Raw genomic sequence first — 56,325 nt, forward strand, 5'->3', positions numbered from 1 at the left:
ACCCACTAGCTCCTGTTCTCCCCATCACTACAAACTCTCCTTCTAAAGGCTGAAAGCCCTCATGAAATTGAGAACCAAATTCATCTATAGGAAAAGTCCCAAAAGTTGGGATTGCTTTATTAAGTCCACTTTTTCCGTTAACCAATTCCGGATAGCCTTTTTGAAATCGTAACCCTACATGGGCTATTGGTATTTTTTTTATTCTAGCATACTCCAAAGCTTTGGCAATATTCTTAACAGATAACTCAAACATTTCTTTATCTTCTATCAACCTCTGAAGTTTTCCTTTGGGTGAAAGCCATTCGTTTTGGCATTCGATTAAAATTAACGCTTTCATTGTAATTTATTTTTAAAAATTGTAAGTTATTTACAATTGCAAAATAAACCTCTATATTTTATATTTGCAACAATAATTGTAAATTATTTACAAATGAGCGATAAGAAACCAAATCATGAATTATCTTTTGACTTTGACTTTTTAGAAAAAGTAATTATTGGAATTGGAGAAGTTTCTCAGATAACAAACATTCCTACAAGACAAATAAGATACTGGGAAGATAAAGGTATTATATCAAGCTTAACGGAGGAAGGTAAAAATAGACGTTACGATTATAAGAACATCAAAAAAATGTTGTTAATCAAAGAACTTTTAGAGGAAGGATATACGTTAGATGCTTCAGCAGAAAAAGTAAAAAAACGTATGGAAATGATAGAAGAAACCTTCAAGAAAATTAAAAACAGTACCAATAAATAAAATGATACTCTTTTCTTTTTCTCAACTAGTTAAAACAAATTAAATGACAAAATTTGCTGAAATCTCAAAATTTTTCAAAACTGAATTTCCATTAAATCAACACGGATTAGATGAGTTATTTTCTTTGTTTAAAACAGAAAAACATGCTAAGGGAAGTATTTTACTTAAAGCAGATACTAAAGAGAAAAAACTACGCTTTTTAAATAAAGGTATTGTACGAGAATACTATGCTAATGAAGAAAAAGAGATCAATATTAATTTTTATACAAAACCTCAATTTATTTCTGACCTACTAGTCTTTGATCAAGACGCTACAACGAAAAAAAATCAAGAGTGTTTAACCTCCGTTGAAATGTTGAGTATTGAAAGACAACCTTTTTTTGATTTATTAGAAAAATACCAATGCGGAAAGGCTTTCGTTGAGTGCTCATTTCAAAAACTGTTAAAACAAAAAGAATTGTTTGAGTTTAACCGTATAACTAAATCTCCAGATGTGCTATACAACGAACTATTCATATACAAACCTGAATGGATACAAAAGATACCTCAATATCATTTAGCATCTTATTTAAACGTTACCCCAGAAACACTAAGCAGAATTAAAAAGCGTATTTCTTGATTTGAATCAATGAAAAAAGACATGGTATAAAGGACATTTGTAAACAACTAAAACGTTACAAAATGTTACAAATACATCAAATAAGAAATGCCACTATAATTATTGAAACAGAAAAAGATGTAATCCTTGTGGATCCCATGTTAGGCAACCAAGGAATCATGCCTCCTTTTACACTTTTTAGACATAAAGCAATCAAAAACCCAACGGTTCCTCTACCTGAAAATACACATTCAATTCTAAATAGAGTAACCCACTGTTTAATAACCCATCAACATCCAGACCATATTGACAGTACTGCCGTCAAATTTTTAATCAAAAATAATATTCCGGTTACTTGTAGTATCAAAGATGAAGATGCTTTTAAACAACGTGGACTAAATGTTGTTCAAAGTTTAAAATACTGGGAAAAACAACCATTCTTAGGAGGAGAAATCGAAGGTATCCCTGCAAAACACGGTTACGGATTTGTTGCTAAACTTATGGGAAATGTACTTGGTTTTCATATAAAATTACCCAATCAAAAATCCATTTATCTTAGCTCTGATACTATATATACTGATGCTGTACATAAAGTATTAGAAGAATACAAACCTGAAATTAGTGTATTAGCTAGCGGTGCTGCTCAATTTGATGTATTTAAAAACCTGATTATGAATATAGATGATATCATCAAATTTGTTAGAAATTCATCTGGTTTGGTTATAGCGAATCACATGGAAGCTATAAACCACTGCCCTTTAACTCGAAAAAAACTTAAAGAAATATTGATTCAAAACAATCTAGAAAAAAAGGTGGCTATTCCTGAAGATGGAGAATCAATAATTTTATAGATTGTATAAAAATAAAAACTCTGAAATATTTTACTAAGGCTTATATACTGAAACAAAGTCAAATTGACTTTTAAAAAACACTTTTTTAGTAAAAATTGTCTTTTTGGTTTTAAAAAACACATTTATAAAAGTAAATTAACTCAAAAAAAATATTAATAAAACAAAATTTACTTTTATAAGCGCTAAAAAAAATTAAATTCATTTAATTTGCAGCAAATTTCAATAAACTATGTCATCAAAAAATAAACTAGAAAGTTTTACTAATACAGCTGAAGAATTTGTCTCTCCAGAGTACATTCGTAACCGCTTCTCTAAAATTATGTCTGATATGTACAAGAAAGAGGTACCACTTTATGGTGAGTTACTTGATTTGGTTCATGGCATAAATGAAAATGTTCTTTCAGAGTCTAAAGAAATTGAAGAACAGCTAGCACATACTGGAGAATTAACTCGGCTAGATATGGAACGCCACGGAGCAATTCGTTTAGGTAAGCCCTATGAGCTATTTACAATGAGACGTCTGTTTAAAGTAATGGGAATGTATTCTGTTGGTTACTATGATTTAGCCCCAGCTGGTGTTCCTGTTCATTCTACGGCCTTTAGAGCTATTGAAAGCACTGCCCTTAATCAAGCTCCATTCAGAGTTTTTACCTCTTTATTACGTATAGATTTAATTGATGATGCTAAGCTTCGTAACAATGTTGAAACTATTTTAGAAAAACGTCAAATTTTTACAGAAAAAGTTTTACAACTTATTGATAAATCTGAAAAAGAAGGAGGTTTAAACAAAGAAGATGCCGAAACTTTTGTTCTAGAAGCATTAGAAACTTTTCGTTGGCACGATACTGCTACCGTAGATTATGAAATGTACGAAGCTTTACTAAATCAACACAGATTAATTGCTGATGTTGTTGCTTTCAAAGGACCTCACATCAACCACCTAACTCCTAGAACTTTAGACATAGATAAGGTGCAAGTAAGCATGGAGGCTCGTAATATTCCACCAAAAGACAATATAGAAGGACCTCCTGCAAGAAAATGCCCTATTTTATTACGTCAAACAAGTTTTAAAGCATTGACTGAAAAAGTAATTTTTAAAAACAATGTTGAAAAAGAAGAGATGGGCGAACACAAAGCTCGTTTTGGTGAGATTGAACAACGTGGTGCAGCATTAACTCAAAAAGGGCTTGACCTGTATCATGAGTTGTTAAATAAAACACGTAAAGCTATTGGTGGATCACCAACTGCTGAAAATGCCTCAGAATACAATGAATTATTAGCAGAAAACTTTAAAGTTTTCCCTGATAACTATGAAGAATTACATTCAAAAGAGTTGGCTTATTTCCATTACTTTACCACCGATAAAGTAAAAACTTTATCTAAAGATAAAGTGTATACAAAAGTAGATGTAAACCAATTATTAGAGGATGGTTATTTAAGCATAGAGCCTATGGTCTACGAAGATTTCTTGCCTGTAAGTGCAGCAGGAATTTTTGCTTCAAACCTAGGAACAGATGATGCTAAACGTGAATATCAAGGTACTTCTAATCAATCATTATTTGAAAAAGATTTAGGTGAACCTGTTTATACGTTAACAAAATGGTATGAGGATATGCAAGATGAAAGCATACAAAACTGCTTGGCAGAAATAAATGCTTAATCATAAAATCAAATATTAAAAAAGTGTAGCCGTAAATGTAGATTTGTGGCTACACTTTTTTTTCATTAAAGAGATTCTTTATCTTGTAGCTTACATTGAGTTTATTCTAACAAAACAAAATTATTCTTTTGGAAAATCAATTTGATTATATAGACAAACAAATACTATCAAAACTTCGTTTAGATGCTCGTAAAGCCTATTCGCAAATTGCAGATGAATTGAAAGTTTCTAACTCGTTAATTCATCAACGTATCAAAAAATTGACTGCGGAAGGTGTGATTAAAAATGCAGAGTTTGTTCTAGAAGAAAAAAGCTTAGGCTACAAGACCAAATCGTACACCGGTATTCGTTTGCGTGAAGCTCGTTTTGCCAAAGATGTAATGCGCGAATTAGAAAAAATTCCTGAAATAACAGAATGTAATTTCGTATCAGGAAACTACGCCATTTTTATCTTGATTTATGCTAAAGACAATCAACATCTACAAAAAATACTCTATGATAAAGTCCATTTGATAAACGGAGTGGCTGGTACCGACACTTTTATCTGTTTTGACACCTGTTTTAAACGAAACGTTCCAATAGGATAAAGTATGAATACAACAGCTGCCGTTTTATGGACAGGAGGTAAAGATTGTGCTCTAGCTTATTTAAAAGCACAACAAGCGGGTTATAACATAACACACCTAGTAACTTTTGCTCCAAAAAATCCAGATTTCAAAGCACATCCTATTCACTTAATTAAAAAACAAGTAGCTTCAATAGGTATTACTCATCAGTTTATTACAGTAGAAGCTCCCATTAAGGAAAGTTATGAGAATGCTATCCAATCTTTAAAAGATAATAATGGTATTCATACACTTGTTACTGGAGATATTGATGAAGTAGATGGACATTCAAACTGGATTGGAGAATGTAGTAAAAAATCGGGAATGCACGTTTTTAATCCTCTTTGGAAAAAAGACCGAAAATTTCTTTTAGAAGAATTACTAAGTAACAACTTTACATTGATTTTTTCTTTAGTTAAAAAAGAGCTTTTCGAGAAAAAATGGGTTGGTAAACAGCTGAATTCAACAACTATTAGTGATTTACAAAAATTAAATATTGATATTTGTGGAGAAAATGGAGAATATCATACCATGGTATTAAACACTCCTTTTTTTCAGCATAAAGTAATGGTTGACACTTCAGAAATTGAGGAAAACGAACACTTTTACTATATAAAAAGAATATGATAACCTTTTTAGGTGATTTAGATAATGATACAAACAACACAACTACAAGCCTTAGAAAAATCGTTAACAGGAGAATTGTTTTTTGACGATTTACATAAAAACATCTACGCTACTGATGCATCAGTGTATCGTAAAATACCTTTAGCGGTAGCTTATCCTAAGGATATAAAAGATATTCAGCAATTAATCGATTTTGCTACTAAAAATAATATCACCTTAATTCCTCGTACAGCAGGAACCTCCTTAGCGGGACAATGTGTAGGAGACGGAATTGTAGTTGACGTATCTAAACACTTTACAAATATTTTAGCTTTTGATGAAATCAACAAAACGATTACAGTAGAGCCTGGAATTATTCGTGATGATTTAAACCGATTTTTAAAACCTTTCGGTTTGTTCTTTGGTCCGAATACCTCAACCTCTAACCGCTGTATGATTGGTGGAATGGTTGGTAATAATTCCTCTGGAAGTACTTCTATTCGTTACGGTGTTACCAGAGATAAAGTAATTGCTATTAAAGGATTGTTGAGTGATGGTAGTGCAGTAACTTTTTCTGAAATTACTTCGGCAGAATTCAATCAGAAGAAAATAGAAAACACCTTAGAAGGAAATATCTATCGAGCAATTTACACTGAACTTATTTCAGAAGCGGCTCAACAAGAAATTAAAAATGAGTTTCCTAAGGAAAGTATTCATAGAAGAAATACAGGATATGCTGTTGATGAGTTTTTAACCTCTGATTTATTCGGAGGAACAGAACCTACTATCAATCCTGCTAAATTCTTATCAGGTAGTGAAGGTACTTTAGTATTTTCTACTGCAATTACTATTCAATTAGACGACTTACCTCCAGCGAAAAGTATTATGGTATGTCCGCATTTTAATAGTATTAATGAAAGTTTAAAAGCTACGGTAATTGCCATGAATCACAAATTATATGCTTGTGAGTTGATGGATAAAGTAATTTTAGACTGTACCAAAAACAATAGGGAACAAACTAAAAACCGTTTCTTTTTACAAGGAGATCCAGAAGCGGTGTTGATGTTAGAAGTTTCTGCTGATACTATTGAAGAAGCTGAAGTATTGGCTAATAATTTAATTGAAGATTTAAAAGTAAATAACTTCGGATATCATTATCCGAAAGTATACGGAAACGATATTGCCAAAGTACACGAGTTGCGTAAGGCAGGTTTAGGTCTGTTAGGTAATATTGTAGGAGATATGAAAGCGGTGGCTTGTATTGAAGATACAGCAGTAGCGCTTGAAGATTTACCAGAATATATTGAAGAGTTTACGCAAATTATGGATAAATACCAGCAAGATGCGGTGTATTATGCGCATGCTGGAGCTGGTGAATTGCACTTACGCCCTATTTTAAACTTAAAGAAATCTGCAGATGTTACGTTGTTTAGAAAGATAACTACTGAAACTGCTGAATTGGTTAAGAAATATCAAGGTTCATTTAGTGGTGAACATGGTGATGGAATTGTACGTGCAGAGTTTATTCCATTAATGATTGGTGATAAAAACTACCAGTTATTACGAAGAATTAAAAAAACGTTCGACCCTAATAATGTGTTCAACAAAGGAAAAATTACTGATGCTTTTCCTATGGATCAGAGCTTACGTTATGAGATAGATAGAATTGAACCTAACATTGAAACTATACAAGATTTTTCAGATAGTGAAGGTATTTTAAAATTAGCCGAAAAATGTAACGGTTCAGGTGATTGTCGTAAATCTCCAGAAGCTGGCGGAACCTTATGCCCTAGTTATCGAGCAACTCGAAACGAAAAAGAAACTACTCGCGCCAGAGCTAATACACTTCGCGAAGTTTTAACTAACAACACTGCTCAAAACAAATTTGATTCTAAAGAGTTAAAAGAAGTTCTTGACCTATGCTTGAGCTGTAAGGCTTGCGCAAGTGAATGCCCAAGTAACGTAGATATCGCTTCTATGAAAGCGGAATTTTTATATCAGTATCAAGAAACTAACGGTTATTCTTTCCGTAGTAAATTATTTGCTAACAATGCAAAATACAACAAGCTTGGAAGCAAATTTCCTGCATTAACAAACTTTTTTACCAATACTACTTTAGCTAAAAAAGTAATGGGAGTTGCGACACAACGTTCGGTTCCTAAATTGGCTAAACAGCCTTTAAGTGTTTGGTTAAACAAGTATCAACCAACAACTTCAAAAAAGACAATCTATTTATTTAATGATGAGTTTACTAACTACTACGATGCTGAAATAGGTAAAGATGCAGTAGTTGTATTAGAAAAACTAGGATACGAAGTAAAAACAACCAATCACGAAGAAAGTGGACGTAGTTATATTTCTAAAGGATTTTTAAAAGAAGCGAAAGACATTGCAAACAAAAATGTGGCTACTTTTAAAAACTTAATTACTGAAGAAACACCTCTTATCGGAATTGAGCCTTCAGCTATTTTAACCTTTAGAGATGAGTACTTGCGAATCGCAAGTGATAAGGTAGCAGCGAAAAAACTTTCTGAGAACTGTTTTACTCTTGAAGAATTTTTAGCTTCAGAAATAGGAAAAGGAAATATTCATACAGAGATGTTTACCAAAGCGTCTAAGACGCTAAAAATTCACGGACACTGTCATCAAAAAGCATTATCGAGTACCCATGCTTCCTTTTCAATTTTAAACATTCCTGAAAATTATAAAGTAACTATTATGAATACGGGTTGTTGTGGAATGGCAGGTTCTTTTGGATACGAAAAAGAGCATTACAAAGTAAGCATGCAAGTAGGTGAAGACACACTATTTCCTAAAGTTAGGAACTGTTCAAACGACACAGAAATAGTGGCTGCAGGTACAAGTTGTCGTCATCAAATTTATGATGGAACCAAGCGCATTGCAAAACATCCTGTAACAATTTTAAGAGAAGCTTTACTATAAATTATTGATTTTCATTTGATTATTTTGTACATTTAAGACATTGTAATTTTTAAATATAATGTTATGTCAAGCAACAAAATAATTATTAATAACGCTCTGCTAATTTATGCAGGGATTGTTGGGTTCTTTTTAATTATGAAAATTTTTGGTTTAGAAGATGTTGCTGAGTTGCGTTTTTTAAATTTCATTTTTGTGCTTTATGGTATTAATAGAGCTATAAAAACAAATATTAAAAAAAACCACGAGTCATTATACTTTAATAACTTTTCTATAGGTATTGCTACCTCAGCAATAGGTGTAGGAATTACTATTTTGAGTTTAATTTTTTATGTAGATGTAATCGATTCTGGTTTTATTAAAATACTTGAAAAATCTTCATTTTGGGGACAGAATCTAAGCTTACCTCTGGTTGTGTTTGCCTTGATTATTGAAGGTATTGCCTCTTCAGTTATTTGCTCGTTTGTTTTAATGCAATACTATAAAAACTACAAACCTTCAGATACAATGATGGTTTAATGCTTAGGTAAAAAAACCTCTGCCATCATACAACGTGCACTTCCACCTCCACAGGTTTCAATAGTTTGTAATGAACTGTGTACTATTTTTGTGTGTTTTTCTAAGGTTTTTAACTGCTGATTTGTCAAGGATTTATAAGCTGAAGTACTCATCACCAAATATAGCTCATCATTCTTTCCTCTTACTTGCAACATATTACCTGCAAACTGAGTTACTTGCGTTTCATTAATAGCAATCACTTCTTTTCCATCAGACTTTAAATGCTTCAATACATTTTTCTTTTCCTTTTTATCATCTATAGCATCTAAACACACCACAGCAAAAGTTTCAGTAACACACATCATTACATTGGTATGGTAAATCGCTTCTCTTTCTCCATCAACGGTTTGATTTGCCTCAAAAATCACAGGGGTATATTCAAAATCTTCACAAAACTCAATAAACAACTCTTCATCAGCTCTAGGAGATAAGGCACAATAAGCTTTTCTATGCTGTCTATCTAAAATCATACTTCCTGTTCCTTCTAAGAAAACGAATTCATCTTCGGCTTCAGAATAATCAATTACATTCTCAATATGGAATCCCTTTTCCTCCAAAATTTCTAGCACATCTTCTCTACGTTCCAAACGGCGATTCTCTGCAAACATCGGATAAATCGCTACATCTCCATTCTCATGAAAAGAAACCCAATTGTTAGGAAATAATGCATCAGGTGTATCAGGTTCCTTCATATCTTCTACTACCACTACCTCCACCCCTACGTCTTGTAATTTCTGAACAAAATCATCAAACTCTTGCTGTGCCTTTGCATTAATAGATGCTGGTAACACATCAGTTACTTCTTGTTGATAGTAGTTATTTACCGCTGTTTGTTCATTCATCCTAAAACTTGCAGGACGAATCATTAATATTGTGTTCGTTGTTTGTTGCATATTGCGAAGGTAACAAGATTTTAGTTTGGTTGTTACCATAGATTTATAAACTTAACAGATAGCAAAACAGCAATCTTTAGCATTGTAAACAATCCTTATCTTACTAAGAATCAATATTTTTTCAATAAAAATTTGCGCAATCAAATAACTGCACATATATTTGCAGTTAAATAACTGCGTAATGAAACTAAGGCGAGATGTTTTTCAGGCTATAGCCGATCCTACTAGGAGAACTATAATTACATTGGTAGCATTCAATGCTATGACCCCTACTGCTATAGCAGAAAATTTTGATTACTCGAGACAAACTATCTCTAAACACATACAAATTCTTACAGAATGTGAAATTTTAGAACAGGAACAGAGAGGGCGAGAAATTTACTATCAATTAAACCCTAAAGGCATGGAAGAAATAGCCAATTTTATAGAACCTTTCAGAAAATTATGGGACGATCGTTTTAACAAACTAGAATCTATAATGAAAAACTACAAATAAAACACTCTAATGGAATATAAAACCAACGTTATAGCAGAAGAAGGCAAGCAAGAAATTCTAATCACTAGAGAATTTGACCTACCTGTTGAATTACTTTTCAAAGCCTATATAGAACCCGAAATAATTGAACAATGGATGGGAACTAAAGTTTTAGAGTTTCAATGGCAAAAACATGGGAGCTACCGTTTTGAGACAACAGACCCAAAAGGAAATAAACATGGATTTAATGGTGTTATACACAATTATATTCTAAATCAAAAAATCATTAGAACTTTTGAAATGGAAAATATGTCCTTTGGAGTTCAACTTGAAGTTTATGAATTTGAAAAGCTAACTAAAAATACAAGCAAACTAAAACAACAAATAATTTACCAATCGGTTGAATTCAGAAATCAAAACTTAAAACTGCCCTTTAAACAAGGTATAAACTGGGCGCATAATCAACTTGAAAAAATATTTACTAACTAAAAATAAAATATTATGATGAAGAGAAACAAAATAATTTATTGGACTGTTACCATATTCCTTTCAATTGGAATGTTGGCTGGTGGTGTACAGCAAATGCTCCAAATTGGCGGATACAATGACATCGTTAAACAATTAGGCTACCCACAATACCTATTAAGTATTTTAGGTGTATGGAAAATATTAGGTGTCATTGCCATTCTTATTCCAAAATCTCCTCTATTAAAAGAATGGGCATATGCAGGCTTTTTCTTTGCCATGTCTGGTGCTGCGATTTCTCACTTTGTAATAAGTAAATCTCTAACCGATGCTTTACCATCTTTAATATTATTAATTGTTATCTTTTTATCTTGGTATTTCAGACCAGTAGAGAGAAAATTAAACTCACCAATAAAACTATAAAATGGAAAAAGTTGATAACTATATAGATAAAGAAAAAAAGTGGAAAGAAGAAACTAAATTGTTACGAGAAATCTGTTTAGAATGCGGGCTTACCGAAGATTTTAAATGGATGCATCCTTGCTATACTTTTCAAGAAAAAAATATCGTTTTAATTCACAGTTTCAAAGAATACTGTGCACTTCTTTTTCATAAAGGCGCCTTGTTAAGTGATACTCACAACATTTTGATTCAACAAACAGAAAATGTTCAATCTGCTCGTCAAATTCGCTTTACTAATCCACCGCAAATAATTGATTTAAAAACGACTATTAAATCTTACGTTTTTGAGGCGATAGAAGTAGAAAAATTAGGTTTGAAAGTAAAAATGAAAAAAACTACCGAGTTTGAAATGCCTGATGAACTTATCAAGGCATTTGAAGAAAATCTCGATTTAAAAGCTGCTTTTGAAGCATTGACTCCCGGAAGACAAAGAAGTTATTTACTGTATTTCTCACAAGCGAAACAATCAAAAACTCGTGAGATAAGAATAGAAAAATCTACTCCAAAAATCTTTGAAGGTAAAGGATATAATGAACGATAAAAATCAATAATTAAATCTTCTTTCCTTATTTTTAATAAAAATACCAGCTATCAAAAATGATAAACCTTCAAAAAATTGAAACAATTTCTGACTTTAAACCTAAGAGGATAAAAAAGTATCTTCTTATATGGTGTAATGAGGGGCAAGTTTCTATAGTGGTTGACAATAAGCGTCTAACTCTCCACAAGAACCAAATTCTTACGATAACTTCAGGGCAATACCATTACTTTGAAAATGTTAGTGAAGGAAAAGGATACGTAGTTGATTTTACACTCAACTATATATGCAAAACAGAAAAAGATATTGAATTAATTTTTCAGAACAGTCTATTTTGTCATTTTGATTACAATGAAGTAATCTCAATAAACTCTCCTGAAGAAATTGAAACCGAAATCCATAAAATAGAACGAGAATTAAGAGAAAAACCATTTCAATACTTAGATTCCATCCATGCACGTATTGAGTTACTATTATTCGAAATAAATCGATCAAAAATTGCCAATGGTGGTGAAATATGGAAACCCGAAGCACTTTTCTTACAATTTTTAGAGTTTGTTAGAAATAATTTTGAACACAACTATTCTTTAAAAGACATTGCAGAACATCTTAAATCCTCTGAACTAAAACTAAATGAATTAGCTAAAAAACATACAGGTAAAACTGCTCAAAATGTTATCTATGGTCTAATCATTTCAGAAGCACAACGTATTCTTCAATACGAAAACAAAAGTGTAAAAGAAGTTGCTTACGAACTAGGCTTTAAAGACCCTTACTATTTTTCTAAATTCTTTAAGAATCATACAGCAATGTCTCCGACAGAGTTTCAAAATAAGCTGATTTTGTAAATTTTACATCAAAAACTTCAAATTCTCCATTTTTTAGGTTTCAGTTAAATATCACCTTTGTTTTATTAAATTTTTATACAAAACTGTAAACTTAATTAATTATGAATATTAAAGATTATATTACTAAAAGTGAACAAATTACCTGGAACCCTCTTATTGAAAAAGGAGTACATTATAATGGAGTATTTGTTAAATCCTTATACTTTGATAAAACTACACAACGTTCAAAAGCTATTTTATTAAAATTTGAAGAAGGAGCTTCTTATCCTTATCATGTGCATCCTGCGGGAGAAGAAATATTGGTATTAAAAGGAAGTTGTGAAATTTTTGGTGAAGTTCTAGAACAAGGAGATTATTTATACACACCTCCTCAAGGAAAACATAGTGTGAAAACCCAAGATGGGTGTGTTTTGTTTTTATCAGTACCTGAAGAAGTTGTTTTAATAAAAAATGAAGACATTTAAAAAGAAAGGGTGGAATTCCACCCTTTTATAATATTTGAAATACCTCTCCTATATTAGAACTCATAAACCAAGACCTCCTTTTAAATTTAGAAAAGTAACTCGTTACATATTGTGAAGGTATTACGTATAGATGTAAATTATATCGTTGCAACATCTTAAAATAAACATCGTCTTTTATGAAAACCGAAATAATATGATAAAAAATTTTAAAACTTTTCTTGCCTTAACATGCTTATTTTCTAGCATTTCTTGTGTTAACCCTGAAAACAAAAAGAATACTGATGAAGCCAAACAAAAAATAGACAATTACCTCTCTAAAACAATAAAGCTGCATAATATTCCTGGATTAGCTCTAGCAGTAGTAGAAGGAGATAATATAGTATATGAAAATTATTTTGGTAAAGCGTCATTGGAAGATGATATACCCGTAGACAAAAATACTTTGTTTAGAATTTTTTCAGCGACTAAACTTATTACTTCAACAGCTGTATTTCAACTTATTCAGGATAAAAAACTGGACTTAAAAGACCCCATTTCAAAATACTTAGAAAATTTACCTCCTCAGTGGCAAAGAGTAAAAATTGAAAACTTATTAAGTCATTCCTCTGGAATACCTGATTTAATAAGATATGAAAGTAATTTATCCGACAAAGAGTTGATGGAAAAATTAGCTAAGGACAACATGGAGTTTATCACTGGTAATCAATTTAAATATAATCAAACAAACTATTGGTTACTTGCTCAAATAATAGAGAAAATTACTCAAAAGCCCTTTGATGAATATGTTTTAAAAAAACAATTTGACGGTAAAACTAAAGGAGTTTTATTTTCTTCAAATTCTTTAGAGCTTATACCTAATAGAGCTATTAGATATTTCTATAATAATAAAACCAAAACTTTTGAAAAAGACAAAAACAATAGCGGTAAAAGAGGATTCTCAGGAAATGGTTTAAACATAACCCTTGATGAGTTTATTAAATGGAATAAATTATTAGATGACAATAAATTATTAAAAGAGCAAGCTAAATCTAAAATGTGGTTCCCTTTTCATTTTACAAATAAAAAAGATCGCTTTTTACATGGTTGGAATAGTTATTATGTAAACGGGGTAAGTTCTTATGGTTTTTCTGGTGGTAATTTAGCTGCCTTCCGAAAATTTACAGATAGCAATACAACCATTATTTTACTATCTAATGGTTATGAAATACCAGCGTATGATATTATTGTGAACGACATCGCTAGAATAGTGATTCCTAACTTAAGTAATAAAAAACTGACTTTTGAAGAAGATATTATGCGTTCTATTCTTAATAAAGAATATCTAAAAGCTACTACAGCTTTTAAAAAACTAAATGCAGAAAACCAAAAGACAGATTTTGAAAATTTAAAATGGAATATAAATACTATTGGAAATTCATTAACCTATTCAAATAACCTCCATCAAGCTCAACAGGTATTCAAGATAAATGCAGAAGCTAACCCAAATTGGTGGGTATCTTTAGCTAGTTTAGCTGAAAGTTATGAAATGCAAAACGACACCTTAAAAGCTATTGATAATTACAAAAAATCCATTGCACTAAATGAAAATAACGAATGGAACTACAATGAAGAAATGACAAAAAAGATTGTTCAATTAAGTCATAAATAAAATCTTAAAACTGTACGTAGCCACCGAACAATTACATCTTCAATTAGTATTTGTAATTGCTTGATTACCTATTGGCCTATACTATAATCCATCTTTTAAATTTAGAAAAGTAACGGTGTCAAATTGTTGCTCTAAAAAATCAATTGCTCGTTGGCTACGTACTCCTGATTTACAATAAACAACCACAGGCTTCTCTGTGTTTATTTCTTCATATCGTTGAGCAAGTTTTCCTAACGGAATGTGTTGTCCACCTATATGATTCTGCTCCCGTTCCCAATCTTCTCGAACATCCAATAAATTATAAGCTGACGGATTATTTTGCAACTCTTCTAAAGTTATCTCATTAGCAGCAGTTTTAATTCCGCAGAAAAATTCATAGTCACTATCTAATTCAGTAACCTCAGTTTTATCTGTCTTTTCAAACTTCAATATCATTTGACGCATGCTTAAGGTATCATACATCAATAATTTATTGGCTAACACCTCTCCTATTCCACAAATAATCTTAATAGCTTCATTGGCTTGTAAACTTCCAATAATTCCTGGCAATACACCAATTACACCAATTTCTGAGCAATTGGGTGATTCTTCTGGTTTGGGTGGAGTTGGATATAAACATCGATACGTAGCACTTCCTTGATAATTAAACACGCTTACTTGTCCTTCAAACTTAAAAATAGCGCCGTACACCAATGGTTTTTGAGTTAGTACTGCTGCATCGTTGGTTAAATAACGAGTGGCAAAATTATCACTTCCATCTACAATTACATCATATTTCTCAAATAAAGAAACGGCATTCTGATTCGTTAATTTTTCTTTATATACATGAAATTGAACAAAAGGGTTCAATTTAGATAAACGATTTGCTGCTGTTTCCGCTTTAGACTTCCCTATATCATCTATGGTATATAATACTTGACGCTGTAAATTACTTTGGTCTACTACATCATCATCGATAATTCCAATCGTCCCAACACCTGCTGCCGTTAAATATTGTAGTACAGGACAACCCAATCCACCAGCACCGATTACCAATACTTTGGCCTGTTTTAGTTTTAGTTGCCCTTCTTCTCCTATTTTATCTAGAATAAGATGGCGATTATATTGCTTTTGTTCTTCTTTTGTCAAGTTCATACTTCTAATTTAACCAAACTGCTCCCAATCTTTCCAAACTACTTCTAATCCCTGACCTTTTAGCATCTGAACAATTTCTTCGGTGCTTCTTTCGTCTGAAATTTCAAATTGCTCTAACGATTGTGGCTCAACACTATATCCTCCAGGGTTTGTCTTAGATTCTGCACTGATTGAGGTAGCTCCTAAATTAACAATATTATTTCTAAAAACTTCACTTTCTCGGGTAGACATTGAAAGCTCTACGTCTTCATCTAACATCCTAAATGCACAGATTAATTGTACCAAATCGGCATCCGTCATTTCTACTTTGGGTTCTAAGCCTCCTGAATGTGGTCTTAAACGTGGAAATGAAATAGAATACTTTGTTTTCCAGTAGGTCTTCTGTAAATATTTTAAATGTAATGCTGTAAAAAAGCTATCAGCACGCCAATCTTCCAACCCGAATAAAGCTCCTAAACCAATTTTATGAATTCCTGCTTTTCCTAACCTATCAGGAGTTTCTAAACGATATTCAAAATTTGATTTTTTCCCTTTTGGATGATGCTTTTTATACTCTTGCTGATGATACGTTTCTTGATATACCAACACCGCGTATAATCCGCTTTCAATCAACAATTCATATTCATCTTCATCTAAAGGTTGAACTTCAATAGTAATATTTGAAAATTGAGAACGAATCAACTGAATTGCATTTTTTATATAATCAACTCCCACTGTTTTATTAGCTTCTCCTGTTACTAACAAAATATGATCGTATCCTTTCGCTTTTAAAAAAGCAACTTCTTTCAATATTTCAGCATCGGTTAAGGTTCTCCTCGGAATTTTGTTTGTAAAACTGAATCCGCAATAGGTACATATATTCTGACACTCATTACTCAAATACATTGGAGCATACATTTGAATAGTATTTCCAAATCGCTTTTTAGTGAGCATACGACTTCTTTGTGCCATTTGCTCTAAAAAAGGTTTTGCCGCAGGAGATATCAACGCTTTAAAATCTTCTAAATCGAGTTTATCCTTTGACAAAGCACTTTCAACATCAACGGATGTTTTATCGAATATGCTTTGTAAAGTTTCATCCCAATTATAGGTATTGAATACTCTTTTGAATGTTTTACTCATTTTTTAATTCTTTCTTTGTCATTGTAAACGAAGCGAAGAAATCTTTAATTTTTTAGGTTCTCAACAAACAGATTACTTCGTCCTTTTTCCTCCTCGTAATGACGTTATATTAGTTTAAAAAACTCGTTAGCGGACTACTTGCTTCTGCTTGTTTTCTTACAGGAGCTAGTTTTGCTTCATATGCCATTCTTCCTGCTTCTACTGCCATTTTAAAAGCCTGTGCCATAGCTACCGGGTTTTGTGATACCGCAATAGCTGTATTTACCAAAACAGCATCAGCGCCTAATTCCATAGCATACGCTGCATGAGAAGGCGCACCAATACCAGCATCTACAACCACAGGAACATTAGATTGTTCAATAATGATTTCTAAAAACTCTAACGTTTTCAATCCTTTATTACTTCCAATAGGAGCTCCTAAAGGCATTACACATTGCGTTCCTACTTCTTCTAATCGCTTACATAAAACTGGATCTGCATGAATATAAGGCATCACTACAAATCCTTTTTTTACTAACTCTTCTGCTGCTTTTAAGGTTTCTATAGGATCAGGCAATAAATACCTTGGATCTGGATGTATTTCTAATTTTATCCAATTCGTTTCTAACGCTTCTCTAGACAATTCTGCTGCAAAAACAGCTTCTTTTGCTGTACGAACTCCCGAAGTATTCGGTAATAAATTGATTCTTGAGTGACTTAAGTGTGATAAAATATCATCTTCTTCGTTTTGAACATCTACTCTTTTTAAAGCAACTGTTATCAGTTCACTTTCTGAAGCTAGTAAAGCTTCTTTCATTAATTGTGAGGAGCTAAATTTTCCTGTCCCTGTAAATAATCGTGAGGTAAATGTTTTATCGGCTATTGTTAAGTTGGTATTCATTGTTACTGATTTATTGTGCTCCTATTTTGTACACTTGTTCGTTGGTACTTGGTGCTTTTAAAATTTTGTGGAATGCAGGAATCGAGTTAAAATTCTGAGTAATCGCTCCTGAAACAGCGATACCATATACTCCTGTGCTTATAATTTCTGATACGTCTTCTATAGTAATTCCTCCAATGGCTATTATTGGAGTGGTTGTTTTCAACTCTTCTAATAGCACTTGATAGCCAACAACTCCTAAAACTGGACTTAAATTCTTTTTAGTTTCAGTAAACTGAAAAGGGCCTAAACCGATATAATCTACTCCCTTTTCTAAGAGTTTTTTACAATCTTCCAAAGTATTTGCTGTTCCTCCTACGATATATAAATCACCTAAATACGCTTTTGCTTTTAACGGACACGTATCTGTTTTTCCTAAATGAACTCCATCTGCGTTGATTTCTTTAGCTACTTTATAATAATCGTTCACAATTAAACGAGTTTGAAAATGACTAGTAATTTCTCTCGCTTTTTGAGCTGTTTCTAAAATAGTTTTCGGATCCAGATTCTTTAATCGAAGTTGCACCCATTCTGCTCCAGAAGCACAGGCTCTTTGAACATTTTCTAAATGCTCTTCTGGCGTTTTTCCTTGTGTTATATAGTGTAGTTTACTTATCATTTATAGTTGTGCTCTCCTAAGAGCGTTTCATTAGAGTTTAAAAATTGTTCTGTATACCATTTCGCATTTATACATGCATCTTCTAAAGGAAGTTGTTTTGCTATATTTGAAGCTAAAGCTGAAGACAACACACAACCGCTTCCATGCTTTTCAAAAACAGCTATAGCTTTCGGTGGAATATTGAGCTGTACTATCTTACTGTGATATACTTCATCCCATCCTTTTTTAGCTTCTCTATGTCCACCTTTTAAATAGACATTAGTCTTCTCTGAAATAAATTCGATGGTTTCTTCAATCGATTTATTAGAAAACAAAGCTTTGATTTCATCATAATTTGGAGTGATAAAATCACAGTGTTGCAATACTTCTTCAAACACTTTTATATTCTCTTCGGAATGAAAATCAAATCCAGCACTAGCTTTTAAAATAGGATCCAATACTATTTTTATGAATGGATTGCATTTTTTTAGTGTTTGAATAACCTCTAATAATACGTCCCAAGATTGAATGATTCCTATTTTTGCTACTGGTATTTCAAAACGTTCAAATAAGGTTTCAATTTGATTAATTATTGTCTCTTTATCAATCCAAATACAGTTTTTAAAATCAATATCATTTTGAACTGTAACAGCTGTACATACAGATATTCCGTATACCCCATGTGCTTCAAAAGTTTTAATATCAGAAGTCAATCCTGCTCCACTTGATGGATCAAAACCTGCAATTGTTAGTATGTAAGATTGTTGTTTCATTTTTATTGATATACTTTCTTTTTACTAAAAGATTACTTCGTCGTGCACTCCTCGTAATGACGTTTGATCTTTTTATAGCTTTCAACAGGATTTTCTGTATTCCAAACTCCTCCTAACACACCTATTCCTTGAAAACCTAATTCTAAGGTTTTTTGAATGGTATCAGTATTAATTCCCCCCATACCTATAATAGTTTTATCAATATGGTTTACATCAAAAACTCTCCCTTCATATCCTTTCTTTGAAATAGATGAAAAAACAGGACTTAATAAATGGTAATCAAATTCGATGTCGCAATTCGCTAAGGCTGAAGATTCATGAAAAGAACTACTCATTGTTTTTCCTATCATATTTAAACCGATAAAATATTCACTTCCATTCTCTAAAGCATCAATTCTTTTTTGCTCTTGAAAATGAATTCCTTTTAAGTTGAATTCGTTAATAAGTTCATGAAAATAATGTGTAACTATTCTGTTATGATACTTTTCATCTATCTGACTCAAATAAACCACATGCTCTTCATAATTCTTATCAGGTTTTCTGAAATGATAATAGTCCAAACCTTCTTTAAATAATTGTTGAAGGATTTCTATCTCATTTGGAATATCTTTTTCTGGAGCTATCAAAACAATCATATATTAGGGATTAGGTTAAAGGAGTTAGGAATTAGAAATAGTACTATTCTAATTCCTACTCATTTATTTTATTTATAGATAAACTTCTGAACCTTTGTCTTTAAATTCTTTTGATTTTTCCTCCATTCCTTTTGCAAAGACTTCGTCTCCTTCTACTTTATTTTCAGCGGCAAAATCACGCACTTCCTGAGATATTTTCATAGAACAGAATTTTGGTCCACACATAGAACAAAAGTGTGCAATTTTAGCTCCTTCTGCAGGTAATGTTTCATCGTGATATTCTCTAGCCAGTTCTGGATCCAACCCTAAGTTAAATTGATCTTCCCAACGGAATTCAAAACGTGCTTTACTTAAAGCATCATCTCTGTGTTGTGCACCTGGATGTCCTTTTGCTAAATCAGCTGCATGAGCTGCTAATTTATAGGTAACCACCCCTGTACGAACATCTTCTTTATTTGGTAACCCTAAATGTTCTTTTGGAGTTACATAACACAACATAGCACAACCATACCAACCAATCATCGCTGCTCCGATTCCTGAAGTAATATGATCGTATCCTGGGGCAATATCCGTAGTTAAAGGTCCTAAAGTATAAAACGGAGCTTCATCACAAGCTTCTAACTGTTTATCCATATTTGCTTTAATCATGTGCATTGGCACGTGACCAGGGCCTTCAATAAAACATTGCACTTCGTGTTTACGTGCTATTTTGGTTAGTTCCCCCAAAGTTTCTAATTCAGCAAATTGAGCTTCATCATTCGCATCGGCAATACAACCTGGACGTAAACCATCTCCTAACGAAAAAGCTACATCATAAGCTTTCATGATTTCACAAATCTCTTCGAAATGAGTATATAAAAAGCTTTCTTTATGATGTGCTAAACACCATTTTGCCATAATTGAACCTCCTCGGGAAACAATTCCTGTAATACGTTTTGCCGTCATAGGTACATAACGTAAACGAACTCCAGCGTGAATCGTAAAGTAATCTACTCCTTGTTCTGCTTGTTCAATTAAAGTATCTCTAAAGATTTCCCAGGTTAAGTCTTCAGCAATTCCATTTACTTTTTCTAAAGCTTGATAAATTGGTACAGTACCTACAGGTACCGGTGAATTACGGATAATCCACTCACGAGTTTCATGAATATTTTTTCCTGTGGATAAATCCATAATATTATCAGCCCCCCAACGGCATGCCCAAACCGCTTTTTCTACTTCTTCTTCGATTGATGAAGTTGTAGCTGAGTTTCCAATATTTGCATTAATTTTCACCAAGAAATTACGACCTAAAATCATAGGTTCTGCTTCTGGGTGATTGATATTTGAAGGAATGACTGCGCGTCCTCTAGCAACTTCTTCTCGAACAAATTCAGGTGTAATTTTTGCTGGAATACTCGCCCCAAAATCTTGCCCTGGATGTTGTTTAGACAAACGTGTCATTTCATCTATTCGTTGATTCTCACGAATAGCAATGTATTCCATCTCTGGAGTAATAATTCCTTTCTTTGCGTAATGTAACTGTGTTACATTTTGTCCTTTTTTTGCTCGTTTAGGTTTATGTTTTAAGTTAAATCGAAGATGATCTAAGCTTTTATCATTCAATCGCTCATTACAATAATCAGAAGTAAATTCATTTAGTTCATCCACATCTCCTCTCTCTAAAATCCATTGCTCACGAATACGTTCTAGTCCGCTATGGATATTAATCTCTTTGTTTGGGTCTGTATAAGGGCCTGAAGTGTCATATACTGTTACAGGCTCATTAGAAGTTCTTTTTTTTGTCATCGAATCAATAGTATCGCTCAATTCGATTTCGCGCATTGCTACTTTTATCTGTGGATGAATTTTTCCTTGAACATATATTTTTTTTGAATTCGGAAATGGTTGTCTTGTTACACCATCTTGTTTTGGAGCTGTATCTTTTTTCTTCATTTTAAGGTTGTTTGTTTATACTTTGAATTTTGTTTTCTGAAAATATTATCCTCCTTGTGTAGATTTAATGATTAAAATAGCATCATTGTTTTGGAGCAATTTTGAAGACCAATCTGTTTTTTTTACCACGCTACTGTTCACAGCAATGGCAATTCCATTGGTTTGAATCTGTAGTTTATCTACTAATTCTTGCAATGCTAACGGACTTAAAAACTCTTGTTGATTATCGTTTACTTTTATTGTTATCATATTGACCTATTTAAAGTAAACTGTAGAAGAAATTCAGAATCGTTTTATACCAAACAATACCTAAATAAGATTTTACAACTTTTCCCTACGCTGGTGTTAACCATATCAGGTTCAAAGGATATTTCTCAAACTAGCTAACTAGCTACTCCTAAAGTTTACTTCAACAAATATAATTGTTTATTCTTTTCTTACTTACTTTTTCTTACCAATATTCAATCACTCATACCTAAAAAACTAACAGTTAACACATTATATGCTTTTTCTCTCTTTTTTTTATTGAAATTTATAAAAGCTAGGTGGAGAAGCCCCACTAAAAAAACGACTATTCTGTTAAGTATATAACAGAAGGCGATAAACTGAAAAGCCTTACGAGTAAGTAAACTAACCTTATTATTATGAAAACTGAAACTTTAAATCAAAACACTGAAAACTTAGTTGGTGGATGGTCACCATACAGAGACCTAACTCCTGAAGACAAAGCTGTTTGGGATGCAACACCAAAACCTATTGGAGTTGATTATACTCCCTTTGCAGTTTCTACACAAATTGTTAACGGGGTAAATTACCGTTTTAAATGTACAGCTTCTATGCCTCCAGCTGAAGTGGTATGGGAAGCTATTGTAGAAATATATAAACCTATTAAAGGTGAACCAAGAATTACTGGAATTATTCGTTTATAATCAAAATTTAAAACCATGGCAACTACAGCAGAAAAAACATATATTGAATCTAATCAAGAATTAGAAAAATTGGCTTCAGGTGAAGTTGGAATTATAGCTAAGTATGCTTTTCAAAATCCTTACTCTATTAATGGCCCTTTTGGTACTTTGGAATTATCTCTTTCGGGTAATAACACAAACAAAGAGACTGCGGTTGGGCAAATAGAAATAAATACTTTATGGGGATTGGGTTCTTATACTAATCTTAAATTTACAGGCATTGGTGTTTTTAACGGAAGTACTGGCTATACAAATATCCAAGCTAATTCTAGCGGAGCTATAACTGTAAGACCTAACCCTCCTAAACATATTGAAGCAAAAGTTAGTATTTCTTTAAAACCAGGTTTTCAAGAAGGTACTTTAAGTGTGGAAGGTTTCTTTAGTGACTTTGCTATTAAAGCTACATTTGTTCACTATGTAAACGAAAATAATTAAGTTTATTTTTTTATTGTTAAAAAAAGCGAGCTTTTACTGGCTCGCTTTTTTACAAATATTATTTTAATACTATAAACTCTTTATCTTTTTAGTTACTTCTTCTAGAACTTCAAAAGCAGTTTCTGCCATTTTATTTCCTTTTAAATCTAAAAGTGGATTTACTTCAACAAACTCTATACAAGCAACTTTTTCACTCTGTAATAATCCGTTGATGATATCAATTATTTCATATTGATCAAATCCTTTAGGTACGGGAGTTCCTGTTCCATAAGAAATCATATCGCAATCCATTGCATCTACATCAAACGAAACATAAATTACATCACAGTCAGACAATTTATCTAAAGCTTCATTTACACAAACATCCAATCCACGATAACGGACTTCATCAACCATATAGTTTTTAATTCCATATTTCTCCATTTGCTTATTCTCTGGCTCTTCGGTATCGCGAACTCCAAAGAAAACAATATCTTGTGGTAACACTTTTTGTCCAGGAGTAGCTATATTTTTCATACGATCCCATAGCTCAGAAGTTTCTCTATCAACATCATTGATTTGACAATCTAAATTATCATCTGCAATTGCCGCTGATAATGGCATTCCATGAATATTTCCTGAAGGAGAAGTGTATGGTGAGTGTAGATCTCCATGGGCATCAATCCAAACAACTCCAACTCTTTTTGTTGGATAAGCCGCTTTAACACCACTAATAGTCCCTAGAGCTGAAGAATGATCACCTGAAAGTACTATTGGAAACTTACCTTCTTGTAAGTTTACCTTTACGTGATTACTTAATCGTTTACATTGATTAAAAACACTATCTATTCTCTTAGCAAATGAGTTATTCACCTTGTTGTAGATAGATTCGTTTTCTGTAATTACATCTTCAAACTCATACGAATCAAAATAATTACTCTCTTTGTTTATTGCTGCTATTTCAATTGCATCAACTCCCATATCAGAACCCCGAGTTCCAGCTCCAATATCCGATCTATTTTTGATAAGTTTAATTTCTTTCATCTTTCAATAAATTGAATAAAAAAATGTCATTTAAAATTCATTAAATGACATCTTTTATATGTGTTATCTTTTTTCTAACTCTACAAACTTCCTTAAGTTTTCTCCAACATAAACTTGACGTGGACGACCAATTGGTTCTTTACGTAAACGCATTTCCCTCCATTGAGCAATCCACCCTGGTAAACGTCCTAAAGCAAACATTACAGTAAACATTTCTACAGGGATTCCCATTGCACGATAGATAATACCAGAGTAGAAATCTACGTTAGGGTATAATTTTCTATCTACAAAATATTGATCTTCTAAAGCTTCTTTTTCCAATCCTTTAGCAATATCTAAAATAGGATCTTGAACTCCTAAATCTCCTAATACTTCATCTGCTGCTTTCTTAATAATCTTCGCTCTTGGATCAAAGTTTTTATACACGCGGTGTCCGAATCCCATTAAACGGAATGGATCTTCTTTATCTTTTGCTTTACCCATGTACTTTTTAGTATCTCCTCCATCTTCTTTTATTGCTTCTAACATTTCAAGTACAGCTTGGTTTGCTCCACCATGTAAAGGTCCCCATAATGCCGAAATACCTGCTGATAATGACGCGAATAAACCTGCGTGTGAAGATCCAACAATACGTACTGTAGATGTAGAACAGTTTTGTTCGTGATCTGCATGTAAGATTAATAATTTATCTAAAGCATTAATCATAATTGGATTTAACTCGTACTCATCATTTGGCTTTTGGAACATCATTGTTAAGATATTCTCTACATATCCTAATTTACGAGATCCGTAATGTAATGGTAATCCTTGTTTTTTACGTAAAGTCCAAGATACTAATACTGGGAATTTCCCCATTATTTTCACGATGGCTTTATACATATCCTCTTCTGAATTCACATTTACAGATGATGGGTTAAAAGCAGTTAACGCAGATGTTAATGATGATAATACCCCCATTGGGTGTGCATTTTTTGGAAATGCATCTATGATTTTCTTAATATCATCATCTACGATAGCTTCATCTAAGATATCAGTATAAAATTTATCTAATTGTTCTTTAGTTGGTAACTCTCCAAAAATTAATAAGTAAGCTACTTCTAAAAAATCTGCTTTTTCAGCTAATTCTTCAATTGCATATCCACGGTATCTTAAAATACCTTTTTCTCCATCTAAAAATGTTATAGCACTTTGGCATGAACCTGTATTTTTGTAACCTGGATCAATGGTAATAACCCCATCCGTGGCATCTCTTAACGTTTTAATATCTATTGCAGTTTCATTTTCGGTTCCCTTAACTAAAGGAAACTCATACGTATTTTCGCCAATTTGTAATTTTGCTATATCTGACATTTTAAATTCTTAAATTTTTAATGATTGAAGTGAGTTGCGAAGATACCATTTTTTGGATTATTTTAAAAGACCCAACAGATAGATTTTTAATATAAAAATATAACTATTTTTTATTTAAATAGTCTATAAAAAATAGCCCTTGCTAGAACTTCTAACAAGGGCTTGTAGTATTATAAAAAAAATATTTTACTTTACCTTAAACGCTTTTTCTTGCGGATAGTAAGCTACATCTACTAATTCTTCTTCTATACGTAATAACTGGTTGTATTTTGCCATACGATCTGAACGAGAAGCAGAACCCGTTTTAATTTGTCCACAGTTTAATGCCACTGCTAAATCCGCAATGGTATTATCTTCAGTTTCTCCTGAACGGTGACTCATTACAGAAGTATATCCTGCGTTATGTGCCATATTTACAGCAGCAATCGTTTCCGTTAACGTACCTATTTGGTTTACTTTAATTAAGATTGAATTTGCAATTCCATTTTCAATTCCTCTTGATAAACGTTCAACATTTGTTACAAATAAATCGTCTCCAACTAATTGAACTTTATCACCAACCTTTTCAGTTAACAGTTTCCATCCTTCCCAATCATTTTCATCCATTCCATCTTCAATAGAAATAATAGGGTATTTTTCACATAATTCAGCTAAATAAGTAGCTTGCTCTTCTGAAGTTCTTACAGCTCCTTTATCTCCTTCAAACTTGGTATAATCGTATTTTCCGTCAATATAAAATTCAGCTGATGCACAATCTAAAGCTATCATTACTTCTTCTCCAAAAGTATATCCTGCATTTTTAGTTGCTAAAGCAATGGTTTCAATAGCATCTTCAGTTCCTTCTAAAGTTGGAGCAAAACCACCTTCATCACCTACAGCTGTCGATAAGTTACGATCGTGTAATACTTTCTTTAAGTTGTGAAAAATTTCTGACCCAATTTGCATCGCTTCTGTAAAGTTTTGGGCCTTTACTGGCATAATCATAAACTCTTGGAATGCAATTGGAGCATCTGAATGCGAACCTCCGTTGATAATATTCATCATAGGCACAGGCAAAGTATTAGCTGAAACACCACCTACATAACGATATAATGGTAATCCTAACTCATTTGCAGCTGCTTTAGCTACGGCCAATGAAACTCCTAAGATAGCATTCGCTCCTAATACAGATTTATTTGAAGTTCCATCTAAATCAATCATTATTTGATCGATCATGTTTTGTTCAAAAACCGATACTCCTAATAATTCTTGAGCAATTACAGTGTTTACATTTTTAACAGCTTTTAACACTCCTTTACCCATATAATCATTTCCTCCATCGCGTAATTCAACAGCTTCGTGTTCTCCTGTAGAAGCTCCTGATGGCACTGCTGCTCTACCTATAACTCCATTTTCAGTAGTTACATCTACTTCTACGGTAGGGTTACCTCTTGAATCAAAAATTTGACGTGCGTGAATGTTGATTATCATACTCATAGTTGTATATTTTTTAATGTAGAATCCCGTGAATTTTAACCCACGGGAATGTCTTTTATAATTTACTTAGATTTTATTATGCTTTAACTTTTTTGATGTTCTCTATAAACTGGTCAAATAAGTATTCTGCATCGTGAGGTCCAGGACTCGCTTCTGGATGATATTGTACAGAAAATACGTTTTTAGATTTCATTCTAATACCTGCCACTGTATTGTCATTTAAATGTACATGTGTAATTTCAACATCTGGATGTGCTTCTGTTTCTTCTCTATTGATTGCAAACCCATGGTTTTGAGAAGTTATCTCTCCCTTACCTGTCAATAAATTCTTTACTGGATGGTTAATTCCACGGTGACCGTTGTGCATTTTATAAGTAGAAATTCCGTTTGCCAATGCAATTACTTGGTGTCCTAAACAAATTCCAAATAATGGTAAATCTTTTTCTATAATTTGTTTTGCAGTATTCTGTGCTTCAATTAACGGCTCTGGGTCACCTGGTCCGTTTGAAATAAAATACCCATCTGGATTAAAATCACTCATTTGCTCAAAACTCGCATTGTAAGGATACACTTTAATATATGCTCCTCTTTTGGCTAAGTTTCTTAAAATGTTTTTCTTGATTCCAATGTCCAAAGCTGATATTTTAATTGGTGCATTCTCATCACCCACAAAATAAGGCTCTTTTGTTGATACTTTTGAAGCCAATTCTAAACCTTCCATATTAGGAATTTCTGCTAGTTGCTTCTTTAGTTCGTCTATTTTTTCTACTTCTGTAGAAATAATAGCATTCATAGCTCCATTATCTCTAATATAAGATACTAATGCGCGTGTATCTACATCAGAAATGGCTACTAAATTGTGCTTTTGAAACCAATCGAATAAGTTACCATCAGAATCTACACGAGAATGCGTAAAACTAAAATTACGACAGATTAATCCAGAAATTTTAATTCCATCTGACTCTACTTCTTCATTGTTTACTCCATAGTTACCAATATGAGCATTGGTAGCTACCATAAGTTGTCCGAAGTAAGAAGGATCAGTAAAAATTTCCTGATACCCTGTCATACCTGTGTTAAAACAAATCTCTCCTGTTGCGGTACCTTCGATTCCAATAGACTTTCCGTAGAAAATAGTTCCGTCTGCTAATAGAACTAGTGCTTTTTTACGTGTTTGATATTTCATTTAGTGGTGTTGTGTAATTTGATTGCAAAAATATATAAAAAAAGGGACAAACATTAAATGTTTATCCCTTTGATATAATTTATAAAAATTCTCATTTTTATTCTTCTTCTTGTGAAGTTTGAGTTTCAACAGCAGCTTCAACTTTCTTCGCTCCACCACGACGGCTACGACGAGTAGTTTTCTTAGCTTTGTCTCCTTTTGGATTGTATAACTCGTTGTAATCAACTAATTCTACCATTGCCATAGGAGCGTTATCTCCTTGACGGTTTCCTAATTTGATGATACGTACATATCCTCCTGGTCTGTCTGCTACTTTTACAGAAACTTCTTTGAATAACTCTGTAACAGCTTCTTTGTTACGTAAGTAACTGAATACTACACGACGGTTGTGAGTTGTATCGTCTTTAGATTTTGTAATTAAAGGCTCAACAAACTTACGTAAAGCTTTAGCTTTAGCTTCTGTAGTATTGATACGCTTGTGTTCGATTAAAGAACAAGCCATGTTAGATAACATCGCTTTTCTGTGCGCTGTCTTTCTACCTAAATGATTAAATTTTTTTCCGTGTCTCATGACATTTGGTTTTAGCTCTCATCTTGCTACTACCCGTTAAGGGAGCAAAATATGAAAGGTTAATCTTTATCTAATTTGTATTTGCTTAAATCCATTCCGAAATTTAAACCTTTGTTAGCCACTAACTCATCTAATTCAGTTAATGATTTTTTACCAAAGTTTCTGAACTTCATTAAATCGCTTTTGTTAAATGATACTAAGTCTCCTAAAGTATCTACCTCTGCAGCTTTTAAACAGTTTAAAGCACGAACTGATAAATCCATATCAACTAATTTCGTCTTTAATAACTGACGCATGTGTAATGATTCCTCATCATATGTTTCAGTTTGTGCAATTTCATCTGCCTCTAAAGTGATACGCTCGTCAGAGAATAACATAAAGTGGTGGATTAAAATCTTAGCTGCTTCAGTTAAGGCATCTTTAGGATTGATAGAACCGTCAGTGTCGATATCGAAAACTAATTTTTCGTAATCGGTCTTTTGCTCTACACGGAAATTTTCAACAGCATACTTTACATTCTTAATAGGAGTGTAAATAGAATCTGTAAAAATTGTTCCTAAAGGTGCACCAGCTCTTTTGTTTTCTTCTGCTGGTACAAAACCTCTACCTTTTTCAATGGTAATTTCAGCATTTAACGTTACTGATTTATCCATGTTACAAAGTACTAACTCTGGGTTTAATACTTGGAAACCTGAGATAAATTTTTGTAAATCTCCAGCGGTTAATTGCTCTTGTCCTGATATTGCGATAGAAACTGTTTCTCTGTCAGATTCTTCAATCTGCTTCTTAAAACGAACTTGTTTTAAGTTTAAGATGATTTCAGTAACATCTTCTACAACACCTTGGATAGTTGAGAACTCGTGATCTACTCCATCAATACGTAATGATGTAATAGCGAATCCTTCTAATGAAGATAATAATACTCTTCTTAAAGCATTACCAACTGTTAATCCAAAACCTGGTTCAAGAGGTCTAAATTCGAATCTTCCTGAAAAATCAGTAGATTCAATCATGATTACTTTATCAGGTTTTTGAAAATTTAAAATTGCCATATTTAATTTGTTTTCTTCGTTTTAATTGTTATTCAGTTGCGCGGTTTATAAGTTTGAAGAAGTACGAATAAACCCTTTGGCCAAATACCAATATAATTGATTTATTACTTAGAATATAATTCTACGATTAACTGTTCTTTGATATTCTCAGGAATTTGTAATCTTTCTGGTACTTTAATAAAAGTTCCAGATTTTTGATCTGCATTCCAAGTTAACCATTCGTAAACACTACTATTAGCAGCTAAAGCATTTTCGATAGCTTCTAATGATTTAGATTTTTCTCTTACCGCAATAACATCCCCTTCATTTAATTTGTAAGATGGAATGTTTACGATATCACCATTAACAGTAATATGACGGTGAGAAACTAATTGACGAGCAGCTCTACGTGAAGTAGCGATACCTAAACGATACACAACGTTATCTAAACGAGATTCACATAATTGTAATAAAACCTCACCAGTAATTCCTTTAGATGCAGATGCTTTTTTGAATAAGTTACTGAATTGACGCTCTAAAATACCATAAGTATATTTAGCTTTTTGCTTTTCCATTAACTGGATAGCATATTCAGATTTTTTACCTCTACGTTTTGCAATACCGTGTTGTCCTGGAGGGTAGTTTCTTTTTTCGAAGTTTTTGTCATCTCCGAAAATTGCTTCGCCAAATTTACGAGCAATCTTAGTTTTTGGTCCTGTATATCTTGCCATTTCTAATTAATTTAGTAGGTGATTATGAATTAAGGCGTACTCCTTCGATAATCGTGAGTCCTACTGTGTTAAAATACTTAATTTTTGTGCACAAAAGTACACTATATAAAGTATAAGTTGAAATTACTTCAACTTATACTCTTCTTCTTTTAGGTGGACGACATCCGTTGTGTGGAATTGGAGTAACATCGATGATTTCAGTTACTTCGATACCAGCATTGTGGATAGATCTGATAGCAGACTCTCTACCGTTACCTGGTCCTTTAACATACACTTTTACTTTACGTAAACCAGCTTCTTTTGCAACTTCTGCACAATCTTCTGCTGCTAATTGAGCTGCGTAAGGAGTGTTCTTTTTAGAACCTCTAAAGCCCATTTTTCCTGCAGATGACCAAGAAATTACATCACCTTTTTTGTTTGTTAAAGAAATAATAATATTGTTAAATGATGCAGTTACGTGAGCTTCACCAACTGATTCAATTATAACTTTACGTTTTTTTGTTACTTTAGACTTTGCCATAATTCTTTACTATTAGTAAAAAATAATCAATGATTATTTTTTCTTGTTAGCTACAGTTTTTCTCTTACCTTTTCTTGTACGAGAGTTATTCTTCGTTCTTTGTCCTCTTAATGGTAAACCAAGTCTGTGACGAATACCTCTTTGACATCCGATGTCCATTAAACGTTTGATGTTTAATTGAACTTCAGAACGTAACTCACCTTCAATAGTGTAAGTTCCTACTTGCTCACGAATTGCTGCAATTTGATCATCAGTCCAATCTTGAACTTTGATGCTTTCATCTATGTTAGCAGCAGCTAAAATCTCTTTAGCTCTGCTTCTTCCTATACCAAAGATGTAAGTTAAAGCGATAACACCTCTTTTATTCTTTGGAATATCTATACCTGCGATTCTTGCCATATACTTTAGTTTTTAGCTGTTAGCTTTTAGTTGTTAGAATCCTAAACATTTCTATTTCAAACAGATTCATCTAACTACTAATTACTAATGACTAGTGTCTTATTTATTATCCTTGTCTTTGTTTAAATCTAGGATTCTTTTTATTAATTACGTATAATCTGCCTTTTCTGCGTACAATTTTGCAGTCAGCACTTCTTTTCTTTAATGATGCTCTTACTTTCATCAGTGTGTGTTTTTAATATCTGTAAGTAATTCTTGCCTTTGATAAATCATACGGACTCATTTCTAATTTTACCTTATCTCCAGGTAATAATTTGATATAATGCATACGCATTTTTCCTGAAATGTGAGCCGTAACAATATGTCCGTTTTCTAATTCTACACGGAACATAGCGTTTGATAAAGCTTCTGTAATGGTCCCGTCTTGTTGAATTGCTGATTGCTTAGCCATATTATTTTAATGATTTTCTATTACTGTTACCTGTTTTCATTAATCCGTCGTAACGACTGTTTAATAAATACGAGTTTATTTGCTGAATTGTGTCTATTGCAACTCCTACCATAATGATTAAAGATGTTCCTCCGTAAAACATTGCCCAGTTTTGGGTAACGCCAAACTTAATGATTACTGCAGGTAGTATAGATAAAGCTGCTAAAAATAACGATCCTGGTAATGTGATTTTTGACAATACCGAATCTAAAAAGTTAGCTGTTTCTTCACCTGGCTTATACCCTGGAACAAAACCATTACTTCTTTTTAAATCTTCTGCCATTTTATTCGTAGGAATAGTAATAGCAGTATAAAAGTAACTGAAGACAATAATTAACAACGCAAATATAACGTTATACCATAAACCGAAATTATCAGTTAAACTGTTTAATGCTGGGTATTTTTGCCCTAATGCTATTGGTAAAAACATAATAGCTTGAGCAAAGATAATTGGCATTACTCCAGCAGCATTCAATTTTAATGGAATGTACTGTCTAGCACCATCAACATCTTTAATGTTTGTAACTGCTGTACGACGTGCATATTGAACTGCTACTTTACGTACTGCGGTAACTAATAAAACGGTTAACAAGATTACTACAAACCAAACTATTAATTCGATTAAAATCACCATAATCCCTCCTGCTCCTGCAGTTTGCTTAGAAACTAATTCTTGAATAAATGCTGCTGGGAACTTAGCAATAATACCAACCGTAATTAATAATGATATACCATTACCAACTCCTTTATCAGTAATACGCTCTCCTAACCACATTGCAAAAATTGTTCCTGCACTTAAAAGAATAATAGATGATATCCAAAATGTTGCTCCTGTTACTAAAAATGCTTCAGGTCCTAATCCCATTTGATTTTGGATTACTCCAATATAGGTTGGTGCTTGAAACAATGTAATAGCAATTGTAAGCCATCTTGTAATTTGCGTAATCTTCTTACGTCCACTTTCTCCATCTTTTTGTAATTTTTGTAAATATGGTACCGCAATACCCATTAACTGAACTACAATAGAAGCAGAAATGTAAGGCATTATACCAAGTGCCATTACCGACGCTCTAGCAAATGCCCCACCTGTAAATGCGTTTAATAAACCTAAAAGTCCACTAGAAGTGTTATCTTTTAATGCTGTTAATTGTGTTGGATCAATTCCAGGTAATGGAACCGCCGCCATAAAACGGTAAACAGCGATTAAACCTAAAGTTAAAAGTAACTTTTCTTTTAACTCTTCAATCTTCCAAATGTCTTTTAAAGTATTTATAAAATTCATCATTTACAATTCTTATAAGGTAACTGCCTCACCACCTGCCGCTTCAATAGCTGCTTTAGCTGATGCAGTAAATTTATGTACAGTTATATTTAATTTAGCTTTTAACTCACCACCACCTAATATTTTCACTAAGTCGTTTTTACGTGCTAATCTATTTTCTACTAAAACTTCTAAATTAACTGTATCTGTTATCTTTCCGTTATCTACTAATGATTGTAATTTGTCTAAATTAACACCAACATATTCTTTACGATTAATGTTAGTGAAACCAAATTTAGGCACACGTCTTTGAAGTGGCATTTGCCCTCCTTCAAATCCTACCTTACGAGAATAACCAGAACGAGATTTAGCTCCCTTGTGTCCTCTTCCTGCAGTAGTTGCTTTACCAGAACCTTCTCCACGTCCTACACGCTTCCCTTTGTTCTTAGTTGCTCCAACTGCTGGTTTTAAGTTGTGTAAACTCATCTTTTATTATCTTATTTAATTTCTTCTACAGAAACTAAGTGTTGAACTTTATTTACCATACCCAAAATTGTAGCTGTTGCATCATGCTCTACAGTTTGGTTCATTTTACGTAAACCTAACGCCTCTAACGTTCTCTTTTGATTTTTAAGGCGACCGATTTGACTTCTTACTTGTGTAATTCTAATTTTACTCATCGTCTTAAATTTTAACCGTTAAAAACTTTCTCTAAAGATATACCTCTTTGCTTAGCAATAGTTGCAGCACTTCGTAATTGTAATAATGCATCAAAAGTTGCTTTTACTACGTTGTGAGGGTTTGATGATCCTTGAGACTTTGATAATACATCTTTAATACCAACAGATTCTAATACCGAACGTACGGCACCCCCGGCAATAACTCCGGTACCGTGTGAAGCTGGCTTGATGAATACTTTCGCACCACCAAACTTACCTTTTTGTTCGTGAGGTAATGTTCCGTCTAAAATAGGAATACGCACTAAGTTTTTCTTTGCATCTTCAACTGCTTTTGCAATTGCAGATGAAACATCTTTAGATTTTCCTAACCCGTGACCTACAACACCGTTACCGTCTCCAACTACTACGATAGCAGAGAAACCAAATGCTCTACCTCCTTTAGTTACTTTAGTAACACGTTGTACTCCTACTAATTTATCTACAAGCTCTAATCCGCTTGGTTTTACTCTTTCTACGTTTTTATATCCTAACATAATATAATTTCTTAAAATTTTAAACCAGCTTCTCTAGCAGCGTCTGCTAATACTTTAACTCTACCGTGGTATAAATATCCGTTACGGTCAAAAGCAACAGTATCAACACCAGCTTTTACAGCTTTTTCAGCGATAGCTTTTCCTACTGCTGTAGCTGCTTCTGCTTTAGAACTAGATGTAATTTCTTTATCTCTTGAAGATGCAGATGCTAATGTTACACCAGCAACGTCATCAATTAACTGAGCATAGATTTCTTTGTTACTTCTAAAAACTGATAATCTTGGTTTAGCAGCTGTACCAGTAACTATTTTTCTAATTCTATGCTTAATTCGTTGTCTTCTTTCAAGCTTTGATAATGCCATAATAATTTCTCTTAATTTATTATGCAGATTTACCTGCTTTTCTTCTTAATACTTCTCCTACAAACTTAATTCCTTTTCCTTTGTAAGGCTCTGGCTTACGGAAAGAACGAATTTTTGCTGCAACTTGACCAACTAATTGTTTGTCATGTGAAGTTAATTTTACGATTGGATTTTTACCTTTTTCAGATACTGTTTCAACCTTAACTTCTGGAGCTAAATCTAAAATAATGTTATGAGAGAAACCTAAGGCTAAATCTAATTTTTGACCTTGGTTAGATGCTCTATAACCAACACCTACTAACTCTAACTCTTTAGTAAATCCTTTGCTTACACCTTCAACCATATTATTGATTAAAGCACGGTATAAACCATGTGCAGCTCTATGCTCTTTACTATCTGATGGTCTGTCTAAAATGATAGTACCATCTTCTACTTTTACAGTAATATCAGAAGTTAACTCTTGAATTAATTCTCCTAATTTACCTTTTACTGTTACCACGTTTCCGTCTACTTTTACTTCAACACCTTGTGGCAATGCGATTGGATTTTTTCCTATTCTACTCATCTTACAAAATGTTTTTTAGTAAACGTAACATAATACCTCACCACCAACGTTCTCTTGTCTTGCTTTTTTGTTTGTCATTACACCTTTAGATGTAGAAACAATAGCAATACCTAATCCGTTTAATACTCTTGGCATTTCTTTAGCGCCAACGTACTTACGTAAACCTGGTGTTGAAATTCTTTGAATTTTTCTGATTACTGATTCTTTCGTATCACGATCGTATTTTAAAGCTATCTTGATAGTTCCTTGCACTTTATCGTCATTGAACTGATAACTTAAAATGTAACCTTGATCAAACAAAATCTTCGTCATTTCCTTCTTCAATTTTGAAGCAGGAACTTCAACTACTCTGTGATTAGCTGCAATAGCATTTCTCACACGAGTAAGAAAATCCGCGATTGGATCTGTATACATAGTTAATTAAATTGCGGTTTTGGTTTTTAGCGCCCTCACTTTACTTGGTAAACTACTGATACTAAACCTGAAACCAGTTAATATTTGTTTATTTCGTTTTTTAGATAAAATCTCGCAAGCATTATATTCGTTACAAATATTTACTTACAAGGCATAATTTACCCTATAAAAACAGTGTGCAAATATACATAAACTTTTTGAAAATCAAACCTTTTTGATAATTATCATTTTGAGTACTAATTTATTGGCTCATTTTACGGGCTTTTTTACTATAAATTTTATTAAAAATCTTTCCTATTCAACACTCAATAATCTATAAAATAATAAATTTTAGCACTTGTATAAAATGCAAAAAGGTGCACAACTTTTATCATTGTACACCTTTTGTTTATGTAGTAAAGAGCTGCTTACCAGCTTGCCTTTTTTACTCCTGGAATTAATCCTTGGTTAGCCATTTCACGGAAAGTAACACGTGAAATTCCGAACTGACGCATATATCCTTTAGGACGTCCAGTTAGCTTACAACGGTTGTGCATTCTAATTGGTGATGCGTTTTTTGGTAACTTTTGTAATGCTTCGTAGTCTCCAGCTTCTTTTAAAGCTTGTCTCTTTTCAGCATACTTAGCAACCATTTTAGCTCTTTTGCGCTCACGCGCTTTCATTGATTCTTTAGCCATCTTATTAATTCTTTTTAAATGGTAATCCTAATTCTCCTAATAATGATTTAGCTTCTTTATCAGTGTTAGCAGATGTTACGAAAGTAATATCCATACCACTAATTTTTTTCACTTGATCAATATTAATCTCTGGATAGATGATTTGTTCAGTAATACCTAAGTTGTAATTACCTCTACCATCAAAACCGTTTGCTTTGATTCCGTTAAAGTCTCTTACACGTGGTAAAGAAGCTGTAACTAATCTATCTAAAAATTCGTACATTTTATCACCTCTTAACGTAACTTTTGCACCAATTGGCATTCCTTTACGTAATTTGAAGTTTGCAACGTCTTTCTTAGAGATTGTAGAAACTGCTTTTTGACCTGTAATGTTTGTTAACTCGTCAATAGCGTATTCTATTAATTTCTTATCTGCTATAGCTGCACCAACACCTTTACTTACAACGATTTTTTGTAATTTAGGTACTTGCATTACATTGCTATAACCAAATTCATCAGTAAGAGCTTTGATAACTCTGCTCTTGTACTCTTCTTTTAATCTTGGTACGTAACTCATGGTTATATTGCTTTATCTGATTTTTTTGAAACTCTTACTTTCTTATCTCCTTCTACTTTATAACCAACTCTTACTGCTTCACCGTTTTCAACTAAAGCAACGTTTGATATGTGTAATGGAGCTTCTTTCTTTACAATTCCTCCTTGTGGATTCGCAGCACTTGGTTTAGTGTGTTTAGACACCATATTTACACCTTCTACTACAACTCTATCCTTATCTTTGATGATTTGTAAAACTTTTCCTTCAGATCCTTTGTGATCTCCTGCTATAACTTTAACAGTATCTCCTGATTTAATTTTAAATTTTTTCATTTTAAAATCTGATTTTATAACACCTCAGGTGCTAATGATACTATTTTCATAAATTGTTTCTCACGTAATTCACGAGCCACAGGACCGAATACACGAGTACCTCTCATTTCCTCTGAAGGATTTAAAAGTACACAAGCATTGTCATCAAATCTGATATATGATCCGTCTTTACGTCTAACTTCCTTCTTAGTACGAACAACAACTGCGCGAGATACTTGACCTTTCTTTACAGTTCCGTTTGGAGTTGCAGATTTTACCGTAACAACGATTTTATCTCCAACGCTAGCGTAACGCTTTTTTGTTCCTCCTAAAACTCTAATCACTAAAACTTCTTTTGCTCCAGTGTTATCTGCGACTTTTAATCTTGATTCTGTCTGTAACATATTATTTAGCTCTTTCTAGGATTTCTACTAATCTCCAACGCTTAGATTTACTCATAGGACGTGTTTCCATAATCCTTACAGTATCACCTTCGTTGCAATCGTTATTCTCGTCATGTGCAACGTACTTCTTAGTCTTCAATACGAACTTTCCGTACATTGGGTGCTTTACTCTTTTTACCTCGCTAACTACGATAGATTTCTCCATTTTGTTGCTAGATACTACACCGATTCTCTCTTTTCTAAGATTTCTTTTTTCCATCTTTAAAACTGACTAGAATTATTGTAATTCTCTTTTAGTTAACTCTGTAGCAATTCTTGCCACAGTTTTTCTTAAGCTACGTAACTCTAATGGATTTTCCAATGGAGTTATGGCGTGAGCCATCTTAAGATCAGTATAATTTTTCTTCAACGCCCCTAGCTTTTCTTGTAAGTCAGCTGTTGATAATTCTTTAATTTCTGATTGTTTCATGATCTAAATAGAATTAAGCGTTATAATCAAAATCTCTTGCTATTACAAACTTCGTTTTTACAGGAAGTTTTTGTGCTGCTAAACGTAAAGCTTCTTTTGCAATTTCCATTGGCACTCCACCAACTTCAAACAAAATTCTACCTGGCTTTACAACAGCAACAAAATGATCAGGTGCACCTTTACCTTTACCCATACGTACCTCTAATGGTTTCTTAGTGATAGGTTTGTCTGGGAAAATTTTAATCCAAAGTTGCCCCTCTCTTTTCATATAACGAGTTGCCGCAATACGAGCTGCCTCAATTTGACGAGAGGTAAGTAAATTCTGGTCTAATGATTTGATACCAAACATTCCGTTAGAAAGTTGAGTACCTCTACCAGAGTTACCATTCATATTCCCTTTCGCCTTCTGTACCTTACGGTATTTTACTCTTTTTGGCTGTAACATTTTTAATTTCTTTTAAAAATTATTTTCTTTTGCGAGGTTGACGTTTTGCATTACCTCCTTTACTATTAGTATTACCTTTTTGCTTAGATAATCCTACTAATGGAGATAATTCACGTTTTCCATAAACCTCACCTTTCATGATCCATACTTTCACACCAATTCTTCCGTATGTAGTATGTGACTCTGCAAGTGCATAGTCGATATCTGCTCTGAAGGTAGAAAGAGGAATTCTTCCTTCTTTGTAATGCTCAGAACGTGCCATTTCAGCTCCGTTTAAACGACCTGATAATTGCACTTTAATTCCTTCTGCATTCATTCTCATTGCAGCAGCAATCGCCATTTTAGTAGCTCGCTTGTAAGAAATTCTGTTTTCGATTTGACGTGCGATACTAGCTGCAACTAAGTTTGCATCTAATTCTGGACGCTTAATTTCGAAAATGTTAATTTGAACTTCTTTTCCTGTAATCTTCTTAAGCTCTTCTTTTAACTTGTCTACCTCTTGACCTCCTTTACCAATGATGATACCTGGACGTGCAGTAGTGATAGTAACGGTTACAAGTTTTAAAGTACGCTCAATAATAATACGAGAAACACTTGCTTTTGATAAACGAGCGTTGATATACTTTCTGATCTTATCATCTTCAGCAATCTTATCTCCGTAGTCATTTCCACCATACCAGTTAGATTCCCATCCTCTGATAATTCCTAAACGATTTCCTATTGGATTTGTCTTTTGTCCCATTTCTACTTTGATTAATTACTGTTATTTTTAGTTCCTAACTCTAAAGTTACGTGATTAGAACGCTTACGAATTCTATGAGCACGTCCTTGTGGAGCTGGTCTTAACCTTTTTAACATACCTGCGCTATCAACACAAATTGATTTTACATATAATCCTGCATCTTCGATGCTAGCATCTTCGTTTTTAGCTTGCCAGTTAGCGATAGCTGATAACAATAACTTCTCTAAGTTACGTGATGCTTCTTTTGGACTGAACTTTAAGATTTGTAAAGCTTTTTCTGCTTCAACTCCTCTTACTAAATCTGCTACCAAGCGCATTTTTCTTGGTGATGTAGGACAATTAGTTAATTTAGCAAAAGCTCTAGACTTTCTAGCTTCCTTTAACTGTGTTGCCATGTTATGTTTACGACTTCCCATAATTTCCTACTATTTTTTACCTTTATTTTTTGCACCAGCGTGCCCTCTAAAAGAACGTGTTGGTGAAAATTCGCCTAATTTATGACCTACCATGTTTTCAGTAACGTAAACTGGTACAAACTGACGTCCGTTATGAACTGCAATTGTTTGCCCTACGAAATCTGGAGTAATCATACTTGCTCTAGACCAAGTTTTGATAACTGATTTACTTCCTGCTTCTACGTTAGCTAACACTTTTTTCTCTAACTTATAGTGAACGTAAGGTCCTTTTTTTAATGATCTTGCCATGGTTTATTATTTCTTTCTACGTTCTATAATATACTTGTTACTAGCTTTGGTCTTAGATCTAGTCTTAAATCCTTTAGCTGGGATACCGTTTCTAGATCTTGGATGTCCTCCAGAAGAACGTCCTTCACCACCACCCATTGGGTGATCAACTGGGTTCATACGAACAGCATTCGTTCTTGGTCTTCTACCTAACCATCTACTTCTACCTGCTTTACCAGATACTAATAATTGGTGATCTGAGTTAGACACAACTCCGATAGTTGCCATACAAGTTAATAAGATTAATCTTGTTTCACCTGAAGGTAACTTTACTGTTGCATACTTACCATCTCTTGCCATTAATTGAGCAAATGAACCAGCTGAACGAGCCATAACAGCTCCTTGTCCTGGGTGTAACTCAATACAAGAAATTGTAGTACCTAATGGAATATCGCTTAAGAACATAGCGTTACCAACTTCTGGTGTAGCTTCTTTTCCTGAAACGATTGTTTGACCTACTTTTAAACCGTTTTGTGCAATTACATAACGTTTTTCACCATCAGCATAACTAACTAATGCAATAAATGCAGTACGGTTTGGATCGTACTCGATAGTTTTTACTGTTGCAGGAACACCTTGCTTATCTCTTTTAAAATCGATAATACGGTATTTTTGTTTATGACCTCCACCAATGTTACGTGTAGTCATTCTTCCCTGATTGTTTCGACCTCCAGATCGTTTTTTCGGAGCTAATAAAGATTTCTCCGGCTTATCAGTAGTAATGGTGTCGAACCCATTTACAACTCTAAAACGCTGACCTGGTGTTATTGGTTTTAATTTTCTAACTGACATTCTGTCTTTTCTTAAAGATTGTTATAAAAATCAATAGTTTCTCCTTCAGCTAACTGAACGATTGCTTTCTTGTATCCACTTGTTAATCCAGTAACTAAACCTTTTTTAGTGTATTTAGTTTTTCTTAATGCTGGATAGTTCATAGTTTTTACAGACTCGATCGCTACACCATAAGCAGCCTCAACAGCTCCTTTGATTTCTAATTTGTTAGCTTTTTTGTTTACAACAAATGTATAACGGTTGTTTAACTCGCTATCATTTGTAGCTTTTTCTGTAATAATAGGTTTAATTAAAATACTCATTTTCTTCCCTATTTACTTAAATTAGACTCAATTCCTTCTAGAGAGCTCTCAGCGATTACCACTTTATTAGCATTTAAAACGCTATACGTGTTAATTCCTGAAGCATCTACTACTTTAGAACCTTTTAAGTTACGAGATGATAAGTAAACATTTTTACTTTCTTCACCTAATACAAATAAAGACTTTTTAGCGTCTAATTCTAAAGCTTTTAATACATTGATAAACTCTTTAGTTTTTGGAGCTTCAAAATTGAAGTCTTCAATTACAACTAAATTGTTTTCTTTTGCTTGAATACTTAAAGCTGACTTACGTGCTAAACGCTTTAAGTTTTTATTCAATTTAAAAGAGTAATTTCTTGGTCTTGGACCGAAAATACGTCCACCACCTCTAAAAACAGGAGATTTAATACTACCCGCACGAGCTGTACCAGTTCCCTTTTGTTTTTTAATCTTTCTTGTACTACCAGCAATCTCAGCTCTTTCTTTCGATTTATGAGTACCTTGTCTTTGATTAGCCAAATACTGCTTTACATCTAAATAAATTGCATGATCATTTGGCTCAATTCCGAATACCTCGTTAGAAAGTTCAACTTTTCTACCAGTATCTTTTCCTGTAATATCTAATACTGCTACTTTCATTATTTCTCGATAGTTACATAAGAGTTTTTGTGACCAGGAATAGCTCCTTTTACTACGATAAGATTCTTATCTGCAACCACTTTTAAAACTCTTAAATTTTGAACTTTTACTTTGTCTCCACCCATACGTCCTGCCATACGCATTCCTTTGAATACTCTTGCAGGGTATGATGCTGCACCAATTGAACCAGGAGCTCTTAAACGGTTATGTTGACCGTGAGTTGCTTGTCCAACTCCGCCAAAACCATGACGTTTAACAACACCTTGAAATCCTTTACCTTTAGAGATACCTGATACATCAACGAATTCTCCTTCAGTAAATAACTCAACAGTAATTGAGTCACCTAATTTGTACTCACCATCAAACTCTTGGAATTCAACAACTTTTTTCTTAGCAGATGTACCAGCTTTTTTAAAGTGACCATCTAAAGCTTTATTAGAGCTTTTTGCTTTTTTGTCATCGAAACCAAGTTGTAAAGCGTTATAGCCGTCAACCTCTTCGGTTCTGACTTGGGTAACAACGCAAGGACCTGCTTCGATTACAGTACAAGGAATATTCTTCCCGTTCTCATCGAATAAGCTGGTCATTCCAATTTTTCTTCCTATTAACCCAGACATATTTGTTAATTTTCAGACGAATAGATCTATTTTATCCAGCGCGTCTATTAATAAATGATTGTTTGAAACGAATGTTTCTGTTTTTTTCCTTTGAATTTTTCAAAAAAAAAGAGCGAAAAAACATCTTCACTCTGAATTTGTTTTTACCGTTTTTCCTTCGCGAAACCCTCAGGACATGTCATTTCTGTATATTTTACAGAAAATTTTGCACACCAAAACCTAAATTTCGGTGTGCAAAAGTATAAAAAACTTTCGGCTTAACAAAATTAAACCGAAAGTTATTGATTTACTTATACTTTGATCTCAACTTCAACTCCACTTGGTAACTCAAGTTTCATTAAAGCATCAATAGTTTTTGATGATGAACTATAGATGTCTAATAATCTTTTGTAAGCAGATAATTGAAATTGCTCTCTAGATTTTTTGTTTACGTGTGGTGAACGTAATACTGTAAAAATCTTTTTATTTGTTGGTAAAGGAATTGGTCCGTTTACTACAGCTCCAGTACTCTTTACTGTCTTTACGATTTTTTCAGCAGACTTGTCTACTAAATTATAGTCGTAAGATTTTAACTTTATTCTAATTTTTTGACTCATCTTAATTAACCTTTAGCGTTAGCGATTACTTCTTCAGCAATGTTACTTGGAGTTTCTGCATAGTGAGAGAATTCCATAGTAGAAGTTGCTCTACCTGAAGATAATGTTCTTAATGAAGTAACATATCCAAACATTTCTGATAATGGAACGATAGCTTTTACTACTTTAGATCCAGCACGATCGCTCATATCATTAACTTGTCCACGTCTTCTATTTAAATCTCCAACGATGTCACCCATATTTTCTTCTGGAGTTAACACCTCTAACTTCATCATTGGCTCCATGATTACAGCTCTTGCAGCTTTTGCAGCAGCTTTGTAACCCATTTTAGCAGCTAATTCGAATGATAATTGATCAGAATCTACAGGGTGGAATGAACCGTCGATTAACGTAACTTTCATTGCATCCATTTCGTATCCTGCTAATGGACCATTCTTCATTGCTTCTTTGAATCCTTTTTCTACTGAAGGAACAAATTCTTTAGGAACGTTACCACCTTTAATGATAGACTCGAACTGTAAACCTTGTTTACCTTCTTCTGCTGGCTCCATTTTGAATACGATATCCGCAAACTTACCACGTCCACCAGATTGCTTTTTGTAAACCTCTCTGTGTTCTGCAGCAGCTGTAATAGCTTCTTTGTACTCTACTTGTGGTTGTCCTTGATTTACTTCAACCTTAAACTCACGTTTTAAACGGTCAACAATAATATCTAAGTGTAACTCACCCATTCCTGAAATTACAGTTTGACCTGAAGCCTCATCTGTTTTTACAGTAAATGTTGGATCTTCTTCAGCTAACTTCGCTAAAGCCATACCTAATTTATCAACATCGGCCTTAGTTTTAGGCTCAACAGCGATACCGATTACAGGATCTGGGAAGTCCATAGATTCTAAAACGATTGGGTGTTTTTCGTCAGATAACGTATCCCCTGTTTTAATATCTTTAAATCCTACAGCAGCACCAATATCTCCTGCTTCAATGTACTCAATTGGGTTTTGTTTGTTAGAGTGCATTTGATAAATACGTGAAATACGTTCTTTTTTACCTGAACGGTTATTTAACACGTAAGAACCTGCATCTAAATGACCAGAATACGCACGGAAGAATGCTAAACGACCTACGAAAGGATCTGTAGCAATTTTAAACGCTAAAGCCGAGAAAGGCTCTTTTGCATCTGGTTTACGAGAAATCTCTTCTCCTGTATCAGGGTCAGTACCCATGATATTTTCTCTATCTACTGGAGAAGGTAAATAACGACATACAGCATCTAATAAGAACTGAACACCTTTATTTTTAAATGAAGAACCACATACCATTGGAATGATAGACATATCCATCACAGCAGCTCTTAATGCAGCGTGCACTTCTTCTTCTGTAATTGAATCTTCATCCTCCATGTATTTCTCTAATAAGTTTTCGTCATAAGCAGCAACCTCTTCGATTAACTTACCACGTAACTCACGAGCTTCTTCTTTTAATTCTTCTGGAATATCTACAACATCGAAAGTTGATCCGTAGTTATCATCATGCCATACAATAGCACGGTTTTTTACTAAATCAACAATTCCTTTAAAATCTGCCTCATCACCAATGTTTAATACAATTGGCACTGCGTTAGACTTTAACATGTCTTTTACTTGCTGACAAACTGCTAAGAAGTTTGCTCCTTGACGGTCCATTTTGTTAACAAAACCGATACGAGGCACTTTATAGTTATCAGCTAAACGCCAGTTAGTTTCAGATTGTGGCTCAACTCCGTCAACTGCAGAGAATAAGAACACTAATCCATCTAATACACGTAATGAACGGTTTACCTCTACGGTAAAGTCAACGTGACCTGGAGTATCAATAATATTAAAATGGTATCCTTTAGCATCATCGGTAGGCTTTCCATTTTCAGTTGGGAATTGCCATGTACAAGTAGTTGCTGCAGAAGTAATAGTAATACCTCTTTCAGCCTCTTGCTCCATCCAGTCCATTGTAGAAGCACCATCGTGAACTTCTCCAATTTTGTGAGACACTCCCGTATAGAAAAGGATACGCTCAGTTGTTGTTGTTTTACCAGCATCAATATGAGCAGCAATACCGATATTTCTTGTATATTTTAAATCTCTTGCCATTTCTTATTAAAATCTAAAGTGTGAGAATGCTTTGTTAGCTTCAGCCATCTTATGAGTATCCACTCTTTTCTTAACAGCAGCACCTTCTTCTTTAGCAGCAGCTAAAATCTCAGCAGCTAAACGTTGTGCCATTGTTTTTTCATTACGCTTACGCGCATAAGAAATCATCCATTTAATCGCCATAGAAACCTTACGGTCTGGACGAATTTGCATTGGAATTTGGAATGTAGCTCCACCTACACGGCGAGAACGTACTTCTACGTGAGGCATCACGTTAGACAAACCATCTTTCCACACTTCTAAAGCCGACTTTTCTTCGTCAGTTTTCTTTTCATTTACGATATCCATTGCATCGTAAAACACTTTGAACGCTACAGATTTTTTACCGTCCCACATTAAGTTATTCACAAAACGTGTAACTAATTGATCGTTAAATCTAGGATCCGGTAACAAAACTCTTTTTTTAGCTCTTCTTTTCCTCATGTCTTTACATTAAAAAAGTTACTAATTATTTTTTACTTTTTGTCTTTTGGGCGTTTTGCACCGTACTTAGATCTACGTTGAGTTTTCCCCTCAACTCCTGCAGTATCTAATGCTCCACGTACCACGTGATATTTAACACCTGGTAAATCTTTTACCCTTCCACCTCTAACTAATACTATCGAGTGCTCTTGCAAGTTATGTCCCTCACCTGGAATATACGCGTTGATCTCGTTACCATTTGTTAAACGCACCCTTGCAACCTTACGCATCGCTGAGTTAGGTTTCTTAGGTGTAGTGGTATACACACGCGTACAAACTCCACGTCTTTGTGGACATGCTTGTAAAGCAGCCGATTTACTCTTCTTAGTTATTTTGGCTCTTCCTTTACGAACTAATTGTTGAATAGTTGGCATACTAAATTATTACTTGTTTTTAATTTGTACTTAAATTACTTTAATTTTAAGAGTGTGCAAATGTACAACTATTTTCTAATTAATCAAATATCAAGGAGTTATTTTTCTCCCCCTCCACCGATCTCAGTACAACGCAGAACAACTCTATCAAGACCCAACAAAAACCCAAAAAAATTACACATAACCAACCAAACACTTAAAAAATTAAACCATACACAACACCACCATTATTTAATCAATAAAAATTAAAAACACTACAAAAAAACCCATAAAACAGCAATACACTTACATTATTTTCAGAATTATTTAACAAATACCTTGTTTTTTTAAGTTTAATTTATGATTTTTGGCACAATTAATTCAAATAATTACATAATGAAAACAAAGTTTAATGGAATTTTAACGCTGCTTCTAGCGTTGGTTGTGCAGATTTCCTTTGCACAAGACAGAACGATTTCAGGAACAGTTTCTGATGAATCAGGACCATTACCTGGGGTTAATGTGTTAAAAAAAGGAACAACTTCAGGTGTAGAAACTGATTTTGATGGAAAATTCTCAATCCAAGCTAAAGATGGAGATATTCTAGTTTTTAGTTTTGTTGGAATGAAGACTATTGAAAGAACAGTTGGAACATCAAGTACTATGACTATTGCTATGGCTAGTGACAACGTATTAGACGAAGTAGTTGTTACTGCATTAGGTATCAAGAGAGAGAAAAAATCTTTAGGTTATGCTGTACAGGAAGTTAAAGGTGACGATATCAACAAAGCAAAAGAGCAAAGTTTTATTAGCTCGCTTTCTGGTAGAGTAGCAGGTTTAGATGTTAAGAAGAGTAACAGTATTGGTGGATCTGTAAACGTAGTTCTAAGAGGTTCTAGTTCACTTACTGGAAGCAATCAAGCTTTATTCGTTGTAGATGGTATTCCTATTAGTAACAATAACTTTAACACATCTACTCAAACATCAGGTAGTGGAGGTTATGATTTTGGTAACGCTGCTTCTGATATTAACCCTGAAGACATTGAAAGTATTTCTGTTTTAAAAGGTTCTACAGCTTCTGCATTATACGGATCACAAGCTGCTAATGGTGTTATCTTAATTACCACCAAAAAAGGTACTAAAAAGAAAGGTTTAGGTATTACTATTAACAACAGTACTTCTATCAGTAAAATAGACAAAACAACTTTTCCTACCTACCAAAACAAATATGGAGCAGGATATGGACCATACTATGGTTCAACTGGAGACTTTTTTGACTATGATGTAAATGGTGATGGTACTGATGATTTTTTAATTCCTGTTGGAGAAGACGCAAGTTTTGGTGGAGCTTTTGACCCTAACACAATGGTTTATCAATGGGATGCTTTATACCCTTCTTTAGATACTTATTTACAACCAAGCCCATGGGTTGCTCCTAAAAACGGACCTTCTAGTATCTTCCAAACTGGTGTTACTAATGTGTTAAACATCTCATTAGAAGGAGGTAACGAGAATGGTTCTTTTAGATTTGGTTATACTAATGATGATAGAAGCGGTATCCTACCAAATAGTAAAATTAAAAAAGATGTTGTAACATTAGGTGGTTCTAGCAACTTAAGTGATAAGTTAAAAATATCTGCTAAAGGTACATATTCAAGAATTTCTGGAAAAGGTAGATATGGTACGGGTTATGATAGTGGAAACGTTACACAAATGCTACGTCAATGGTGGCAAACGAATGTTGACTTAAAAGACCAAAAAGACGCATATTTTGCAACTCGTCAAAATATTACTTGGAACCCTAACTCTCCTACAAACACAGCTCCACATTACTGGGACAACCCATACTGGACTTTATATGAGAATTACGAAACAGATTTAAGAAATAGATTTTTAGGTAACGCTAATTTAGTTTACGACTTAACAGACTGGGTTTCAGTAACTGGTAGAGTTGGAGTAGATTCTTACAACGATCTTGTTGAAGAAAGAAAAAACATAGGAAGTATAGACCAGTCATACTACATCAAAAGAAATCGTCAATATGAACAATTTAACTATGATTTATTACTTAATTTCAACAAGCAATTAAGTAGTGATATCTCTTTTACTGGGTTATTAGGAGCAAGTTTACAAACAAAACATTATAACAGCACCAATGCATCTACTAACGGAGGATTAGTTGTTGCTGGGTTATACGCTTTAAGTAACTCTGTAAGTGCATTAAGCCCTCCTGCAGAGACTGATTGGACACAAAGAAAGGTAGGTTACTATGCTCAAGCTTCTTTTGGTTTTAGAGACATGCTATTTTTAGAAGGTACATTTAGACGAGATGTATCGTCAACTTTACCTGCTGGAAACAACGCATATAACTACCCTTCAGGATCTGCGAGTTTCTTATTTAGCAAAGTTCTTAATGCTGATTGGTTAAATTTTGGTAAAGTACGTGCAAGTTACGCAGAAGTAACTAACGATGCAGCATCTTACTCTGTAGTTAATACTGCTAACGCAAACGATCCTTTTGGTTCTACACCAGTATATTCTGTTGGAGACACATCAAACAACCCAGATTTGGCTCCTGAAACTACAAAAGAATTCGAAGTAGGTTTAGAGACTAAGTTTTTTGGAAACAGATTAGGTTTTGAAGCTTCATGGTACAAGAAGAATACAGTTGATCAAATTTTACCTGTTCAGGTTTCGCCAGCTACTGGTTACAACTTTAAATTTGTAAATGCAGGAGAAATGGAAAATAAGGGTATTGAATTAGCTTTGAATGGAACACCTGTTAAAACTCAAGATTTTGAATGGAATATCAATGTAAACTGGGCTAAAAACGAAAACACCGTTGTGTCTTTATTTGAAGACGGTGAAAACATGTTAATTTATAGTGCTTGGTCTACAGCTATTAATGCTAGAAAAGGGCAACCTTATGGTACAATTACTGGTACTGATTATGTTTATACTAATGGTCAAAAAACTGTTGGTTCAGATGGAAAATATTTAAGAACAGCATCTACTACAGAAATCATTGGAAACATTCAACCTGATTGGATTGGTGGAGTTTATAATGGATTCAAATACAAAAATTTTAATTTCGGATTCTTAATTGACGTTCAACAAGGTGGTAGTGTAGTTAACTACGATGCTGCATTTGGTAATGCTACCGGTTTATATGCTGAAACTGCTGCTTTAAATGATTTAGGTAACCCTATTAGAAATACTGTAGCTAATGGTGGAGGTATTTTATTAGATGGTGTTAAAGCTGACGGTACTCCTAACGATATTAGAGCTGAGGCAAACACATATGAAACACCATTTGGATACTATGGAGGTTCTACTGATACAGGTGGTTATGCTCCAGATGCTCAATTTGTTTATGACGCTTCTTATGTTAAGCTTAGAGAAGTTTCTTTAGGATATGAATTCCCTAAATCTTTGACAGATAAACTATCTATAAACTCTTTATCTATGGGTATTTCTGCTAGAAACCTTTGGATTATTCACAAGAACTTACCTTATGGAGATCCTGAATATAGTGCAAGTTCAGGTAATAGAAGAGGTATTCAAAACGGTACTTTACCATCAACAAAAGATGTTAGTTTAAACATTTCTGTTAAATTTTAAATTAAAGAATAATGAAAAAAATAATTTTAGCAATAACAACTCTCTTATTTATTACTTCGTGTAGTGATAATTTAGAGAGATACAATGTAGATCCTAAGAACCCTGTACAGGTGGATCCTTCCTTCATGCTTTCTTATGCTCAATACAACTTATCTAAGCAAATAGATGATGGAAGTTACAATGCAAATGTGAGTCGATTCTGGGCTAACTACGCTACTCAAACAACTTATATTCAAGAGTCAAATTATGATGCAGCAAACAGAGATATAGGTGGTACTATTTGGGATAATATCTATACAGAAAATTTATTAGAATTAAGCAAAGCAAAAGCAACTATAACTGCTCAAGAAGTTACACCAGCTGAGTTACCTGAAAAGAACAATAAATTAGCTGTAATTACCATTTTAGAAACTTATGCTTATCAGTATTTAGTAGATAACTTTGGAGATGTTCCTTTTACTGAAGCTTTAGACATCAATAATGTTACACCAAAGTATGATGATGATCAGTATATCTATACAACTATCACAAGCAATTTAGAAAATGCTATCAGTATGATTACTACTGGTGCTTCTTCTTTTGGTTCAGCAGATTTAATTTATGGTGGAGACATGACTAAATGGTCTAAGTTCGCTAATTCATTACTTTTAAAAATAGGAACTAGATTATCTGATGTAAACTCTTCAGAAGCTTCTCGCATAATTAATGCAGCCGTATCAGGAGGTGTTTTCACTAGTAATGCAGACAACCCTAAATTTGTTTACACAGGTGTACAACCATATATTAACCCAGTATATGACTACTTTGTAGTACAATCTAGAAATACAGATTTTGTTGCTACTGAGAATTTCATCGCTTTATTACAAGGAAAATCTGACCCTAGAATTAATGTTTACTACGACGACAATATTGCTGGAGGTATGGTAGGTGGTGTATACGGAGCTGCAGGTAATGCATATGATTTACTTACACACTTTAACCCTGATTGGACAGATAATTCTACACGACCAACTACTTTGATGGAATATTCAACTGTTAATTTCGAATTAGCTGAAGCTGTTGAAAGAGGATTTATATCTGGAACAGCATCTGATTACTACAATGCAGGAGTAACAGCTTCTTTTGATGAATTAGGTCTTAGTAGTGATGCTGCTGCGTATTTAACCAACAACCCTTACGATGCTGGTAACTGGGAACAATCTATTGGTATACAAAAGTATATCTCTTTATTCCACAACGCTCATGAGGCATGGACAGAAGCTAGAAGAACTGGAGTTCCTCAATTGGCAACCGCTGCTGCTAGTGGAGTAGCTAATCCTAAAAGAATGATTTACCCTGTAGAAGAAGTGTTAATAAACACTGAAAACTACAATGCTGCTTCAGCTAACATGGGAGGAAATACAACTACATCTGCAATTTTCTGGGATGTAGACTAAACACCTTATTACAAGTCTTTTAAGGCGTTTCGGGGAATTCCCTGAAACGCTTTTTTTGTTAAAAAATTGTTTCTTTAAGATTTATTTATGATTTTAGCGATTAATTTAATTCAAATAATTACAATAATGAGAACAAAGTTTAATGGGGTTTTAACACTACTCCTAGTGTTTATTGTGCAAATGGCCTTTGCGCAAGACAGGACAATTTCAGGTAATGTTTCAGATGAATCTGGTCCTCTACCTGGAGTGACTATTTTGAAAAAAGGTACTACTAAAGGTACTGAAACTGATTTTGATGGAAACTACTCTATTCAAGCTAAAACTGGTGACGTTTTAGTTTTTAGTTTTGTTGGAATGAAAACTACTGAAAGAATGATTGGAGCATCAAACCAAATCAATGTAGTTTTAGAAAGCGACAATTTACTAGAAGAAGTAATTGTTGTAGCTTATGGTACTACTACTAAAGAAGCCTTTACTGGATCAGCACAAGTAGTTTCAGTTGATGATATAGCATCTAGACCTGCTACATCTCCTGTAGCAGCTATTGAAGGTAAAGTTACTGGGGTTCAATTCACATCTGCAAATGGAGCACCAGGTTCATCTCCTGGTATACTTATTAGAGGTGCTGGTACTCTTAATGGTTCTACTGATCCTTTATATATTGTGGATGGTGTACAATTTGACGGAGCATTATCTCTTTTAAATCAAGATGATATAGAATCTATGACTATTCTTAAAGATGCATCTTCTGCAGCTTTATATGGTCCTAGAGCGGCTAATGGTGTTGTAATTATTACTACTAAATCAGGTAAGCAAGGAAAACTTAAAGTAGGTATAAACTCACAAATGGGTGTTATTTCAAATGCAATACCTAACTATAGTACAGTTAACGCTGGTCAATATTATGAGTTAATGTGGGAATCGTATAAAAATACACTTAGTGGACCTGATGTAGAAGGGCAAGCTTCTGCAGGTATCTATAGTCAATTAGGTTATAATCCTTTTAATGTATCTAATGATCAAATTGTTGGTACTGATGGTAAATTAAATCCTAATGCTAAATTTATGTACCAAAGTGCAAATTGGAGAGATGCTATGCAGAAAACTGGAGTTAGAACAAATCACTCTATCAATGTTTCTGGAGGTGGTGAAAATCATCATCTTTTCTTCTCAACTTCGTACTTAGATGAAGAAGGATATGTAATACAAACTAACTTTAACCGTGTTACTACAAGATTGAATGCAGATTTTCAATTAGCTGACTGGGTTAAAATAGGTGCTAATGTTAACTTAGCTACTACAAAAACTGGTGGAGCCTTAAGCGGTGGTACTTCAAGCATTGTAAACCCTTTTAACTGGACTAGAGACTTAGCTCCTATATATCCTGTATATGTAGAGGATCAAAATGGTAACTTTGTACTTGATGCAAATGGTAATAAACAATATGACCGCGGGGTTGGTAATCCAGCTTACAATCAATTAGCTAGACCATATAACCCAGATCGCCATGGTATCCAAGAATTAGTACTAAATAAAGATATTGCTAGACAAAATAACTATGGCTTTAAAAACTTTGTAGATTTTAAATTATTAGAAGGTTTAAACTTTAAAGTTGACTACTCTTTACAATTTCAAGACTATATCTCTAAAAACTATGAAAACCATATAATTGGTGATGGAGCTCCAGGTGGTCGTTTTCAAGAAACTAGATACCGTAGAAATATTGAGAATATAAATCAAATTTTATCATACAATAAAACTTTAGATGACGTTCATAACTTGGAATTAACTCTTGGTCATGAAAGTATGAAACGTAACTATTCTGAGTTATATGGTATAGCTAACACTCAAACCGCAACAGGTATTTATGAATTTGCTAATTTTTCTTCAGGTGATAATGTAGATGGTTCTAGTACCGATTATAGATTAGAAGGTTATTTTTCTAGATTGAACTATAATTTTGATAACAAATACTTCTTAAGTGGTTCATTTAGACGTGATGCAACTTCTGTATTTAGTAAAAAAGCTCGTACAGGTTATTTCTATTCTGTAGGTGGTGGATGGATTCTTAGTAAAGAAAACTTTATGAAAGATGTATCTTTTGTTAACAATTTAAAGTTAAGAGCATCTTATGGTGAAGTTGGTAATGATAACTTATTAAATGATGATCTTACAAGAAATTATTATATTTCTCAAGCATTATACACTATTCACTCTAATGCAGGTACACCAGGTATTGTTTGGACAAGTACTGGTAATGAATTTTTAGAATGGGAAAACCAAGCATCATGGGATGCAGCTTTAGATTTTACTTTATTCAATTACACAATTGATGGATCTATTGAATATTTTAATAAAGAAACTAATGGACTTTTATTTAACTTGCCTATTCCTTTATCAGAAGGATTAAATCAAGCCCCTCAAAATATTGGAGACATGGTTAACAAAGGATGGGAAGTTTCATTAAATGCTCATTTATTTAAAAATAATAATTTTAAATGGGATTTAGGTTTACAAGCTACACATATTAAAAATGAAATAACATCTCTACCAAGTCCATCTGTACAAGGTACAAAACGTTGGGCTGAGGGTCGTTCTAGATACGATTATTATTTATACCACTATGCAGGTGTAGATCCAAATAACGGAGATGCTCTTTACTATATGTACGAGCCAGACGCTACAACTGGTGAGCAAGTCCCTGTATTAAACCCTGATGGTACTCATGCTACAACAAACAATTATCAAGATGCTCAAAGAGCCTATACTGGTGATAGTAGTATACCAGACGTTTACGGATCAGTATCTAACTCGTTTAAATACAAAAACTTAAGTCTAGATTTCCTTTTAACTTTTGGGATTGGTGGAAAAGTTTTAGATAGAGGTTATGCACAATTAATGCATGAAGGTATTTATGGCCAAAATTTACACGTTGATGCATTAAATGCATGGAGAAACCCAGGAGATATTACAGATGTACCAAGATTAGAAAATGGTAATAATAACTTATCTGTAGCAAACTCTACACGATTTTTAACAGATGCTTCATATTTATCTATTAAGAATGTTAATTTATCGTATTCTTTAAAAAACCAACTTTCTGATAAACTAGGAGTAAACGACTTACGTTTATTTATGTCTGCTGAAAACTTATTCTTATTTACTAAGAGAGAAGGTCTTAACCCTCAGTACTCTTTATCTGGTGTACAAGACGGTAACGATTATTCTCCTGCGAGAGTATTATCTTTTGGTGTTAATCTTACTTTCTAATAATTATTTAAAATTAAAAAATTTATCATGTTACGAAAAATAAACATAATAATAGCAACTGTTTCTTTGTTAGCAATAACTAGTTGCTCCGAAGATTTTCTCGAAACAAAGCCAACCGATGCTATTTCAGCATCAGACGCTTATTCTAGCCCTGAAAATATGAATTTAGTATTGAATGGCTTACATAGAAACATGTATGGTAATGGTGATATATTACCTGGTGGTAGCTTTCAAAGAACAGGAGAAAGTCATTTCATTCCTTCTTTTGATGCTATAGGTGGTAATATTATTCATTCATCACCAGGAAACGGGTGGATGACAGCTGATTTAAAATGGTTAATGCATACTGTTGCTACCTCTACAACTGTTACTCAACAATGGTATCAACGTTATAATTTTATTGCAGTTAGTAATAACCTTATAAACGCTGTTAATAAAAACTTTAATTCTGCTGACCCTAAGATTGCTAAAATACTTGGACAGGCATATGCTTATAGAGCGTGGGCTTATTGGAGGTTAGTTACTACTTATGCAAAAGGTTACTTAGTAGGAAATCCAAGTACAGATTTAGGTGTGCCAATAATTTTACAAACTGGTGCTCCTTATACTAGTGCTCCAAGATCAACAGTAAGTGAAGTATATGCTCAAATCGAAAGTGATATAAATAATGCTATTCTTTATTTAGGTAATGGAGACACCAGTATTAATAAATCTGAAATCTCAGTTAATGCCGCTCAAGGTATCAAAGCTAGAATAGCATTAAGTAAAGGAGATTGGAATGCTGCTGCAACTGCTGCTGCTGCTGCTAGACAAGGTTATCCATTACTTACTGAAGGAGACTGGTTATCAGGATTTAACAGTGTTGGTTTAAGTGAAGTTATATGGGGAGGAGCCATGATTGATGCAGAAACTAACTTTTTCGCTTCTTATTTCTATTATGTTTCTCCTACTTTTAATGGAAGCCAAAATAGAACCAATCCTAAATTAATAAGCAAAGAATTATACGATGCTATTCCAACAACAGATTTTCGTAATAAAGCTTGGTTACCTACAGCTCCTAACACATATTCTTCTGCCTCTAACGGTTTAGGTGGAGATTGGGAAGCAGATCCAAACTACGCTACTGAAGAAGAGTGGCTAGCTGCTAAAGCTGCTATTATTCAAAAATATGGTATGACTAGTGGTCACAATACACATCCATATATGAACGTTAAGTTTTTACAAAAAAACCCAGGAACTATTGATGTAGATGATGTAATCTATATGCGTTCATCAGAAATGTATTTAATAGAAGCTGAAGCAAAAGCAATGATGAATGATATAGCTGGAGCTCAAAGCGTTTTACAAGAGTTTGGTGGTGCAAGAGACACTGCTTATGATTCAAGTGTTTTCAATACTCAAACAGCTTTAATGGATCACATCAAGTGGCAAAGAGGAGTTGAATTATGGGGTGAAGGTTTTTCTTACCACGATCATATTAGATGGGATGAAGGACTTGATCAAACTAATTCTGGAGCTTCTTTAGTTTTATACAGAGATGGATTTACACAAGCAAAACCATCTACAAACGATGCATGGATTTGGAAGATTCCACAAGCTGAGATCGATGCTAACCCAAATATTTCAGAGGCTGATCAAAATTAAATAAAAATTTAATTGATAAAGTAAACTATTAAACCACCTCTCAAGAGGTGGTTTTTTTATACCATAAAATGAACTACATTTGCAGCATGGAACAGAACACAAACATTTTTGGTATTAGAGCCATTATTGAAGCCATAGAAAGTGGAGCTTCAATTAACAAAGTATATCTTCAAAAAGGCTTACGAGGAGACTTATTTTTTCAGTTAGACAAACTGTTGAAAAAAAACAAAATATCAACCAGTGTAGTTCCTACTGAAAAACTAGATCGTTTATCTAAACATAACAATCATCAAGGAGCTGTGGCTAAAATTTCTCCTATTGAATTTCATGATTTAGATAGTTTGATAGAAGACGTTTTAGATTCTGATAGTACTCCCCTATTCCTATTATTAGATCAAGTTTCTGATGTGAGAAACTTTGGAGCTATCATCAGAACTGCTGAATGTACAGGTGTAAACGGAATTATCATTCAAAAAAGTGGTAGTGCTCCTGTAAATGCTGAAACTATTAAAACTTCAGCTGGTGCTGCCTTTAAGGTATCTATTTGTAAGGTCGATCACATAAAAGATGCTATCTTTCAACTAAAAGCTGCCGATATTAAATTAGTAGCTG

General features: G+C 33.5%; 68 protein-coding genes and 1 riboswitch (2 of these 69 running past the window's edge). Of the genes, 22 read left to right on the forward strand and 46 right to left on the reverse strand.

The features are described from left to right. Nucleotides 1–337: the 5' portion of a cysteine hydrolase gene (locus ACQY6M_RS01545; RefSeq protein ID WP_428742931.1), read on the reverse strand. The gene continues 245 nt to the left of window position 1, outside the view; the window shows 337 of its 582 coding nt (coding positions 1–337); it begins with the start codon at nucleotides 335–337; the stop codon falls past the left edge of the window. 93 nt (nucleotides 338–430) lie between these two features. On the opposite strand from ACQY6M_RS01545, the gene ACQY6M_RS01550 reads away from it, so the two are divergent. From ACQY6M_RS01550 to ACQY6M_RS01585, 8 genes are all read left to right on the forward strand, one after another. Next, nucleotides 431–754 carry a MerR family transcriptional regulator gene (locus ACQY6M_RS01550; protein WP_428742932.1) on the forward strand — a complete coding sequence of 108 codons (324 nt, stop codon included), beginning with the start codon at nucleotides 431–433 and terminating at the stop codon, nucleotides 752–754. A gap of 43 nt (nucleotides 755–797) precedes the next feature. After that, nucleotides 798–1,373 carry a Crp/Fnr family transcriptional regulator gene (locus tag ACQY6M_RS01555; RefSeq protein WP_428742933.1) on the forward strand — a complete coding sequence of 192 codons (576 nt, stop codon included), beginning with the start codon at nucleotides 798–800 and terminating at the stop codon, nucleotides 1,371–1,373. A gap of 62 nt (nucleotides 1,374–1,435) precedes the next feature. After that, nucleotides 1,436–2,203, forward strand: a complete 768-nt coding sequence (locus ACQY6M_RS01560) for an MBL fold metallo-hydrolase (RefSeq protein ID WP_428742934.1) — start codon at nucleotides 1,436–1,438, stop codon at nucleotides 2,201–2,203. 229 nt (nucleotides 2,204–2,432) lie between these two features. Further along, on the forward strand, nucleotides 2,433–3,863 hold the full coding sequence (gene hglS / locus ACQY6M_RS01565; RefSeq protein ID WP_428742935.1) for a 2-oxoadipate dioxygenase/decarboxylase HglS: 1,431 nt from the start codon (nucleotides 2,433–2,435) through the stop codon (nucleotides 3,861–3,863). A gap of 128 nt (nucleotides 3,864–3,991) precedes the next feature. Then, on the forward strand, nucleotides 3,992–4,450 hold the full coding sequence (locus tag ACQY6M_RS01570) for an Lrp/AsnC family transcriptional regulator (protein WP_428742936.1): 459 nt from the start codon (nucleotides 3,992–3,994) through the stop codon (nucleotides 4,448–4,450). 3 nt (nucleotides 4,451–4,453) lie between these two features. Beyond that, nucleotides 4,454–5,095 carry a diphthine--ammonia ligase gene (locus ACQY6M_RS01575; RefSeq protein WP_428742937.1) on the forward strand — a complete coding sequence of 214 codons (642 nt, stop codon included), beginning with the start codon at nucleotides 4,454–4,456 and terminating at the stop codon, nucleotides 5,093–5,095. A gap of 24 nt (nucleotides 5,096–5,119) precedes the next feature. Further along, nucleotides 5,120–8,017: an FAD-binding and (Fe-S)-binding domain-containing protein gene (locus tag ACQY6M_RS01580; RefSeq protein ID WP_428742938.1), complete on the forward strand. Its 2,898-nt coding sequence runs from the start codon at nucleotides 5,120–5,122 to the stop codon at nucleotides 8,015–8,017. A 63-nt stretch (nucleotides 8,018–8,080) separates the two neighbouring features. Continuing rightward, entirely contained in the window at nucleotides 8,081–8,533 is a 453-nt protein-coding gene (locus ACQY6M_RS01585) for a hypothetical protein (RefSeq protein ID WP_428742939.1), read from the forward strand. On the opposite strand, the gene ctlX is transcribed toward ACQY6M_RS01585, so the two are convergent. Further along, entirely contained in the window at nucleotides 8,530–9,465 is a 936-nt protein-coding gene (ctlX, locus tag ACQY6M_RS01590; protein ID WP_428742940.1) for a citrulline utilization hydrolase CtlX, read from the reverse strand. The two genes, ACQY6M_RS01585 and ctlX, sit on opposite strands and share 4 nt — an antisense overlap. A 181-nt stretch (nucleotides 9,466–9,646) precedes the next feature. On the opposite strand from ctlX, the gene ACQY6M_RS01595 reads away from it, so the two are divergent. The 7 genes from ACQY6M_RS01595 to ACQY6M_RS01625 all read left to right on the forward strand — a co-directional run bounded on the left by ACQY6M_RS01595 (nucleotide 9,647) and on the right by ACQY6M_RS01625 (nucleotide 14,365). After that, nucleotides 9,647–9,961 (forward strand): ArsR/SmtB family transcription factor, encoded by a 315-nt coding sequence (locus ACQY6M_RS01595; protein ID WP_428742941.1) that lies wholly within the window; start codon nucleotides 9,647–9,649, stop codon nucleotides 9,959–9,961. A 9-nt stretch (nucleotides 9,962–9,970) separates the two neighbouring features. Beyond that, on the forward strand, nucleotides 9,971–10,429 hold the full coding sequence (locus tag ACQY6M_RS01600) for an SRPBCC domain-containing protein (RefSeq protein ID WP_428742942.1): 459 nt from the start codon (nucleotides 9,971–9,973) through the stop codon (nucleotides 10,427–10,429). 12 nt (nucleotides 10,430–10,441) lie between these two features. Then, nucleotides 10,442–10,828 carry a DoxX family protein gene (locus ACQY6M_RS01605; RefSeq protein ID WP_428742943.1) on the forward strand — a complete coding sequence of 129 codons (387 nt, stop codon included), beginning with the start codon at nucleotides 10,442–10,444 and terminating at the stop codon, nucleotides 10,826–10,828. 1 nt (nucleotide 10,829) lies between these two features. After that, nucleotides 10,830–11,408, forward strand: coding sequence for a YdeI/OmpD-associated family protein (locus tag ACQY6M_RS01610; RefSeq protein WP_428742944.1), 579 nt, complete (start codon nucleotides 10,830–10,832; stop codon nucleotides 11,406–11,408). Nucleotides 11,409–11,464: 56 nt separating this feature from the next. Beyond that, on the forward strand, nucleotides 11,465–12,253 hold the full coding sequence (locus tag ACQY6M_RS01615) for a helix-turn-helix domain-containing protein (protein WP_428742945.1): 789 nt from the start codon (nucleotides 11,465–11,467) through the stop codon (nucleotides 12,251–12,253). 101 nt (nucleotides 12,254–12,354) lie between these two features. Next, complete coding sequence (locus ACQY6M_RS01620) at nucleotides 12,355–12,717, forward strand: cupin domain-containing protein (RefSeq protein ID WP_428742946.1); 363 nt, start codon at nucleotides 12,355–12,357, stop codon at nucleotides 12,715–12,717. Between the two features lie 193 nt (nucleotides 12,718–12,910). Continuing rightward, nucleotides 12,911–14,365 carry a serine hydrolase gene (locus tag ACQY6M_RS01625; RefSeq protein ID WP_428742947.1) on the forward strand — a complete coding sequence of 485 codons (1,455 nt, stop codon included), beginning with the start codon at nucleotides 12,911–12,913 and terminating at the stop codon, nucleotides 14,363–14,365. Between the two features lie 81 nt (nucleotides 14,366–14,446). Here ACQY6M_RS01625 and moeB read toward each other — a convergent pair whose 3' ends face one another. The 8 genes from moeB to thiS all read right to left on the reverse strand — a co-directional run bounded on the left by moeB (nucleotide 14,447) and on the right by thiS (nucleotide 21,727). Continuing rightward, nucleotides 14,447–15,499, reverse strand: coding sequence for a molybdopterin-synthase adenylyltransferase MoeB (gene moeB, locus ACQY6M_RS01630; protein ID WP_428742948.1), 1,053 nt, complete (start codon nucleotides 15,497–15,499; stop codon nucleotides 14,447–14,449). Nucleotides 15,500–15,508: 9 nt separating this feature from the next. Continuing rightward, complete coding sequence (thiH, locus tag ACQY6M_RS01635; RefSeq protein ID WP_428742949.1) at nucleotides 15,509–16,621, reverse strand: 2-iminoacetate synthase ThiH; 1,113 nt, start codon at nucleotides 16,619–16,621, stop codon at nucleotides 15,509–15,511. A 109-nt stretch (nucleotides 16,622–16,730) separates the two neighbouring features. After that, nucleotides 16,731–17,501, reverse strand: coding sequence for a thiazole synthase (locus ACQY6M_RS01640; protein WP_428742950.1), 771 nt, complete (start codon nucleotides 17,499–17,501; stop codon nucleotides 16,731–16,733). 10 nt (nucleotides 17,502–17,511) lie between these two features. Continuing rightward, a complete protein-coding gene (thiE, locus tag ACQY6M_RS01645; RefSeq protein ID WP_428742951.1) occupies nucleotides 17,512–18,159 on the reverse strand; it encodes a thiamine phosphate synthase in 648 nt (215 codons plus the stop codon). Continuing rightward, complete coding sequence (locus ACQY6M_RS01650; RefSeq protein ID WP_428742952.1) at nucleotides 18,156–18,911, reverse strand: hydroxymethylpyrimidine/phosphomethylpyrimidine kinase; 756 nt, start codon at nucleotides 18,909–18,911, stop codon at nucleotides 18,156–18,158. Before ACQY6M_RS01650 ends, thiE begins: the two co-directional genes overlap by 4 nt. A gap of 32 nt (nucleotides 18,912–18,943) precedes the next feature. Beyond that, nucleotides 18,944–19,546 (reverse strand): thiamine phosphate synthase, encoded by a 603-nt coding sequence (locus ACQY6M_RS01655; protein ID WP_428742953.1) that lies wholly within the window; start codon nucleotides 19,544–19,546, stop codon nucleotides 18,944–18,946. Nucleotides 19,547–19,618: 72 nt separating this feature from the next. Continuing rightward, the gene (gene thiC, locus ACQY6M_RS01660; RefSeq protein ID WP_428742954.1) at nucleotides 19,619–21,478 is read right to left on the reverse strand and encodes a phosphomethylpyrimidine synthase ThiC; all 1,860 of its coding nucleotides are present in this window, start codon (nucleotides 21,476–21,478) and stop codon (nucleotides 19,619–19,621) included. Nucleotides 21,479–21,523: 45 nt separating this feature from the next. Then, nucleotides 21,524–21,727, reverse strand: coding sequence for a sulfur carrier protein ThiS (thiS, locus tag ACQY6M_RS01665; RefSeq protein ID WP_428742955.1), 204 nt, complete (start codon nucleotides 21,725–21,727; stop codon nucleotides 21,524–21,526). 65 nt (nucleotides 21,728–21,792) lie between these two features. Then, nucleotides 21,793–21,887, reverse strand: a riboswitch (TPP riboswitch). Between the two features lie 235 nt (nucleotides 21,888–22,122). Between thiS and ACQY6M_RS01670 the strand changes: the two genes are divergently transcribed. Beyond that, a complete protein-coding gene (locus ACQY6M_RS01670) occupies nucleotides 22,123–22,407 on the forward strand; it encodes a hypothetical protein (protein ID WP_428742956.1) in 285 nt (94 codons plus the stop codon). A gap of 15 nt (nucleotides 22,408–22,422) precedes the next feature. Then, nucleotides 22,423–22,881, forward strand: a complete 459-nt coding sequence (locus ACQY6M_RS01675) for a hypothetical protein (protein ID WP_428742957.1) — start codon at nucleotides 22,423–22,425, stop codon at nucleotides 22,879–22,881. Nucleotides 22,882–22,950: 69 nt separating this feature from the next. On the opposite strand, the gene ACQY6M_RS01680 is transcribed toward ACQY6M_RS01675, so the two are convergent. From ACQY6M_RS01680 to rpsL, 36 genes are all read right to left on the reverse strand, one after another. After that, complete coding sequence (locus ACQY6M_RS01680) at nucleotides 22,951–23,904, reverse strand: arginase (RefSeq protein WP_428742958.1); 954 nt, start codon at nucleotides 23,902–23,904, stop codon at nucleotides 22,951–22,953. 63 nt (nucleotides 23,905–23,967) lie between these two features. Then, a complete protein-coding gene (locus ACQY6M_RS01685) occupies nucleotides 23,968–25,254 on the reverse strand; it encodes a citrate synthase (RefSeq protein WP_428742959.1) in 1,287 nt (428 codons plus the stop codon). Nucleotides 25,255–25,440: 186 nt separating this feature from the next. Further along, entirely contained in the window at nucleotides 25,441–26,730 is a 1,290-nt protein-coding gene (gene eno / locus ACQY6M_RS01690; RefSeq protein ID WP_428742960.1) for a phosphopyruvate hydratase, read from the reverse strand. A 76-nt stretch (nucleotides 26,731–26,806) separates the two neighbouring features. Beyond that, nucleotides 26,807–27,916 carry a glutamine-hydrolyzing carbamoyl-phosphate synthase small subunit gene (gene carA / locus ACQY6M_RS01695; protein ID WP_428742961.1) on the reverse strand — a complete coding sequence of 370 codons (1,110 nt, stop codon included), beginning with the start codon at nucleotides 27,914–27,916 and terminating at the stop codon, nucleotides 26,807–26,809. A gap of 97 nt (nucleotides 27,917–28,013) precedes the next feature. Then, on the reverse strand, nucleotides 28,014–28,487 hold the full coding sequence (gene rplQ / locus ACQY6M_RS01700; protein ID WP_428742962.1) for a 50S ribosomal protein L17: 474 nt from the start codon (nucleotides 28,485–28,487) through the stop codon (nucleotides 28,014–28,016). Nucleotides 28,488–28,546: 59 nt separating this feature from the next. After that, nucleotides 28,547–29,539, reverse strand: a complete 993-nt coding sequence (locus ACQY6M_RS01705) for a DNA-directed RNA polymerase subunit alpha (protein ID WP_428742963.1) — start codon at nucleotides 29,537–29,539, stop codon at nucleotides 28,547–28,549. A 104-nt stretch (nucleotides 29,540–29,643) separates the two neighbouring features. Continuing rightward, nucleotides 29,644–30,249: a 30S ribosomal protein S4 gene (rpsD, locus tag ACQY6M_RS01710; protein WP_428742964.1), complete on the reverse strand. Its 606-nt coding sequence runs from the start codon at nucleotides 30,247–30,249 to the stop codon at nucleotides 29,644–29,646. Between the two features lie 133 nt (nucleotides 30,250–30,382). Further along, on the reverse strand, nucleotides 30,383–30,769 hold the full coding sequence (rpsK, locus tag ACQY6M_RS01715; protein ID WP_028890747.1) for a 30S ribosomal protein S11: 387 nt from the start codon (nucleotides 30,767–30,769) through the stop codon (nucleotides 30,383–30,385). Between the two features lie 33 nt (nucleotides 30,770–30,802). Beyond that, on the reverse strand, nucleotides 30,803–31,168 hold the full coding sequence (gene rpsM / locus ACQY6M_RS01720; RefSeq protein ID WP_428742965.1) for a 30S ribosomal protein S13: 366 nt from the start codon (nucleotides 31,166–31,168) through the stop codon (nucleotides 30,803–30,805). Nucleotides 31,169–31,274: 106 nt separating this feature from the next. Continuing rightward, nucleotides 31,275–31,391 (reverse strand): type B 50S ribosomal protein L36, encoded by a 117-nt coding sequence (ykgO, locus tag ACQY6M_RS01725; protein WP_010181906.1) that lies wholly within the window; start codon nucleotides 31,389–31,391, stop codon nucleotides 31,275–31,277. A gap of 12 nt (nucleotides 31,392–31,403) precedes the next feature. After that, entirely contained in the window at nucleotides 31,404–31,619 is a 216-nt protein-coding gene (gene infA, locus ACQY6M_RS01730; protein ID WP_004568721.1) for a translation initiation factor IF-1, read from the reverse strand. 1 nt (nucleotide 31,620) lies between these two features. Then, nucleotides 31,621–32,940 (reverse strand): preprotein translocase subunit SecY, encoded by a 1,320-nt coding sequence (secY, locus tag ACQY6M_RS01735; protein ID WP_428743002.1) that lies wholly within the window; start codon nucleotides 32,938–32,940, stop codon nucleotides 31,621–31,623. 12 nt (nucleotides 32,941–32,952) lie between these two features. Next, nucleotides 32,953–33,405, reverse strand: coding sequence for a 50S ribosomal protein L15 (rplO, locus tag ACQY6M_RS01740; protein WP_428742966.1), 453 nt, complete (start codon nucleotides 33,403–33,405; stop codon nucleotides 32,953–32,955). Between the two features lie 11 nt (nucleotides 33,406–33,416). Further along, the gene (gene rpmD, locus ACQY6M_RS01745) at nucleotides 33,417–33,599 is read right to left on the reverse strand and encodes a 50S ribosomal protein L30 (RefSeq protein ID WP_428742967.1); all 183 of its coding nucleotides are present in this window, start codon (nucleotides 33,597–33,599) and stop codon (nucleotides 33,417–33,419) included. Nucleotides 33,600–33,610: 11 nt separating this feature from the next. Next, nucleotides 33,611–34,132: a 30S ribosomal protein S5 gene (gene rpsE, locus ACQY6M_RS01750; RefSeq protein ID WP_394346847.1), complete on the reverse strand. Its 522-nt coding sequence runs from the start codon at nucleotides 34,130–34,132 to the stop codon at nucleotides 33,611–33,613. Nucleotides 34,133–34,143: 11 nt separating this feature from the next. Beyond that, a complete protein-coding gene (gene rplR, locus ACQY6M_RS01755) occupies nucleotides 34,144–34,494 on the reverse strand; it encodes a 50S ribosomal protein L18 (protein WP_133534558.1) in 351 nt (116 codons plus the stop codon). Nucleotides 34,495–34,513: 19 nt separating this feature from the next. After that, on the reverse strand, nucleotides 34,514–35,059 hold the full coding sequence (gene rplF, locus ACQY6M_RS01760) for a 50S ribosomal protein L6 (RefSeq protein WP_428742968.1): 546 nt from the start codon (nucleotides 35,057–35,059) through the stop codon (nucleotides 34,514–34,516). A 15-nt stretch (nucleotides 35,060–35,074) separates the two neighbouring features. Next, nucleotides 35,075–35,473, reverse strand: coding sequence for a 30S ribosomal protein S8 (gene rpsH / locus ACQY6M_RS01765; RefSeq protein WP_028890739.1), 399 nt, complete (start codon nucleotides 35,471–35,473; stop codon nucleotides 35,075–35,077). A 407-nt stretch (nucleotides 35,474–35,880) separates the two neighbouring features. Next, nucleotides 35,881–36,150, reverse strand: coding sequence for a 30S ribosomal protein S14 (gene rpsN, locus ACQY6M_RS01770; protein WP_428742969.1), 270 nt, complete (start codon nucleotides 36,148–36,150; stop codon nucleotides 35,881–35,883). Between the two features lie 4 nt (nucleotides 36,151–36,154). Beyond that, nucleotides 36,155–36,706, reverse strand: a complete 552-nt coding sequence (gene rplE, locus ACQY6M_RS01775) for a 50S ribosomal protein L5 (protein WP_428742970.1) — start codon at nucleotides 36,704–36,706, stop codon at nucleotides 36,155–36,157. 2 nt (nucleotides 36,707–36,708) lie between these two features. After that, the gene (gene rplX / locus ACQY6M_RS01780) at nucleotides 36,709–37,017 is read right to left on the reverse strand and encodes a 50S ribosomal protein L24 (RefSeq protein WP_028890736.1); all 309 of its coding nucleotides are present in this window, start codon (nucleotides 37,015–37,017) and stop codon (nucleotides 36,709–36,711) included. Nucleotides 37,018–37,031: 14 nt separating this feature from the next. Next, entirely contained in the window at nucleotides 37,032–37,400 is a 369-nt protein-coding gene (rplN, locus tag ACQY6M_RS01785) for a 50S ribosomal protein L14 (protein WP_028890735.1), read from the reverse strand. Nucleotide 37,401: 1 nt separating this feature from the next. Next, nucleotides 37,402–37,659 (reverse strand): 30S ribosomal protein S17, encoded by a 258-nt coding sequence (rpsQ, locus tag ACQY6M_RS01790; protein ID WP_028890734.1) that lies wholly within the window; start codon nucleotides 37,657–37,659, stop codon nucleotides 37,402–37,404. Nucleotides 37,660–37,677: 18 nt separating this feature from the next. Further along, complete coding sequence (gene rpmC / locus ACQY6M_RS01795) at nucleotides 37,678–37,869, reverse strand: 50S ribosomal protein L29 (RefSeq protein WP_028890733.1); 192 nt, start codon at nucleotides 37,867–37,869, stop codon at nucleotides 37,678–37,680. A 13-nt stretch (nucleotides 37,870–37,882) separates the two neighbouring features. Further along, the gene (rplP, locus tag ACQY6M_RS01800; RefSeq protein WP_428742971.1) at nucleotides 37,883–38,314 is read right to left on the reverse strand and encodes a 50S ribosomal protein L16; all 432 of its coding nucleotides are present in this window, start codon (nucleotides 38,312–38,314) and stop codon (nucleotides 37,883–37,885) included. A 19-nt stretch (nucleotides 38,315–38,333) separates the two neighbouring features. Continuing rightward, entirely contained in the window at nucleotides 38,334–39,056 is a 723-nt protein-coding gene (rpsC, locus tag ACQY6M_RS01805; RefSeq protein ID WP_428742972.1) for a 30S ribosomal protein S3, read from the reverse strand. 11 nt (nucleotides 39,057–39,067) lie between these two features. Further along, nucleotides 39,068–39,472: a 50S ribosomal protein L22 gene (gene rplV, locus ACQY6M_RS01810; RefSeq protein ID WP_428742973.1), complete on the reverse strand. Its 405-nt coding sequence runs from the start codon at nucleotides 39,470–39,472 to the stop codon at nucleotides 39,068–39,070. A 9-nt stretch (nucleotides 39,473–39,481) separates the two neighbouring features. Beyond that, nucleotides 39,482–39,760, reverse strand: coding sequence for a 30S ribosomal protein S19 (gene rpsS / locus ACQY6M_RS01815; protein ID WP_028890729.1), 279 nt, complete (start codon nucleotides 39,758–39,760; stop codon nucleotides 39,482–39,484). A 6-nt stretch (nucleotides 39,761–39,766) separates the two neighbouring features. Further along, nucleotides 39,767–40,591: a 50S ribosomal protein L2 gene (gene rplB / locus ACQY6M_RS01820; RefSeq protein ID WP_028890728.1), complete on the reverse strand. Its 825-nt coding sequence runs from the start codon at nucleotides 40,589–40,591 to the stop codon at nucleotides 39,767–39,769. A gap of 11 nt (nucleotides 40,592–40,602) precedes the next feature. After that, the gene (rplW, locus tag ACQY6M_RS01825; protein ID WP_028890727.1) at nucleotides 40,603–40,893 is read right to left on the reverse strand and encodes a 50S ribosomal protein L23; all 291 of its coding nucleotides are present in this window, start codon (nucleotides 40,891–40,893) and stop codon (nucleotides 40,603–40,605) included. A gap of 8 nt (nucleotides 40,894–40,901) precedes the next feature. After that, nucleotides 40,902–41,531, reverse strand: coding sequence for a 50S ribosomal protein L4 (gene rplD, locus ACQY6M_RS01830; RefSeq protein WP_028890726.1), 630 nt, complete (start codon nucleotides 41,529–41,531; stop codon nucleotides 40,902–40,904). Then, nucleotides 41,531–42,148: a 50S ribosomal protein L3 gene (gene rplC, locus ACQY6M_RS01835; RefSeq protein ID WP_298997725.1), complete on the reverse strand. Its 618-nt coding sequence runs from the start codon at nucleotides 42,146–42,148 to the stop codon at nucleotides 41,531–41,533. The genes rplD and rplC overlap by 1 nt, the downstream gene beginning before the upstream one ends. Before the next feature lie 290 nt (nucleotides 42,149–42,438). After that, nucleotides 42,439–42,744 carry a 30S ribosomal protein S10 gene (rpsJ, locus tag ACQY6M_RS01840; protein ID WP_024740605.1) on the reverse strand — a complete coding sequence of 102 codons (306 nt, stop codon included), beginning with the start codon at nucleotides 42,742–42,744 and terminating at the stop codon, nucleotides 42,439–42,441. A gap of 5 nt (nucleotides 42,745–42,749) precedes the next feature. Continuing rightward, on the reverse strand, nucleotides 42,750–44,867 hold the full coding sequence (gene fusA / locus ACQY6M_RS01845; RefSeq protein ID WP_428742974.1) for an elongation factor G: 2,118 nt from the start codon (nucleotides 44,865–44,867) through the stop codon (nucleotides 42,750–42,752). 6 nt (nucleotides 44,868–44,873) lie between these two features. Then, entirely contained in the window at nucleotides 44,874–45,350 is a 477-nt protein-coding gene (rpsG, locus tag ACQY6M_RS01850) for a 30S ribosomal protein S7 (protein ID WP_028890723.1), read from the reverse strand. A 32-nt stretch (nucleotides 45,351–45,382) separates the two neighbouring features. Beyond that, complete coding sequence (rpsL, locus tag ACQY6M_RS01855; RefSeq protein WP_428742975.1) at nucleotides 45,383–45,763, reverse strand: 30S ribosomal protein S12; 381 nt, start codon at nucleotides 45,761–45,763, stop codon at nucleotides 45,383–45,385. Nucleotides 45,764–46,138: 375 nt separating this feature from the next. Here rpsL and ACQY6M_RS01860 point away from each other — a divergent pair, with 375 nt between their 5' ends. The 5 genes from ACQY6M_RS01860 to rlmB form a co-directional block, all read left to right on the forward strand. After that, the gene (locus ACQY6M_RS01860; RefSeq protein ID WP_428742976.1) at nucleotides 46,139–49,363 is read left to right on the forward strand and encodes a SusC/RagA family TonB-linked outer membrane protein; all 3,225 of its coding nucleotides are present in this window, start codon (nucleotides 46,139–46,141) and stop codon (nucleotides 49,361–49,363) included. Nucleotides 49,364–49,374: 11 nt separating this feature from the next. Continuing rightward, nucleotides 49,375–50,799 carry a SusD/RagB family nutrient-binding outer membrane lipoprotein gene (locus ACQY6M_RS01865; RefSeq protein WP_428742977.1) on the forward strand — a complete coding sequence of 475 codons (1,425 nt, stop codon included), beginning with the start codon at nucleotides 49,375–49,377 and terminating at the stop codon, nucleotides 50,797–50,799. Nucleotides 50,800–50,925: 126 nt separating this feature from the next. Beyond that, on the forward strand, nucleotides 50,926–54,069 hold the full coding sequence (locus ACQY6M_RS01870) for a SusC/RagA family TonB-linked outer membrane protein (RefSeq protein ID WP_428742978.1): 3,144 nt from the start codon (nucleotides 50,926–50,928) through the stop codon (nucleotides 54,067–54,069). Nucleotides 54,070–54,096: 27 nt separating this feature from the next. Next, on the forward strand, nucleotides 54,097–55,713 hold the full coding sequence (locus tag ACQY6M_RS01875; protein ID WP_428742979.1) for a RagB/SusD family nutrient uptake outer membrane protein: 1,617 nt from the start codon (nucleotides 54,097–54,099) through the stop codon (nucleotides 55,711–55,713). A gap of 86 nt (nucleotides 55,714–55,799) precedes the next feature. Then, nucleotides 55,800–56,325 carry the 5' portion of a 23S rRNA (guanosine(2251)-2'-O)-methyltransferase RlmB gene (rlmB, locus tag ACQY6M_RS01880; protein WP_428742980.1) on the forward strand. 212 nt of this gene lie beyond the right edge of the window, so only the first 526 of its 738 coding nucleotides appear in the window; the start codon lies at nucleotides 55,800–55,802; its stop codon lies beyond the right edge, outside the window.

Origin of the sequence: Tenacibaculum sp. (genome assembly GCF_050290165.1) — a bacterium.
Classification (GTDB): domain Bacteria; phylum Bacteroidota; class Bacteroidia; order Flavobacteriales; family Flavobacteriaceae; genus Polaribacter.

Bases quoted from the DNA above. Each gene is read 5' to 3' on its own strand.
- ACQY6M_RS01575 (WP_428742937.1), top strand. From the start codon at position 4,454: ATGAATACAACAGCTGCCGTTTTATGGACAGGAGGTAAAGATTGTGCT.
- ACQY6M_RS01870 (WP_428742978.1), top strand. From the start codon at position 50,926: ATGAGAACAAAGTTTAATGGGGTTTTAACACTACTCCTAGTGTTTATT.
- rpsC (WP_428742972.1), bottom strand. From the start codon at position 39,056: ATGGGACAAAAGACAAATCCAATAGGAAATCGTTTAGGAATTATCAGA.
- ACQY6M_RS01860 (WP_428742976.1), top strand. From the start codon at position 46,139: ATGAAAACAAAGTTTAATGGAATTTTAACGCTGCTTCTAGCGTTGGTT.
- fusA (WP_428742974.1), bottom strand. From the start codon at position 44,867: ATGGCAAGAGATTTAAAATATACAAGAAATATCGGTATTGCTGCTCAT.
- ACQY6M_RS01580 (WP_428742938.1), top strand. From the start codon at position 5,120: ATGATACAAACAACACAACTACAAGCCTTAGAAAAATCGTTAACAGGA.
- rpsM (WP_428742965.1), bottom strand. From the start codon at position 31,168: ATGGCAAGAATCGCAGGTATAGATATTCCAAAGAATAAAAGAGGTGTT.
- rplN (WP_028890735.1), bottom strand. From the start codon at position 37,400: ATGTTACAGACAGAATCAAGATTAAAAGTCGCAGATAACACTGGAGCA.
- eno (WP_428742960.1), bottom strand. From the start codon at position 26,730: ATGAGTATGATAATCAACATTCACGCACGTCAAATTTTTGATTCAAGA.
- rplV (WP_428742973.1), bottom strand. From the start codon at position 39,472: ATGGGAAGTCGTAAACATAACATGGCAACACAGTTAAAGGAAGCTAGA.
- ACQY6M_RS01615 (WP_428742945.1), top strand. From the start codon at position 11,465: ATGATAAACCTTCAAAAAATTGAAACAATTTCTGACTTTAAACCTAAG.
- rplQ (WP_428742962.1), bottom strand. From the start codon at position 28,487: ATGAGACACGGAAAAAAATTTAATCATTTAGGTAGAAAGACAGCGCAC.
- ACQY6M_RS01625 (WP_428742947.1), top strand. From the start codon at position 12,911: ATGATAAAAAATTTTAAAACTTTTCTTGCCTTAACATGCTTATTTTCT.
- ACQY6M_RS01670 (WP_428742956.1), top strand. From the start codon at position 22,123: ATGAAAACTGAAACTTTAAATCAAAACACTGAAAACTTAGTTGGTGGA.
- ACQY6M_RS01585 (WP_428742939.1), top strand. From the start codon at position 8,081: ATGTCAAGCAACAAAATAATTATTAATAACGCTCTGCTAATTTATGCA.
- rplE (WP_428742970.1), bottom strand. From the start codon at position 36,706: ATGAGTTACGTACCAAGATTAAAAGAAGAGTACAAGAGCAGAGTTATC.
- ACQY6M_RS01550 (WP_428742932.1), top strand. From the start codon at position 431: ATGAGCGATAAGAAACCAAATCATGAATTATCTTTTGACTTTGACTTT.
- rplR (WP_133534558.1), bottom strand. From the start codon at position 34,494: ATGGCATTATCAAAGCTTGAAAGAAGACAACGAATTAAGCATAGAATT.
- ACQY6M_RS01640 (WP_428742950.1), bottom strand. From the start codon at position 17,501: ATGAATACCAACTTAACAATAGCCGATAAAACATTTACCTCACGATTA.
- rpsN (WP_428742969.1), bottom strand. From the start codon at position 36,150: ATGGCTAAAGAATCAATGAAAGCGCGTGAGCGCAAAAGAGCTAAAATG.
- ACQY6M_RS01605 (WP_428742943.1), top strand. From the start codon at position 10,442: ATGATGAAGAGAAACAAAATAATTTATTGGACTGTTACCATATTCCTT.
- rpsK (WP_028890747.1), bottom strand. From the start codon at position 30,769: ATGGCAAAGTCTAAAGTAACAAAAAAACGTAAAGTTATAATTGAATCA.
- rpsH (WP_028890739.1), bottom strand. From the start codon at position 35,473: ATGTATACAGATCCAATCGCGGATTTTCTTACTCGTGTGAGAAATGCT.
- ACQY6M_RS01865 (WP_428742977.1), top strand. From the start codon at position 49,375: ATGAAAAAAATAATTTTAGCAATAACAACTCTCTTATTTATTACTTCG.
- rpsS (WP_028890729.1), bottom strand. From the start codon at position 39,760: ATGGCAAGATCATTAAAAAAAGGACCTTACGTTCACTATAAGTTAGAG.
- rplX (WP_028890736.1), bottom strand. From the start codon at position 37,017: ATGAAAAAATTTAAAATTAAATCAGGAGATACTGTTAAAGTTATAGCA.
- rpsJ (WP_024740605.1), bottom strand. From the start codon at position 42,744: ATGAGTCAAAAAATTAGAATAAAGTTAAAATCTTACGACTATAATTTA.
- rpsL (WP_428742975.1), bottom strand. From the start codon at position 45,763: ATGCCAACTATTCAACAATTAGTTCGTAAAGGAAGAGCCAAAATAACT.
- thiH (WP_428742949.1), bottom strand. From the start codon at position 16,621: ATGAGTAAAACATTCAAAAGAGTATTCAATACCTATAATTGGGATGAA.
- rplF (WP_428742968.1), bottom strand. From the start codon at position 35,059: ATGAGTAGAATAGGAAAAAATCCAATCGCATTGCCACAAGGTGTTGAA.
- ACQY6M_RS01560 (WP_428742934.1), top strand. From the start codon at position 1,436: ATGTTACAAATACATCAAATAAGAAATGCCACTATAATTATTGAAACA.
- ACQY6M_RS01610 (WP_428742944.1), top strand. From the start codon at position 10,830: ATGGAAAAAGTTGATAACTATATAGATAAAGAAAAAAAGTGGAAAGAA.
- rpsG (WP_028890723.1), bottom strand. From the start codon at position 45,350: ATGAGGAAAAGAAGAGCTAAAAAAAGAGTTTTGTTACCGGATCCTAGA.
- rplW (WP_028890727.1), bottom strand. From the start codon at position 40,893: ATGAGTATTTTAATTAAACCTATTATTACAGAAAAAGCTACAAATGAT.
- ACQY6M_RS01655 (WP_428742953.1), bottom strand. From the start codon at position 19,546: ATGATTGTTTTGATAGCTCCAGAAAAAGATATTCCAAATGAGATAGAA.
- ACQY6M_RS01620 (WP_428742946.1), top strand. From the start codon at position 12,355: ATGAATATTAAAGATTATATTACTAAAAGTGAACAAATTACCTGGAAC.
- rplB (WP_028890728.1), bottom strand. From the start codon at position 40,591: ATGTCAGTTAGAAAATTAAAACCAATAACACCAGGTCAGCGTTTTAGA.
- ACQY6M_RS01875 (WP_428742979.1), top strand. From the start codon at position 54,097: ATGTTACGAAAAATAAACATAATAATAGCAACTGTTTCTTTGTTAGCA.
- ACQY6M_RS01555 (WP_428742933.1), top strand. From the start codon at position 798: ATGACAAAATTTGCTGAAATCTCAAAATTTTTCAAAACTGAATTTCCA.
- ykgO (WP_010181906.1), bottom strand. From the start codon at position 31,391: ATGAAAGTAAGAGCATCATTAAAGAAAAGAAGTGCTGACTGCAAAATT.
- thiC (WP_428742954.1), bottom strand. From the start codon at position 21,478: ATGAAGAAAAAAGATACAGCTCCAAAACAAGATGGTGTAACAAGACAA.
- rplD (WP_028890726.1), bottom strand. From the start codon at position 41,531: ATGAAAGTAGCAGTATTAGATATTACAGGAAAAGATACTGGTAGAAAA.
- rpsD (WP_428742964.1), bottom strand. From the start codon at position 30,249: ATGGCAAGATATACAGGACCAAAAACTAAGATTGCTCGTAAATTTGGC.
- secY (WP_428743002.1), bottom strand. From the start codon at position 32,940: ATGAATTTTATAAATACTTTAAAAGACATTTGGAAGATTGAAGAGTTA.
- rplC (WP_298997725.1), bottom strand. From the start codon at position 42,148: ATGTCTGGGTTAATAGGAAGAAAAATTGGAATGACCAGCTTATTCGAT.
- ACQY6M_RS01600 (WP_428742942.1), top strand. From the start codon at position 9,971: ATGGAATATAAAACCAACGTTATAGCAGAAGAAGGCAAGCAAGAAATT.
- ACQY6M_RS01650 (WP_428742952.1), bottom strand. From the start codon at position 18,911: ATGAAACAACAATCTTACATACTAACAATTGCAGGTTTTGATCCATCA.
- rpsE (WP_394346847.1), bottom strand. From the start codon at position 34,132: ATGTTAGGATATAAAAACGTAGAAAGAGTAAAACCAAGCGGATTAGAG.
- moeB (WP_428742948.1), bottom strand. From the start codon at position 15,499: ATGAACTTGACAAAAGAAGAACAAAAGCAATATAATCGCCATCTTATT.
- rplP (WP_428742971.1), bottom strand. From the start codon at position 38,314: ATGTTACAGCCAAAAAGAGTAAAATACCGTAAGGTACAGAAGGCGAAA.
- rpsQ (WP_028890734.1), bottom strand. From the start codon at position 37,659: ATGGAAAAAAGAAATCTTAGAAAAGAGAGAATCGGTGTAGTATCTAGC.
- rpmD (WP_428742967.1), bottom strand. From the start codon at position 33,599: ATGAGTAAAATTAGAATTACACAAGTAAGAAGTCAAATCGGTCGCCTT.
- ACQY6M_RS01705 (WP_428742963.1), bottom strand. From the start codon at position 29,539: ATGGCAATTTTAAATTTTCAAAAACCTGATAAAGTAATCATGATTGAA.
- thiS (WP_428742955.1), bottom strand. From the start codon at position 21,727: ATGATAACAATAAAAGTAAACGATAATCAACAAGAGTTTTTAAGTCCG.
- infA (WP_004568721.1), bottom strand. From the start codon at position 31,619: ATGGCTAAGCAATCAGCAATTCAACAAGACGGGACCATTACAGAAGCT.
- ACQY6M_RS01595 (WP_428742941.1), top strand. From the start codon at position 9,647: ATGAAACTAAGGCGAGATGTTTTTCAGGCTATAGCCGATCCTACTAGG.
- ACQY6M_RS01685 (WP_428742959.1), bottom strand. From the start codon at position 25,254: ATGTCAGATATAGCAAAATTACAAATTGGCGAAAATACGTATGAGTTT.
- ACQY6M_RS01675 (WP_428742957.1), top strand. From the start codon at position 22,423: ATGGCAACTACAGCAGAAAAAACATATATTGAATCTAATCAAGAATTA.
- ACQY6M_RS01680 (WP_428742958.1), bottom strand. From the start codon at position 23,904: ATGAAAGAAATTAAACTTATCAAAAATAGATCGGATATTGGAGCTGGA.
- carA (WP_428742961.1), bottom strand. From the start codon at position 27,916: ATGAAATATCAAACACGTAAAAAAGCACTAGTTCTATTAGCAGACGGA.
- rpmC (WP_028890733.1), bottom strand. From the start codon at position 37,869: ATGAAACAATCAGAAATTAAAGAATTATCAACAGCTGACTTACAAGAA.
- ctlX (WP_428742940.1), bottom strand. From the start codon at position 9,465: ATGCAACAAACAACGAACACAATATTAATGATTCGTCCTGCAAGTTTT.
- rplO (WP_428742966.1), bottom strand. From the start codon at position 33,405: ATGAGTTTACACAACTTAAAACCAGCAGTTGGAGCAACTAAGAACAAA.
- thiE (WP_428742951.1), bottom strand. From the start codon at position 18,159: ATGATAAGTAAACTACACTATATAACACAAGGAAAAACGCCAGAAGAG.
- hglS (WP_428742935.1), top strand. From the start codon at position 2,433: ATGTCATCAAAAAATAAACTAGAAAGTTTTACTAATACAGCTGAAGAA.